Origin of the sequence: Streptomyces sp. NBC_00328 (genome assembly GCF_036139655.1) — a bacterium.
In the GTDB taxonomy this organism is placed as follows: Bacteria; Actinomycetota; Actinomycetes; order Streptomycetales; family Streptomycetaceae; genus Streptomyces.
The window spans coordinates 8,208,726-8,264,737 of the sequence record NZ_CP108013.1 but is presented as its reverse complement, the minus strand read 5'-3'; the positions used below and the strand labels follow the sequence as shown (position 1 = coordinate 8,264,737).

General features: G+C 71.6%; 50 protein-coding genes and 4 pseudogenes (2 of these 54 cut by a window edge). 27 read left to right on the top strand and 27 right to left on the bottom strand.

Annotation, left to right across the window (positions count from 1 at the left end; genetic code table 11):
* Window positions 1-739 carry the 5' portion of a DUF5941 domain-containing protein gene (locus tag OG485_RS36175; RefSeq protein ID WP_328674784.1) on the bottom strand. 1,058 nt of this gene lie to the left of the window's left edge, so 739 of the gene's 1,797 nt are visible here — the first part of the coding sequence; it begins with the start codon at window positions 737-739; its stop codon lies off the left edge, out of view.
* A 317-nt stretch (window positions 740-1,056) separates the two neighbouring features.
* On the opposite strand from OG485_RS36175, the gene galE reads away from it, so the two are divergent.
* The 3 genes from galE to idi all read left to right on the top strand — a co-directional run bounded on the left by galE (window position 1,057) and on the right by idi (window position 4,037).
* Window positions 1,057-2,037 (top strand): UDP-glucose 4-epimerase GalE, encoded by a 981-nt coding sequence (gene galE, locus OG485_RS36170; RefSeq protein ID WP_328672750.1) that lies wholly within the window; start codon window positions 1,057-1,059, stop codon window positions 2,035-2,037.
* Window positions 2,038-2,172: 135 nt separating this feature from the next.
* Window positions 2,173-3,111 (top strand): cation diffusion facilitator family transporter, encoded by a 939-nt coding sequence (locus OG485_RS36165; protein ID WP_328672749.1) that lies wholly within the window; start codon window positions 2,173-2,175, stop codon window positions 3,109-3,111.
* A 332-nt stretch (window positions 3,112-3,443) separates the two neighbouring features.
* Window positions 3,444-4,037 carry an isopentenyl-diphosphate Delta-isomerase gene (idi, locus tag OG485_RS36160; RefSeq protein WP_328672748.1) on the top strand — a complete coding sequence of 198 codons (594 nt, stop codon included), beginning with the start codon at window positions 3,444-3,446 and terminating at the stop codon, window positions 4,035-4,037.
* Between the two features lie 16 nt (window positions 4,038-4,053).
* Here the strand turns inward: idi and OG485_RS36155 are convergent, their stop codons facing one another.
* Entirely contained in the window at window positions 4,054-4,554 is a 501-nt protein-coding gene (locus OG485_RS36155; protein WP_328674783.1) for an ATP-binding protein, read from the bottom strand.
* Between the two features lie 298 nt (window positions 4,555-4,852).
* Between OG485_RS36155 and OG485_RS36150 the strand changes: the two genes are divergently transcribed.
* Entirely contained in the window at window positions 4,853-5,596 is a 744-nt protein-coding gene (locus OG485_RS36150) for an enoyl-CoA hydratase/isomerase family protein (protein WP_328672747.1), read from the top strand.
* A 54-nt stretch (window positions 5,597-5,650) separates the two neighbouring features.
* On the opposite strand, the gene OG485_RS36145 is transcribed toward OG485_RS36150, so the two are convergent.
* Both OG485_RS36145 and OG485_RS36140 read right to left on the bottom strand, forming a co-directional pair.
* The gene (locus tag OG485_RS36145) at window positions 5,651-6,286 is read right to left on the bottom strand and encodes a DJ-1/PfpI family protein (RefSeq protein WP_328672746.1); all 636 of its coding nucleotides are present in this window, start codon (window positions 6,284-6,286) and stop codon (window positions 5,651-5,653) included.
* A gap of 231 nt (window positions 6,287-6,517) precedes the next feature.
* The gene (locus tag OG485_RS36140) at window positions 6,518-7,471 is read right to left on the bottom strand and encodes a GlxA family transcriptional regulator (protein WP_328672745.1); all 954 of its coding nucleotides are present in this window, start codon (window positions 7,469-7,471) and stop codon (window positions 6,518-6,520) included.
* A gap of 112 nt (window positions 7,472-7,583) precedes the next feature.
* On the opposite strand from OG485_RS36140, the gene OG485_RS36135 reads away from it, so the two are divergent.
* Window positions 7,584-8,450 (top strand): SCO6745 family protein, encoded by an 867-nt coding sequence (locus OG485_RS36135; RefSeq protein WP_328672744.1) that lies wholly within the window; start codon window positions 7,584-7,586, stop codon window positions 8,448-8,450.
* Window positions 8,451-8,594: 144 nt separating this feature from the next.
* Window positions 8,595-11,003 carry a Tex family protein gene (locus OG485_RS36130; RefSeq protein ID WP_328672743.1) on the top strand — a complete coding sequence of 803 codons (2,409 nt, stop codon included), beginning with the start codon at window positions 8,595-8,597 and terminating at the stop codon, window positions 11,001-11,003.
* A 187-nt stretch (window positions 11,004-11,190) separates the two neighbouring features.
* On the opposite strand, the gene OG485_RS36125 is transcribed toward OG485_RS36130, so the two are convergent.
* Window positions 11,191-12,831: an ABC-F family ATP-binding cassette domain-containing protein gene (locus OG485_RS36125; protein WP_328672742.1), complete on the bottom strand. Its 1,641-nt coding sequence runs from the start codon at window positions 12,829-12,831 to the stop codon at window positions 11,191-11,193.
* Between the two features lie 135 nt (window positions 12,832-12,966).
* Window positions 12,967-13,542: pseudogene (locus OG485_RS36120) on the bottom strand (oxidoreductase); the annotation flags it as partial.
* On the opposite strand from OG485_RS36120, the gene OG485_RS36115 reads away from it, so the two are divergent.
* Complete coding sequence (locus tag OG485_RS36115; protein WP_328672741.1) at window positions 13,519-14,481, top strand: FAD-dependent oxidoreductase; 963 nt, start codon at window positions 13,519-13,521, stop codon at window positions 14,479-14,481. The pseudogene OG485_RS36120 and the gene OG485_RS36115 overlap by 24 nt on opposite strands.
* 148 nt (window positions 14,482-14,629) lie before the next feature.
* Here OG485_RS36115 and OG485_RS36110 read toward each other — a convergent pair whose 3' ends face one another.
* Window positions 14,630-16,588: a Xaa-Pro dipeptidyl-peptidase gene (locus OG485_RS36110; protein WP_328672740.1), complete on the bottom strand. Its 1,959-nt coding sequence runs from the start codon at window positions 16,586-16,588 to the stop codon at window positions 14,630-14,632.
* A 182-nt stretch (window positions 16,589-16,770) separates the two neighbouring features.
* Between OG485_RS36110 and OG485_RS36105 the strand changes: the two genes are divergently transcribed.
* The gene (locus tag OG485_RS36105) at window positions 16,771-18,270 is read left to right on the top strand and encodes a M1 family metallopeptidase (RefSeq protein ID WP_328672739.1); all 1,500 of its coding nucleotides are present in this window, start codon (window positions 16,771-16,773) and stop codon (window positions 18,268-18,270) included.
* 153 nt (window positions 18,271-18,423) lie between these two features.
* On the opposite strand, the gene OG485_RS36100 is transcribed toward OG485_RS36105, so the two are convergent.
* Window positions 18,424-19,368, bottom strand: a complete 945-nt coding sequence (locus OG485_RS36100) for an adenosine kinase (protein WP_328672738.1) — start codon at window positions 19,366-19,368, stop codon at window positions 18,424-18,426.
* Window positions 19,369-19,684: 316 nt separating this feature from the next.
* Between OG485_RS36100 and OG485_RS36095 the strand changes: the two genes are divergently transcribed.
* The gene (locus OG485_RS36095; protein ID WP_328672737.1) at window positions 19,685-20,383 is read left to right on the top strand and encodes a MerR family transcriptional regulator; all 699 of its coding nucleotides are present in this window, start codon (window positions 19,685-19,687) and stop codon (window positions 20,381-20,383) included.
* A gap of 242 nt (window positions 20,384-20,625) precedes the next feature.
* On the opposite strand, the pseudogene OG485_RS36090 reads toward OG485_RS36095, so the two are convergent.
* From OG485_RS36090 to OG485_RS36065, 6 genes and pseudogenes are all read right to left on the bottom strand, one after another.
* Window positions 20,626-20,826 (bottom strand): annotated as a pseudogene (locus OG485_RS36090) (thiamine pyrophosphate-binding protein); the annotation flags it as partial.
* Between the two features lie 264 nt (window positions 20,827-21,090).
* Window positions 21,091-23,283 carry a 3-hydroxyacyl-CoA dehydrogenase NAD-binding domain-containing protein gene (locus tag OG485_RS36085; protein WP_328672736.1) on the bottom strand — a complete coding sequence of 731 codons (2,193 nt, stop codon included), beginning with the start codon at window positions 23,281-23,283 and terminating at the stop codon, window positions 21,091-21,093.
* Window positions 23,284-23,321: 38 nt separating this feature from the next.
* Window positions 23,322-24,536: an acetyl-CoA C-acetyltransferase gene (locus OG485_RS36080; protein ID WP_328672735.1), complete on the bottom strand. Its 1,215-nt coding sequence runs from the start codon at window positions 24,534-24,536 to the stop codon at window positions 23,322-23,324.
* A gap of 20 nt (window positions 24,537-24,556) precedes the next feature.
* Entirely contained in the window at window positions 24,557-25,699 is a 1,143-nt protein-coding gene (locus OG485_RS36075) for an acyl-CoA dehydrogenase family protein (protein WP_328672734.1), read from the bottom strand.
* 118 nt (window positions 25,700-25,817) lie between these two features.
* On the bottom strand, window positions 25,818-26,954 hold the full coding sequence (locus OG485_RS36070; RefSeq protein ID WP_328672733.1) for a CaiB/BaiF CoA transferase family protein: 1,137 nt from the start codon (window positions 26,952-26,954) through the stop codon (window positions 25,818-25,820).
* Between the two features lie 184 nt (window positions 26,955-27,138).
* Window positions 27,139-27,519: an MmcQ/YjbR family DNA-binding protein gene (locus tag OG485_RS36065; RefSeq protein WP_328672732.1), complete on the bottom strand. Its 381-nt coding sequence runs from the start codon at window positions 27,517-27,519 to the stop codon at window positions 27,139-27,141.
* Window positions 27,520-27,660: 141 nt separating this feature from the next.
* Between OG485_RS36065 and OG485_RS36060 the strand changes: the two genes are divergently transcribed.
* A complete protein-coding gene (locus tag OG485_RS36060; protein ID WP_328672731.1) occupies window positions 27,661-28,833 on the top strand; it encodes a saccharopine dehydrogenase family protein in 1,173 nt (390 codons plus the stop codon).
* A 267-nt stretch (window positions 28,834-29,100) separates the two neighbouring features.
* Here the strand turns inward: OG485_RS36060 and mmpA are convergent, their stop codons facing one another.
* The 5 genes and pseudogenes from mmpA to OG485_RS36035 form a co-directional block, all read right to left on the bottom strand.
* The gene (gene mmpA, locus OG485_RS36055) at window positions 29,101-29,247 is read right to left on the bottom strand and encodes a morphogenic membrane protein MmpA (protein WP_328672730.1); all 147 of its coding nucleotides are present in this window, start codon (window positions 29,245-29,247) and stop codon (window positions 29,101-29,103) included.
* A 103-nt stretch (window positions 29,248-29,350) separates the two neighbouring features.
* Complete coding sequence (locus OG485_RS36050) at window positions 29,351-30,040, bottom strand: endonuclease V (protein WP_328672729.1); 690 nt, start codon at window positions 30,038-30,040, stop codon at window positions 29,351-29,353.
* 302 nt (window positions 30,041-30,342) lie between these two features.
* Entirely contained in the window at window positions 30,343-30,816 is a 474-nt protein-coding gene (locus OG485_RS36045; protein WP_328674782.1) for a transposase, read from the bottom strand.
* Window positions 30,817-30,892: 76 nt separating this feature from the next.
* A pseudogene (locus OG485_RS36040) lies at window positions 30,893-31,660 on the bottom strand (RNA-guided endonuclease InsQ/TnpB family protein); the annotation flags it as partial.
* 214 nt (window positions 31,661-31,874) lie between these two features.
* Window positions 31,875-32,195, bottom strand: coding sequence for a hypothetical protein (locus OG485_RS36035; RefSeq protein ID WP_328672728.1), 321 nt, complete (start codon window positions 32,193-32,195; stop codon window positions 31,875-31,877).
* Between the two features lie 364 nt (window positions 32,196-32,559).
* Between OG485_RS36035 and OG485_RS36030 the strand changes: the two genes are divergently transcribed.
* Together OG485_RS36030 and OG485_RS36025 are read left to right on the top strand one after the other, a co-directional pair.
* On the top strand, window positions 32,560-33,546 hold the full coding sequence (locus OG485_RS36030; RefSeq protein ID WP_328672727.1) for an LLM class flavin-dependent oxidoreductase: 987 nt from the start codon (window positions 32,560-32,562) through the stop codon (window positions 33,544-33,546).
* A gap of 3 nt (window positions 33,547-33,549) precedes the next feature.
* Window positions 33,550-33,879, top strand: a complete 330-nt coding sequence (locus OG485_RS36025; protein WP_328672726.1) for a hypothetical protein — start codon at window positions 33,550-33,552, stop codon at window positions 33,877-33,879.
* Window positions 33,880-33,992: 113 nt separating this feature from the next.
* On the opposite strand, the gene OG485_RS36020 is transcribed toward OG485_RS36025, so the two are convergent.
* Window positions 33,993-35,054 carry a WD40/YVTN/BNR-like repeat-containing protein gene (locus OG485_RS36020; RefSeq protein ID WP_328672725.1) on the bottom strand — a complete coding sequence of 354 codons (1,062 nt, stop codon included), beginning with the start codon at window positions 35,052-35,054 and terminating at the stop codon, window positions 33,993-33,995.
* A 313-nt stretch (window positions 35,055-35,367) separates the two neighbouring features.
* Between OG485_RS36020 and OG485_RS36015 the strand changes: the two genes are divergently transcribed.
* Window positions 35,368-35,784 carry an SsgA family sporulation/cell division regulator gene (locus OG485_RS36015; RefSeq protein ID WP_328674781.1) on the top strand — a complete coding sequence of 139 codons (417 nt, stop codon included), beginning with the start codon at window positions 35,368-35,370 and terminating at the stop codon, window positions 35,782-35,784.
* A gap of 16 nt (window positions 35,785-35,800) precedes the next feature.
* On the opposite strand, the gene OG485_RS36010 is transcribed toward OG485_RS36015, so the two are convergent.
* Together OG485_RS36010 and OG485_RS36005 are read right to left on the bottom strand one after the other, a co-directional pair.
* Window positions 35,801-36,637, bottom strand: coding sequence for an isocitrate lyase/PEP mutase family protein (locus tag OG485_RS36010; RefSeq protein WP_328672724.1), 837 nt, complete (start codon window positions 36,635-36,637; stop codon window positions 35,801-35,803).
* A 252-nt stretch (window positions 36,638-36,889) separates the two neighbouring features.
* A complete protein-coding gene (locus OG485_RS36005; protein ID WP_328672723.1) occupies window positions 36,890-37,579 on the bottom strand; it encodes a GOLPH3/VPS74 family protein in 690 nt (229 codons plus the stop codon).
* 303 nt (window positions 37,580-37,882) lie between these two features.
* On the opposite strand from OG485_RS36005, the gene OG485_RS36000 reads away from it, so the two are divergent.
* The 3 genes from OG485_RS36000 to OG485_RS35990 all read left to right on the top strand — a co-directional run bounded on the left by OG485_RS36000 (window position 37,883) and on the right by OG485_RS35990 (window position 41,614).
* Window positions 37,883-39,517 carry an ABC-F family ATP-binding cassette domain-containing protein gene (locus tag OG485_RS36000; protein WP_328672722.1) on the top strand — a complete coding sequence of 545 codons (1,635 nt, stop codon included), beginning with the start codon at window positions 37,883-37,885 and terminating at the stop codon, window positions 39,515-39,517.
* A 129-nt stretch (window positions 39,518-39,646) separates the two neighbouring features.
* Window positions 39,647-40,423, top strand: coding sequence for a dimethylargininase (ddaH, locus tag OG485_RS35995; RefSeq protein WP_328672721.1), 777 nt, complete (start codon window positions 39,647-39,649; stop codon window positions 40,421-40,423).
* 213 nt (window positions 40,424-40,636) lie between these two features.
* Window positions 40,637-41,614: an acyl-ACP desaturase gene (locus OG485_RS35990; RefSeq protein ID WP_328672720.1), complete on the top strand. Its 978-nt coding sequence runs from the start codon at window positions 40,637-40,639 to the stop codon at window positions 41,612-41,614.
* Between the two features lie 137 nt (window positions 41,615-41,751).
* On the opposite strand, the gene OG485_RS35985 is transcribed toward OG485_RS35990, so the two are convergent.
* The gene (locus tag OG485_RS35985; RefSeq protein WP_326784358.1) at window positions 41,752-41,997 is read right to left on the bottom strand and encodes a WhiB family transcriptional regulator; all 246 of its coding nucleotides are present in this window, start codon (window positions 41,995-41,997) and stop codon (window positions 41,752-41,754) included.
* A gap of 271 nt (window positions 41,998-42,268) precedes the next feature.
* Between OG485_RS35985 and OG485_RS35980 the strand changes: the two genes are divergently transcribed.
* Window positions 42,269-43,060 (top strand): VOC family protein, encoded by a 792-nt coding sequence (locus OG485_RS35980; RefSeq protein ID WP_328672719.1) that lies wholly within the window; start codon window positions 42,269-42,271, stop codon window positions 43,058-43,060.
* A gap of 125 nt (window positions 43,061-43,185) precedes the next feature.
* Here OG485_RS35980 and OG485_RS35975 read toward each other — a convergent pair whose 3' ends face one another.
* The 3 genes from OG485_RS35975 to OG485_RS35965 form a co-directional block, all read right to left on the bottom strand.
* Window positions 43,186-44,223: a LacI family DNA-binding transcriptional regulator gene (locus OG485_RS35975; protein WP_328672718.1), complete on the bottom strand. Its 1,038-nt coding sequence runs from the start codon at window positions 44,221-44,223 to the stop codon at window positions 43,186-43,188.
* A gap of 402 nt (window positions 44,224-44,625) precedes the next feature.
* Window positions 44,626-45,657 carry a non-homologous end-joining DNA ligase gene (gene ligD, locus OG485_RS35970; RefSeq protein WP_328672717.1) on the bottom strand — a complete coding sequence of 344 codons (1,032 nt, stop codon included), beginning with the start codon at window positions 45,655-45,657 and terminating at the stop codon, window positions 44,626-44,628.
* Window positions 45,658-45,823: 166 nt separating this feature from the next.
* Complete coding sequence (locus OG485_RS35965; RefSeq protein WP_328672716.1) at window positions 45,824-46,462, bottom strand: DUF305 domain-containing protein; 639 nt, start codon at window positions 46,460-46,462, stop codon at window positions 45,824-45,826.
* A gap of 164 nt (window positions 46,463-46,626) precedes the next feature.
* Here OG485_RS35965 and OG485_RS35960 point away from each other — a divergent pair, with 164 nt between their 5' ends.
* From OG485_RS35960 to OG485_RS35950, 3 genes are all read left to right on the top strand, one after another.
* On the top strand, window positions 46,627-48,141 hold the full coding sequence (locus OG485_RS35960) for an LVIVD repeat-containing protein (RefSeq protein ID WP_443048833.1): 1,515 nt from the start codon (window positions 46,627-46,629) through the stop codon (window positions 48,139-48,141).
* 196 nt (window positions 48,142-48,337) lie between these two features.
* Window positions 48,338-49,408, top strand: a complete 1,071-nt coding sequence (locus OG485_RS35955) for an ATP-dependent DNA ligase (protein ID WP_328672714.1) — start codon at window positions 48,338-48,340, stop codon at window positions 49,406-49,408.
* 168 nt (window positions 49,409-49,576) lie between these two features.
* Entirely contained in the window at window positions 49,577-50,554 is a 978-nt protein-coding gene (locus tag OG485_RS35950; RefSeq protein WP_443048968.1) for a DUF3048 domain-containing protein, read from the top strand.
* 86 nt (window positions 50,555-50,640) lie between these two features.
* On the opposite strand, the gene OG485_RS35945 is transcribed toward OG485_RS35950, so the two are convergent.
* Window positions 50,641-51,105 carry a MarR family winged helix-turn-helix transcriptional regulator gene (locus tag OG485_RS35945; protein WP_328672713.1) on the bottom strand — a complete coding sequence of 155 codons (465 nt, stop codon included), beginning with the start codon at window positions 51,103-51,105 and terminating at the stop codon, window positions 50,641-50,643.
* Window positions 51,106-51,429: 324 nt separating this feature from the next.
* Between OG485_RS35945 and OG485_RS35940 the strand changes: the two genes are divergently transcribed.
* The 7 genes and pseudogenes from OG485_RS35940 to pcaDC form a co-directional block, all read left to right on the top strand.
* On the top strand, window positions 51,430-52,212 hold the full coding sequence (locus OG485_RS35940) for a CoA transferase subunit A (RefSeq protein WP_328672712.1): 783 nt from the start codon (window positions 51,430-51,432) through the stop codon (window positions 52,210-52,212).
* Window positions 52,212-52,859 (top strand): CoA transferase subunit B, encoded by a 648-nt coding sequence (locus OG485_RS35935; RefSeq protein ID WP_328672711.1) that lies wholly within the window; start codon window positions 52,212-52,214, stop codon window positions 52,857-52,859. Before OG485_RS35940 ends, OG485_RS35935 begins: the two co-directional genes overlap by 1 nt.
* 4 nt (window positions 52,860-52,863) lie before the next feature.
* A pseudogene (locus OG485_RS35930) lies at window positions 52,864-52,992 on the top strand (3-oxoadipyl-CoA thiolase); the annotation flags it as partial.
* Between the two features lie 13 nt (window positions 52,993-53,005).
* Entirely contained in the window at window positions 53,006-53,776 is a 771-nt protein-coding gene (gene pcaH, locus OG485_RS35925; RefSeq protein WP_328672710.1) for a protocatechuate 3,4-dioxygenase subunit beta, read from the top strand.
* A gap of 2 nt (window positions 53,777-53,778) precedes the next feature.
* Entirely contained in the window at window positions 53,779-54,342 is a 564-nt protein-coding gene (gene pcaG, locus OG485_RS35920) for a protocatechuate 3,4-dioxygenase subunit alpha (protein WP_443048967.1), read from the top strand.
* Window positions 54,339-55,688, top strand: coding sequence for a 3-carboxy-cis,cis-muconate cycloisomerase (gene pcaB / locus OG485_RS35915; RefSeq protein WP_328672708.1), 1,350 nt, complete (start codon window positions 54,339-54,341; stop codon window positions 55,686-55,688). The genes pcaG and pcaB overlap by 4 nt, the downstream gene beginning before the upstream one ends.
* Window positions 55,685-56,012, top strand: partial view of a bifunctional 3-oxoadipate enol-lactonase/4-carboxymuconolactone decarboxylase PcaDC gene (gene pcaDC, locus OG485_RS35910; RefSeq protein ID WP_328672707.1) — the beginning only. Its footprint extends 830 nt past the window's final position; the window shows 328 of its 1,158 coding nt (coding positions 1-328); it begins with the start codon at window positions 55,685-55,687; its stop codon lies beyond the right edge, outside the window. The genes pcaB and pcaDC overlap by 4 nt, the downstream gene beginning before the upstream one ends.

Sequence of the window (56,012 nt, the reverse complement as noted above, 5' to 3'; positions counted from 1 at the left end):
AGTACCGGGCGAGCTGTCCGTCCGTGCAGTCCAGGACGAAGGAGAACATCAGCAGCAGACCGGCCACGACGAAGCCGGCGCGGGTGCCGGTGGCGGCGCAGCCCGCGGCGATCAGCGCGGTGATCAGCGAGGCGGTGGTGACCTGGTTCGGGGTCAGACCGCGGCGGGCGCACCAGCGGGCGATGTAGCGCGAGTACGGGCTGATGCAGTACGTGGTGAAGAAGCCGTCGCGGGCCTTGACGGCGCTGCGCAGCCGTACGGCCTCGTCGTCGACGGCCAGGACGGCCTGCCGGACGCTGTTGCGCTCCTGCGGGTCGGCGGGGACCGCGGCGACGAGGGTGCCGAGCTCCGGGCGGTGCACGGAGAGGTCGTCCGCTTCGAGTGCCTCGCCGAGGCGCTCGACGAGGTTCTCGGGGGCCACGGCGGCGTTGCCGGCGGCCACGCTCTCCCGGGTCACGGCGCGGGTCAGGGCCCGCCGGGCCTCGGGCTGCACGGAGACGGCGCCGGGAATGGCGGAGGCCGCGAAGCGGGGGTCGGTCAGGCCGAGACGCAGGGCGTGGACATGCCCGACGAAGCGGGCGTCCACGACGGCGACCCGCTGGTTCGCCGGCAGGGTGGCGAGCAGGGTCTCGGTCTCGCCCGCGTCGGACGCGGGACGCACATCGAAGCCGAGCGACCGCAGATCGCCCTCGAGCGACGATCCGGGGACCGGCTGGCCGGTGAGGATGGCGGTCGGCAGCGAACTCACTCCCTGGGTGCCGGCGCGACCTGGCGCCGGCGTGTGCGTGATGGGATGGCGCCCCCGGCATGGCGGCGGCCCCGGCGGCATGTCGGCAGAGGCTATCGGATGAACGGAAGCGGCCGTTCACCGCCTGTTCACGGCCCGATCAACCGATTTTGTCCGGCAGGCGCCGCGATCATCATCAGGGATCGCGGGCCCGGGTCACAAGCGCGGTTTCGCGGACCGGCGCATTCCCGGCATGACGTACGGAACCCGGCCTCGCCGAAACCGGGGCACCCCGGACACGGCGCCGGACCCGCATAGGGTGGTCGTCCATGACATGGCTGATCACAGGCGGGGCCGGATACATCGGGGCACACGTGGCGCGGGCGATGGCGGAGGCCGGGGAGCGCGTCGTCGCCCTCGACGACCTGTCGACCGGGACACCGAACCGGCTTCCGGAGAGCATCCCCCTCATCCAGGGGTCGTCGCTGGACGGTGATCTGCTCAAGCGGGTCCTGGCGGAGCACGGGATCACGGGTGTGGTGCACCTCGCCGCCCGCAAGCAGGTCGGCGAGTCCGTGGCCGAGCCGACGCGCTACTACCAGGAGAACGTGGGCGGCCTCGCGACGCTTCTGAACGCGGTGGCCGGGGCGGGCGTCGAGCGGTTCGTGTTCTCCTCCTCTGCGGCCGTCTACGGCAACCCCGATGCGGACCTCATCACGGAAAGCACCCCCTGCGCCCCGATGAGCCCCTACGGCGAGACGAAGCTCGCGGGCGAGTGGCTGGTGCGTGCGGCGGGCCGGGCGCACGGTATCGCCACGGTGTGCCTGCGCTACTTCAACGTGGCGGGCGCGGGCGCGCCGGAGCTCGCCGACACCGGGATCTTCAACATCGTCCCGATGCTGTTCGACCGCCTCACCCGCGGCGAGGCCCCGCGGATCTTCGGCGACGACTACCCGACGCCGGACGGCACCTGCGTACGCGACTACATCCATGTCGCCGACCTCGCCGAGGCGCATCTCGCGGCGGCCCGGCGGCTGACGGACGGGGCGAGCGGTGATCTGACGGTGAACATCGGCCGGGGCGAGGGTGTCTCCGTACGGGAGCTCGTGGCGCTCGTCGCCGAGGTCACCGGGAACCCCGTGCGGCCCCTCGTCGAACCGCGCCGCCCCGGCGACGCCCCCCGCGCGGTCGCCTCGGCCGCCCTGGCCGCCGAGGAGCTGGGCTGGGGCGCGCGGCGCGAAGTGCGCGAGATGGTGGAGTCGGCCTGGCGGGGCTGGCTGCTGCACCACCCGGAGACCACCGGCGCATGACCGCGTCAACGCTCTGACCTGCGGATCGTTTCCGCAGGTCAGAGCATATGACAACGGTGTTCAGTGCCGCGTTGCCCGATACCCCCCGCCCGTAGTTGACTGTCACGACCGAGCGGAAAACAGGAGGCGGCTTCCATGGGGGCTGGGCACGACCACGGGCACGCGCACGGCGCTCCCCGGTCCGGTACGGCGACGGCCGCGTACCGCGGGAGGCTGCGTATCGCGCTGGCGATCACCCTCACCGTCATGGTCGTCGAGATCTTCGGCGGTGTCCTCGCCGATTCGCTCGCGCTCGTCGCGGACGCGGCGCACATGGCGACGGACGCGCTGGGTCTTGGCATGGCCCTGCTCGCGATCCACTTCGCGGCCCGCCCGCCGAGCGAGAAACGCACGTTCGGCTACGCGCGGGCCGAGATCCTCGCCGCGCTCGCCAACTGTCTGCTGCTGCTCGTCGTCGGCGGCTATGTGCTCGTCGAGGCGGTCCAGCGCTTCATCACGCCCGCGGACACCCGCGGCGGACTGACGATCGCGTTCGGCGTGTTCGGCCTGGTCGCCAACATGGTCTCGCTGACGCTGCTGATGCGCGGGCAGAAGGACAGCCTGAACGTACGGGGTGCCTTCCTGGAGGTCGCGGCGGACGCACTGGGCTCGGTGGCGGTCATCCTCGCCGCCGTGGTGATCATGACCACCGGCTGGCAGGCGGCGGACCCGATCGCCTCGATCGCCATCGCCCTGATGATCGTCCCGCGCACCTGGAAGCTGCTCCAGGAGACGCTCGACGTGCTCCTGGAGGCGGCGCCCAAGGGGGTCGACATGGCGGACGTACGGGCCCACATCCTGGCCCTCGACGGTGTCGAGGACATCCACGACCTGCACGCCTGGACCATCACCTCCGGCATGCCGGTGCTCTCCGCGCACGTGGTCGTCAGCTCCGACGTCCTGAACGCGATCGGCCACGAGAAGGTGCTGCACGAGCTCCAGGGCTGTCTGGGTGTCCACTTCGATGTCGAGCACTGCACGTTCCAGCTGGAGCCGAGCGGCCACGCCGAGCACGAGGCGAAGCTCTGCCACTGACGCGCGGCCGGCCCAGCGGCGCCCGTCGCGGGACAGGGGGCGGGCACCGGGACATCCGCGGGCGGCGCCCGACGGGCACGGCCCGCACGGCCCGCGTGGCCGGGCGTCGAAGGAGGCGCCCGTCCGAACATCCGACGGCTCTCGTCCTCGACGATTCCGTGCCGGTGGCACCGGGCACGATCAGGTGTCCGGCGGCATTCGGCGTCCGACCGCCGGGACCGCGTCTCCCGCCGGGGGACCCCGGGGCGGGACATGCGGAGAGTCGCGAAGTGCCGGGAGTGCCGGTTTCGTACGGCAGACTTGGTGCTGGAAAACCGATGCGAAGGATGGGTATGCCGATCACACCTGCCACCGCGACGCACAGTTCGTCGAACGGCACCGCTGAAGCGATCCTGCTGGAGCTGGTCGACGAGGACGGCAACACGATCGGTACGGCGGAGAAGCTCGCGGCCCATCAGGCCCCGGGACAGCTGCACCGGGCCTTCTCGGTGTTCCTCTTCGACGAACAGGGCCGGCTGCTGCTCCAGCAGCGCGCGCTCGGCAAGTACCACTCCCCCGGCGTCTGGTCGAACACCTGCTGCGGCCACCCCTACCCGGGCGAGGCACCCTTCGCGGCGGCGGCCCGGCGGACGTACGAGGAGCTCGGGGTGTCACCGACGCTGCTGGCCGAGGCGGGCACGGTCCGCTACAACCACCCGGACCCGGACTCGGGCCTGGTGGAGCAGGAGTACAACCATCTGTTCGTCGGAATGGTGCAGTCGGCGCCGCGGCCCGACCCGGAGGAGGTCGGTTCGACGGCCTTCGTGACCGCCGTCGAGCTGACGGAGCGGCACGCGAAGGACCCCTTCTCGGCGTGGTTCATGACGGTGCTGGACGCGGCCCGTCCGGCGATGCGGGAGCTGACGGGTCCGTCCGCGGGCTGGTAGCCGGTCCGCCGGACGCTCAGACGCCCGGAGCGAGCGGCAGGGCGGCCCAGATCACCTTGCCGCCGCCCGCGGTGTACTCGACGTCACACCCTCCGCCGTACTCCCTGGTCACCTCGCGCACCAGCAGCAGGCCCCGGCCTCCGGTCTGGCCGTGGTCGGCCTCCAGAGCGGTCGGACGGTAGGGGTGGTCGTCCTCGACGGACACCCGCACCCAGTCGGCGCCGACCGCGACCTCCACCGCGAGCATCGGCGACAGAAGTGCCGCGTGCTTGACGGCGTTCGTGACCAGTTCGGAGACGATCAACAGCAGTCCCTGAACGACATCGTCCGAGACCGGCACCCCCTGGCGGGCCAGCAGATCGCGGACGGCGTGCCGCGCCTGCGGCACCGAGGCGTCGACTGCGGCGGCGGTGAACCGCCACACCCCCTCGTACGGCAGCGGTCCGGGCGATCTGACGTCGGGAGTCGCAACTCCGCCTTCGGGGCTAGGGTCGGACCCCCGCCCGAGGTTGTCCATCGTCCGGTCGCCACCCTTGCGCTCGATTGTCACCACACGTCGAGTGTTGGTAATGCGCCGGTCCGTACCGGTTGACTGAACAGAAGTCAGCAGTTATCGCCGATTCTTGATCGTAAATGCAAGACAAAGCCAGTTCTATGACAACTCTTGTCGCTTTTGTGCCGCCTTTCGAAACTCTTCGGGTTGTACGGGTTTGTCCTGGGACTGACACGATTCGTTCCCCGCGGCTCCGTCGCCCGCACGGCGGTCCGCGACCATGATCGGAGTGCGGTCGGCCGCTCCGGATAGCATCCGGCGTATGGAGCCGCAGCTGTTGCACCACGTCGGCGACGGGGTCGCCACCGTCGTCATCCACCACCCCGCCAAGCGGAACGCCATGACGACACCGATGTGGCGGGCGCTGCCGCCGCTGCTGGACACGCTGAGCACGCGCGCCGACGTGCACGCGCTCGTACTCACCGGCGAGGGCGGCACCTTCTGCGCCGGGGCGGACATCTCGGCACTGCGGGAGTCGCCGGACGAGGCTCAGGGCCTCGCCGTCCTCGCCGAGGAGGCGCTCGCCGCCTTCCCGAAGCCGACTCTGGCCGCGATCCGCGGCTACTGCGTGGGCGGCGGGTCCCAGCTCGCGGCCGCCTGCGATCTGCGGTTCGCGCAGGAGGGCTCGCTGTTCGGGGTGACTCCGGCGAAGCTCGGCATCGTCTATCCGGCGTCCTCCACACGGAGACTGGCGGCCCTGGTGGGGCCCTCCGCCGCCAAGTACCTGCTCTTCTCGGGCGAGTTGATCGACACCGAGCGCGCGCTGCGCACCGGTCTCGTGGACGAGGTGCTGCCCGAGGGCGAACTCGACAAGCGGGTCGCGGAGTTCACCCGCGTCCTGGCCGCGCGCTCCCTCATGACCCAGGCGGCCGCCAAGGAGTTCGTGAACGGGCGCACGGACCGTGACGCCCACTGGACGCGGCAGGCGCGCGCCGGCGGCGACACCGCGGAGGGGGTCGCCGCCTTCCTCGAACGCAGGCAGCCGCACTTCACGTGGGCTCCCTGAGGGCTCGCCGTGCTCCTTGGGCAGCGCCTCGGGCGGTAGCGGGAGTCCCCGCGGCTACGTCAGGAGGAAACGGCTCTTGCTCCGGAACTCCTCGACGAGGTGCGCGGGCGCCTTGTCCGGGGACCCGGCGTCGTAGGGCGGCTGCGGGTCGTACTCGGTCAGCAGCTGGACGGCCTGGGCGTGTTCGTCCCCGGCGATGCGGCCGAGCAGGGTGAGGCCCATGTCGATGCCGGAGGAGACTCCGGCCGCGGTCACGTACTTGCCGTCGAACACGACCCGCTCCCCCGTCGACTCGGCGCCGAACCGCTCAAGTTGGTCGAGGGCCAGCCAGTGGGAGGTGGCCCGGCGGCCCTCCAGGAGCCCCGCCGCGGCGAGCAGCAGGGACCCGGTGCACACCGAGGTCGTCCAAAGGCTCGTGGCGTCGGCCGCCCGCAGCCAGTCGAGCAGGACCTGGTTGTCCATCTGGGCACTCTGGCCGGGCCCTCCCGGTACGACCACGATGTCCGGGTGCGGAACCTCCGCGAGGCTCTTGTCCGCGGTCAGCGCGAGCCGTCCGGTGTCGGAACGGACCGGGCCGGGGCGCTCGGCGACGAACACGGTGTCCGCTTCCGGCAGCCGGCCGAGCGTCTCGTACGGGCCCACGGCGTCCAGGGCGGTGAAGCGGTCGAAGAGGACGATGGCGATCTGCATCGGGGTCCTTTCGGTGAAGGGGTGTACTGCGGGGTGCGTGGGGTGCCGGCGGCATCAGGGAGCCGCCGGCACACACGGGGAGCTGAGGTGCGTGCCGCGGGTTCGCGGGGTGCGAACGGGGTCAGGGAGGCGCCCGGACATGGGGCGCGGCGAGGAGCGGGGCAGGGCCCGGGGAACGGGGCGGGGCGTACCCGAGGGCAGGGTGTCGGCCCGCGCCGGGTGGCGGGGGCGTCAGCCGGTGGGAGCCGGCCGGAAGCGGCGCCGGTACTCGGCGGGTGCCGAGCCGAGGATCTTCACGAAGGCGCGGCGCATGGCTTCGGAAGTGCCGTAGCCGCAGGCCCGGGAGACCTCCTCGATGCCGTCCGTGGTGTCCTCCAGGAGACGGCGGGCGTGTTCGAGCCGTACCCGCTCGACGTAGCGGCCGGGCGTCGTGCCCGTCTCGGCCTGGAAGGCGCGGGCGAAATGGCGGGGCGAGAGACGGGCGCGGACCGCGAGCGACTCGACGCTCAGGTCGTCGCCCGGATGCTCGGAGATCCAGTGCTGGACCTCGCGCAGCGGTTCGCGGCGCGCCGTCTGGGCGGCGAGCTGGGCGCTGAACTGGGCCTGGTTGCCCGGCCGCCGGAGGAAGACGACGAGATGGCGGGCGACGGTGAGGGCGGCGTCACGGTCCAGGTCCTCCTCCACGAGGGCGAGGGCCAGGTCGATGCCGGAGGTGACACCCGCCGAGGTGGACACGTTCCCGTCGCGTACGTAGATGGGGTCGGGATCGACCGTGACCGCCGGGTGGTCGCGGGCGAGGCTGTCGCAGTAGGCCCAGTGGGTCGTCGCCCGACGGCCGTCGAGCAGGCCCGCCGCCGCGAGCAGGGCGGCGCCCGTGCACACCGAGACCAGGCGCTCGGCGCGCGGGCCGTGGGCGCTCAGCCAGCCGGTCAGACGGGGATCCGGACGTCTGGTTCCGCTGCCGCCGGGAACCAGCAGGGTGTGCGGGGCCGCCGCGTCGGCGAGCGCCTGGTCCGGGACCAGGACGAGGCCGCTGGAGGAGCGGACCGGGGAGCCGTCCAGGGAGGCCGTACGGATGCGGTACGAGCCGCCGCGGAAGGTCTCGGCGCCCGCGAACACCTCCAGGGGGCCGGTGACATCGAGGCTCTGCACGCCGTCGAAAAGGACGATCAGGACCGTTCGCATGTCCCGATTCTCGACCGGTGGGCCCATGGCCGCAATGACGAAGGTCCCACCTTTCCTGCCATCGCGGGTCCAGGAGTTCCCGGCATACCAACCAGTCGGTAATCTGCGCGGTATGACCCCTCCACTGCCGGAGCGCGCCGGCCGGCGCTGCCACAACGTCCTCAACCCGCTGCACTCGACGCACTACTTCTCGCCCGATCTGGGCCGTGAGCTGGCCGCGGTCGGCGTCGAGAACGAGCGGACCGCGTACTTCGCGGTGCGGGCCGCCGCGATGGGCGCGGTCGGCGCGGGCACGGTGACGGCCACGTTCTTCAACTTCCGGCACGAACTCGTCGCCGGACATGTGCCCGCGGTATGGCGGGCCGCCTCGCCGGAGACGGTGCTCGCGGCACGTCTGCGCGCCGTGGACGCGACGCTCAGGCGGCTGCTCGGCGAGGACGTCATCGCGTCCGAGGAGGTGGCCGAGGCGGCGAAGCTCGCCCTGCGCGCGGCCGAGGCCTGCACCCGCGCCTTCCGCCCGCTGTACGCCGCTCACGCGGACCTGCCCGTGCCCGAGGCGCCGCACCTGGCGCTCTGGCACGCGGCCACCCTGCTGCGCGAGCACCGGGGCGACGGTCACCTCGCGGCGCTGCTCGACGCGGAGCTCGACCCGGTGGAGGCCCTGGTGAGCCACACCGCGACCGGCAAGGGCATGGCACCCCGGTGGGTGCTGGGCACACGCGGCTGGTCCCGGCAGGACTGGGAGGCGGCGTCGGGGCGGCTGCGGGAGCGCGGGCTGCTCGACGCGGAAGGCGAGCTGACGCCGGCCGGTGCGGAGCTGCGCCGGGACATCGAGGCCCGGACGGACCGCCTCGACCGGGCTCCCTACGAGCACCTGGGCGCCGCCGGAGTCGAACGGCTCACCGAGATCGCGAAGGGTCTGCTGATGACCGCCTTCGCCGCCGGCGCGTTCCCGGAGGGAATGACCGGCAAGGGCTGAGGGGCCGGGCCGGAGCGGGTGCGCCGGGCGCGGACCGGGTCCGGACGCGGCGCGCGGTCCCCCGAGCGCCGCCCTGAGCCCCCGATGTCGGTGTCACCTGCCACAATTGCCGCGCAACCTCAGTGGAGAAGGCGGTACGGGATCGTGACGACACCCCTCGTAGGGTCCATCGAAGGCAGGATCGCCGAAGAACTCGGCGTACGGGAGCGGCAGGTCAAGGCCGCCGTCGACTTGCTCGACGGCGGTTCGACGGTGCCCTTCATCGCCCGCTACCGCAAGGAAGCGACCGAGATGCTCGACGATGCGCAGCTGCGCACCCTCGAGGAGCGGCTGCGCTATCTGCGGGAGCTGGAGGACCGGCGGGCCGCGATCCTCGACTCGGTACGCGAGCAGGGCAAGCTCAGCGCCGAGCTGGAGGCGCAGATCAGGGCCGCCGAGACCAAGGCGCGTCTCGAGGACATCTATCTGCCGTTCAAGCCCAAGCGGCGCACCAAGGCGCAGATCGCGCGCGAGGCGGGTCTCGAGCCGCTGGCCGAGGGCCTGCTCGGCGACCCGTCGGTCGACCCGTTCGCCGCGGCGGCGGCGTTCGTCGACGCCGACAAGGGCGTCGCCGACCCTCAGGCCGCCCTGGACGGCGCCCGGGCGATCCTCACCGAGCGGTTCTCCGAGGACGCCGACCTGATCGGCGAGCTGCGCGAGCGCATGTGGGTGCGCGGGCGGCTCGCCGCCAAGGTGCGCGAGGGCAAGGAGGAGGCGGGCGCCAAGTTCGCCGACTACTTCGACTTCGCCGAGCCCTTCAAGGCGCTGCCCTCGCACCGGATCCTCGCCATGCTGCGCGGCGAGAAGGAGGACGTCCTCGACCTCGTCCTGGAGCCGGAGGAGCCTACCGAGGGACCTTCCTCGTACGAGGGGATCGTCGCCCACCGCTTCGGGATCGCCGACCGCGGCCGTCCCGGCGACAAGTGGCTGACGGACACCGCCCGCTGGGCCTGGCGCACGCGCATCCTCGTGCACCTCGGCATCGACATGCGCCTGCGGCTGCGCACCGCCGCCGAGGACGAGGCGGTGAACGTCTTCGCGGCGAACCTGCGGGACCTGCTGCTCGCCGCCCCGGCGGGCACACGCTCGACGCTGGGCCTGGACCCCGGTTTCCGTACGGGCGTGAAGGTCGCCGTCGTCGACGCGACCGGCAAGGTCGTCGCCACGGATGTGATCTACCCGCACGTCCCGGCCAACAAGTGGGACGAGGCCATCGCCAAGCTCGCCCGGCTCTCCAAGGAGCACGCGGTCGACCTGATCGCGATCGGCAACGGCACGGCCTCGCGCGAGACCGACAAACTCGCCGGTGAGCTGATCACGAAGCACCCGGAGCTGAAGCTCACCAAGGTCATGGTGTCCGAGGCGGGCGCGTCGGTGTACTCCGCGTCCGCGTTCGCCTCGCAGGAGCTGCCCGACATGGACGTGTCGCTGCGCGGCGCCGTCTCCATCGCGCGCCGGCTCCAGGACCCGCTGGCCGAGCTGGTGAAGATCGACCCGAAGTCCATCGGCGTCGGGCAGTACCAGCACGACCTGTCCGAGGTGAAGCTGTCCCGCTCGCTGGACGCGGTGGTCGAGGACTGTGTGAACGGCGTGGGCGTGGACGTGAACACCGCTTCCGCCCCGCTGCTGGCCCGGGTCTCCGGCATCACCTCCGGCCTCGCGGAGAACATCGTGGCGCACCGCGACGCCAACGGCCCCTTCACCTCCCGTACGGCCCTCAAGGGCGTGGCCCGGCTCGGTCCCAAGGCCTACGAGCAGTGCGCGGGCTTCCTGCGGATCCGGGGCGGGAGCGACCCGCTGGACGCGTCCAGCGTGCACCCCGAGGCGTACCCCGTGGTGCGGCGGATGGTGAAGACGGTGGGCAGCGAGGTCGCGTCCCTGGTCGGCAACACGGGTGTGCTGCGCTCGCTGCGGCCGGCCGACTTCGTCGACGAGAAGTTCGGTCTGCCGACCGTCACGGACATCCTGAAGGAGCTGGAGAAGCCGGGACGCGACCCGCGGCCCGCCTTCAAGACGGCCACCTTCAAGGACGGCGTGGAGAAGATCTCCGACCTGTCCTCCGGGATGGTCCTGGAGGGGGTCGTCACGAACGTCGCGGCCTTCGGGGCGTTCATCGACATCGGCGTCCACCAGGACGGCCTGGCGCACGTCTCCGCGCTGTCGAAGACCTTCGTCAAGGACCCGCGGGACGTCGTGAAGCCCGGCGACATCGTCAAGGTGAAGGTCCTGGACATCGACATCCCGCGCAAGCGGATCTCGCTGACGCTCCGGCTGGACGACGAGGCGGCGGCTCCGGAGGCCGAGGGCGGCGGCGGCCGGTCCCAGCGGGGCGGACGGCCGCCCCAGCAGCGCGGCCAGCAGCCGCGTGGTCAGCAGCAGCGCCAGGGCCGCGGCGGCGGTGCGGGCGGCGGTGCCGGGGGCGGCTCCCGGCAGGCTCCGCCGCCGGCGAACAGCGCCATGGCCGACGCCCTGCGGCGCGCGGGCCTGACCGGCCCCGAGCGGGGACGGAGCTGACACACGGAAGGGGGCGGCCACCGTTCGGTGGCCGCCCCCTTCCGCTTTCCGGCCCGAGGGCTCAGCTTCCCTTCCGGCCCGAGGGCCCGGCGTCCCTTGCGGTCCGAGGGCTCGGCTCCGCTTCCGGCCGGAGGGCTCGGCTTCGCTTCCGGCTCGAAGGGTCAGCTTCCGCTCGGGGCCCGGGGGCTCAGTGTTCCGTCACCTTGCCGTCGGCCACCTCCAGGCGGCGGGTCGTACGGACCGCGTCCAGCATGCGGCGGTCGTGGGTGACCAGCAGGAGCGTGCCCTCGTAGGAGTCCAGGGCCGATTCCAGCTGCTCGATGGCCGGCAGGTCGAGGTGGTTCGTCGGCTCGTCCAGGACGAGCAGGTTGACGCCCCGGCCCTGGAGCAGAGCCAGCGCGGAGCGGGTGCGTTCTCCCGGTGAGAGGGTGGCCGCCGGGCGCAGGACGTGGTCCGCCTTCAGGCCGAACTTGGCCAGCAGGGTGCGGACTTCGGCGGGCTCCGTGTCGGGGACAGCCGCGCCGAACGCGTCCATCAGTGACTCGGGGCCGTGGAAGAGCTTGCGTGCCTGGTCCACCTCGCCGACGACCACACCGGAGCCGAGCGTGGCGTGACCGGCGGACAGCGGCACCCGGCCGAGCAGCGCGCCCAGCAGGGTGGACTTGCCGGCCCCGTTCGCGCCGGTGACGGCCACCCGGTCCGCCCAGTCGATCTGGAGGGTCGCCGGACCGAAGGTGAAGTCCCCGCGCCGCACCTCGGCGTCGCGCAGGGTGGCGACCACCGCGCCCGATCGCGGGGCCGCCGCGATCTCCATCCGCAGCTCCCACTCCTTGCGGGGCTCCTCGACGACGTCCAGCCGCTCGATCATGCGCTGGGTCTGCCGGGCCTTCGCGGCCTGCTTCTCGCTGGCCTCGCTGCGGAACTTACGGCCGATCTTGTCGTTGTCGTTGTTCGCCTTGCGCCGCGCGTTCTTGACGCCCTTGTCCATCCAGCCGCGCTGCATCTGGGCCCGGCCTTCGAGGGCGGAGCGCTTGTCGGCGTACTCCTCGAAGTCGTCGCGGGCATGCCGGCGGGCGGTGTCGCGCTCTTCGAGATACGCCTCGTAGCCACCGCCGTACAGCGTGATCTGCTGCTGGACCAGGTCGAGTTCGAGGACCTTGGTGACCGTGCGGGTGAGGAACTCGCGGTCGTGGCTGACGACGACGGTTCCGGCGCGCAGGCCGGAGACGAAGCGCTCCAGGCGCTCCAGACCGTCCAGGTCGAGGTCGTTGGTGGGCTCGTCGAGGAGGAAGACGTCGTAGCGGGAGAGCAGCAGGGAGGCGAGTCCGGCCCGGGCCGCCTGGCCTCCGGACAGGGACGTCATCAGCTGGTCGAGACCGACGCCGAGCCCCAGCGAGTCGGCGACCTCCTCGGCACGTTCGTCCAGGTCGGCGCCGCCGAGGTCGAGCCAGCGCTCCAGACTCGTCGAGTACGCGTCGTCCGCGCCGGGCGCCCCGTCGACGAGCGCCTGTGTCGCCGCGTCCATCACCCGCTGGGCCTCGTCGACACCCGTCCGGCGCGCGAGGAAGTCCCGTACGGTCTCACCCTCCCGGCGCTCCGGCTCCTGGGGCAGGTGCCCGACGGTCGCGGACGGCGGGGAGAGCCGCAGCTCGCCCTGCTCCGGGGTGAGGAGGCCGGCGAGCAGCCGCAGCAGCGTGGACTTGCCCGCGCCGTTGGCGCCGACGAGTCCGATCACGTCGCCGGGCGCGACGACGAGGTCGAGTCCGGCGAAGAGCGCGCGGTCGCCGTGTCCGGCGGTGAGATTCTTGGCGACGAGAGTGGCAGTCATCAGGGAGCCGATTTTAACGGCCCGCCGCGGCCCCCCTCACCGCCGATCTCCACGGCCCCGGCTTCCCCGGGCCACCGGTCACCGTCCCGCCCGGTCGGGGGTCGCGGACGGGCCGCAGGTTCCGCCGGCACGCTCCAGAACGCGGCGGCGGGAACCCGGGCCACCGTCGAGCAGGGAATTCAGCGTGGCGCGATACCCGGGACCGTGGAAGCGGAACGGCCCCATGCCGTGGTAGCCGTTGCGTTCCAGATCGGCCCATGGGCCGGTCTGCCAGGCGAAGTCCCGCCAGACGTAGTCGTCGCCGTCCTTCTCGATGACCGCGGTGACGGCACCGCATTCGACGGTCTCGCACTCGGGACAGCCGTAGATGACGTACCTGCCCCCGTCGAGCGGGGCGCCCGCCTCCAGGAGCAGGTTGCGCACCTGCGCGGTGAAGATCGCGGGCGGTACGTCGGAGGCGAGCGGGGAGACCGCGTCGAGGCCGGAGAGCCGGCACAGCAGCGGGAGTCCGTCGACGATGAAATCGACGAAGTCCCGGCGTACTCGGTGGTCACCGCCCGCGAGGACTCCACCGGCACGCATCGCCGGGGCCAGGCCGAAGGTGGCGTACTCGGAGGACATGCCGTGAGTATCCCCTTGCGGAGAGTGACGCGGCCACTGCATGGCATGCTCCGCTAACGTCCCGGCATGGAGAAGCCCGGGAACGGTGATGTGATCGTGGTCGGCGGCGGGGTCATCGGCCTGACGACGGCCCTGGTGCTGGCCGAGGCCGGCAGGCGGGTCCGGGTGTGGGCACGGGAGCCCGCCGAGCGGACCACCTCGGCTGTTGCGGGGGCCCTGTGGTGGCCGTACCGCATCGCGCCGAAGGCGCTCGCCCATACGTGGGCCCTCGTGTCCCTCTCCGTGTACGAGGAGCTGGCGGCGCGGCCCGAGGACAGTGGCGTACGCCTGGTCGAGGGGGTCATGGGCGAGACACGGCTGGACGAGCTGGGGTCGTGGGCGGCCCGGGTACCCGGACTGCGCGCGGCGACGGCCGAGGAGTATCCGGGCACCGCGCTGCGGGCGCGGCTGCCGTTGATCGACATGCCCGTGCATCTGCGCCACCTGCGGGAGCGGTTCCTGCGGGCGGGCGGGACGGTCGAGGAACGGACGGTGACGGACCTCGCGGAGCCGGACGCGCCGGTCGTCGTGAACTGCGCGGGCCTCGGCGCCCGCGAACTCGTACCCGACCCCGCCGTACGGCCCGTGCGCGGGCAGCTCGTGATCGTCGAGAATCCCGGGATCCGTGAGTGGCTCGTCTCGACCGACCCGGCGGCCGGGACGACGACGTACGTGTTCCCGCAGCCGGACCGGGTGGTCCTCGGCGGCACCACGGACGAGGACGACTGGTCCCGGGTTCCCGACCCGGAGATGGCGGCGCGGATCGTCGAGCGGTGCGCGGCGCTGCGTCCCGAGGTCGCCGGAGCCCGTGTGCTCGGTCACCGGGTGGGGCTGCGTCCGGTGCGCGAAACCGTCCGGCTGGAACGCGAGGTCCGGCCGGACGGACGGGTGCTGGTGCACAACTACGGGCACGGGGGCGCCGGGGTCACCGTGGCGTGGGGATGCGCGCGAGAGGCGGCCGGACTCGTCGGTCCGGCCGCCTCCGTGTGAACTCCGTCCGCGGCGGGCCCAAGGGTCGGCGGGCCCAAGGGTCGTCGGACCGGCCGATCGGCGGGCCCGAGGACCAGAGGGTCAGGAGGTCAGGGAGGTCAGAGGGTCAGGGGTGAGGGGTGAGGGGTGAGGGGTGAGGGGTGAGGGGTCAGTGTTCCTCCCCCGGGACTCGGTGCGCGGGGCGCGGGGCGCGTACGCCGTCGAGGACGGACGCGGCCGGTGCCGCCGCGGAGCCCGTCGTCGCCCGCTCGAACGCGTCCGCGCCGCCCACCAGGGGCACTCGGGCCGAGGTGCGGGACAGGTCGAGAGTGAGGGTCGGTGTACTGGCGGGAGGGTCGATGAGGTCCTTGTCGGTGCCCGCGACGATCAGCGCGAGCCGGTGCCCCTTCGGGACCACGTGGTCCGTGGCCGCCAGGTCCAGCGTGATGGTGTACGCCTTCCCCGGGGTGAGCGGAACTCCTCGGTCCGAGGCGTAGTTGCCGAGGTCGGCCCAGCCGCGGCTGAGGACCGTCTGGCCGACGTCGGTCCTGGCCGCCTCGGTCACCTTGTAGCAGGAGCTGTCGCCGGCCGTGCTCGCGCCCCAGCAGGTGCGGTCGGTGAGGGTGTTGATGCCCTCGCCCGAGCCGGTGTAGTCGCGGATGGTGTCCGGGCCGAGGTCGACGAGGACCGCCGAGAGGTGGGCCGTCGAGGTGGTGGGTGTGGCGGTGACGGTCACCTTGGAGGAGCCGGAGAGCCGCAGGTCCCGGGTGAGCGGCCGGGTGGTGAAGCCGGCCTTGTCGGCGGTCGGCCGGTCGATGTGGGCGGCCCAGTCGGTCTCGCTCTGCCCTGGGTCGTCGGTGAAGGTCTCGGTGCCGGATGCGCGGCCGAGCCCGAGGGTGCCGACACCCGGCTGCGCGCCCGTGCCCGGCCGCAGGGTCGCGGCACCGGTGGTGCGGGGCGGCCAGACGGCGGAGGTGGCCCACTGGTCGGGGTGGCGTTCGATGTCGGCCATGGGCTCGTGGTCGATGCCGTTGTCGTAGCCGAGGAGTTCGTGGTCGAACCAGCGGTGCAGGGTGTCGACCCAGGCGGAGCGGCGGAAGTCGAAGGGGTCGACATGGCCGGTCTGGGAGAGCCAGATCTTGCGCTCGACCCCGTTCCTGGCGAGGGCGTCCCACCACTGGCCGAAGTTCTTGGTACGGACGTTGAGGTCCTGCATGCCGTGGACGAGGAAGACGCTGGCCCTCACCTTCGAGGCGTCCTTGACGTAGTCGCGCTCGGTCCACAGCGATGTCCAGTCGCCGGTGCGCGGCGCCTCGTCGACCAGCTTGCTCTGCACGGCCGCGCACTTGGCGCGGGCGTCGGGGCTGTCGACGTAGCCGGACAGCCAGTCCGGGCCGGAGTCGTAGAGCGGGGCGCCCTTGGCGAAGTAGTAGTCGTACCAGGAGGAGATGGCGCTGATCGGCACGATGGTCTTCAGGCCCTTGACGCCGGTGGCGGCGACGCCGTTGGCGATGGTGCCGTCCCAGCTCTTGCCGATCATCCCGGTCCTGCCGTTGGTCCAGGTGGCTCTGGCCGTGGCGGTGCCGGTGCGCGTGGTGTAGCCCTTGGCCCGGCCGTTCAGCCAGTCGACGACCGCCTTGGCGGACTGGATGTCGGAGCGGCCGCCGACGTCGACGCAGCCGTCGGAGCGGTCGGTGCCGGCGAGGTCGACGCCGACGAATCCGTAGCCGCGCGGCACGAAGTAGTTGTCGTAGAACAGCGGCATCTGCACGACGTGGCCGTTCGCGTCGTACGTCTTCTTCTGGCTCTCGTTGCCGCGCCCGCAGCAGGAGTAGTAGGGGCTGGCGTCCATGATCACGGGGATCTTGCGTCCCTGGCGGGCGAGTTCGCGGGGCCGGACGATGTCGACGGCGACGCGGTCGTGCCGTCCGTCGCTGTCGCCGTCGAGGCCGGTGTCGACCCAGACGGACTCACGGATCGCGTTCTCGTACGAGTAGACCGGGGCGCTCTCTCTCGGGGCGCCGTGTGCGGCGACCGGGACGAGTAAGGCGGCCATCAGGGCGGCGACGGCCGCCGTCGCGAGCGATCTCCAGGTCATGAAGCGCATACGGCTCAGTGGTATCGGCATGCGCGGAACGTACCCCGGTCGACTCCTGTGCGACAGAGGGTCGGTGACAGGCCATCGGGGCCGGATGGCTCATGTCGGCCGAATGGCGATCGTGTGACAGGGGTGGCCGTGGACATGACCGGGGCCCCAGGGACTGAATAGGCTCCGGACCGACTTCATGCCCCCACGACTTGGAGCTTGACGTGCACCGCAGACTCATCGCCCCGGGCGCCCTCGCCGCCTCCCTGCTGCTGGCGATCCCGGCATCGGCGGCAAGTTACACACCGGGAACGCCGGGCATCGGCGACGCCTACTACCCGGCCTACGGCAACGGCGGATACGACGTCTCGCACTACGACCTGAGGCTCACCTACCAGCCGGGGACGGACGAACTGGAGGGCACGGCCACCCTCCTGGCGACCACCACGCAGGACCTGTCCCGGTTCGATCTGGACTTTCTGCTCGATGTCAGCGAGGTCCGGATCAACGGCGTGAAGGCGTCGTTCGCGGCCTCCGGTGAGCACGAGCTGCAGATCACCCCGGCGAAGCCGCTCGCCAAGGGCACATCCGTCACGGTCGTCGTCCGCTACAGCGGAGTGCCCTCCACGAAGAGCGCGTACGGCTTCTCGACCTGGCACCGCACCCCGGACGGGGCGGTCGCGGCGGACGAGCCCGAGTCGGCCTGGTGGTGGTACCCGAGCAACGACCACCCGCTCGACAAGGCGACCTACGACGTGTCGGTGGCCGTGCCGGACGGCACCCAGGCCATCTCCAACGGCACGCTCCAGTCGACGAGTTCGCGGCTCGGCTGGACCCGCTACAACTGGCGGTCCAACAAGCCGCAGGCCACGTATCTGACCACGCTCGCGGTCGGGAAGTTCGACATCACGACCGGCACCTCCGAGGGCGGCGTCCCGGTGGTCAACGCCTACAGCAAGGACCTCGGCGACAACGACGGGGCCGCGCGCGCCAGTGTCGAGCGCACGGGCGAACTGGTCGACTGGCTGAGCGGCTACTTCGGGCCGTATCCCTTCAGCAGCGCCGGCGGCTACGTCCCCAACACCACCACCGGGTACGCGCTGGAGACCCAGACCCGGGTGTACTACAGCCCCCGGCAGTTCGCGAACGGCTCCAACACCTCCGTGGTCGTGCACGAGTTGGCGCACCAGTGGTACGGCGACGACGTGTCGCTGAAGGGCTGGAAGGACATCTGGATCAACGAGGGCTTCGCGCGCTACGCGCAGTGGCTGTGGTCGGAGCACGAGGGCGAGGGCACGGCACAGGAGCTCGCGGACTACGTGTACGCCTCGCATCCGGCGGACGACGCCTTCTGGACGGTGGCTCCCGGCGACCCGGGGGCCGACAACCAGTTCGACATCGCGGTCTACGACCGGGGCGCGCTGGCGGTGCAGGCGCTGCGCAACGAGGTCGGGGACGACGCCTTCTTCGCCATCCTGAAGGGGTGGCCGAAGGAACACGCGTACGGGAACGCGTCGGTCGCCGACTTCCGGGAGTACGCCGAGCAGGTGTCCGGTACCTCGCTCGCGGCGCTCTTCGACACCTGGCTGTTCCAGCCGTCGAAGCCGGCGGCTCCCGCGGCGCGGAGCGCGGGCGTGGCCCCGGCCGCCGCGGCGAAGGGTGCCGTCGTCCCGCCGAAGTCGTGGAAGAAGATCGCCGCGACGGACACGGTCCACTCGGGCTGAGGCACGCTCCCACAGGCTGCGGCACGGGTCCGCGTCCCCCCGCCGAATCGGGGGCGCGGACCTGTGGCACGCCCACAGCGCCTGGCCAGGACCGCGGCCGCGCTGGAGAACATCATCGGCGGCCCGGCCGTCGCCCGGGCCTCGGGCTGTCCGTCAGGGGCGCGCGGGTTCGGCCTCCGGTTCGGCCTCCCGGCGGTCGAACTCCGCGACCTGGTCGAGGAGTTCCGCGCGGCTGATGGCGTCGGCCCGGGTCGCGGGCACCGTGCAGGCGTAGGCGCCGGCCAGCGCGCCGTACAGGGCGCAGCGCCCGAGGGGTTCTCCGGCCAGACGGCCGTAGAGGAAGCCCGCGGCGAAGGAGTCCCCGGCGCCGTTCGAGTCGACGACCGGTGTGCGGGGCGGGATCGCGGGGATGTGCGTCACCTCGTCGTCGGCCAGCAGGTACGCGCCCTCGGCGCCGGCGGTGGCGACGACCGCCTCGGCCCGGCCCCGCTCCACGATCTTCCGCATGGTGGCCTCGGGGTCGGCGAGGGCGGTGGTGGAGACGAACACGATGTCGGCCGCGTAGGCGAAGGCCTCGTGGTACGGGTTCTCGCCGTCCCAGTTGTGCAGGTCGGTCGAGACGGTCACCCCGGCCTCCCTCAGGACCGGCAGGGCGAAGGCGCACGGGTAGGTGATGGAGACATGGGCGTGCCGGCTCGCCGCGGCCAGGTCCCGTACCGTCTTCTCGGGCAGCCGGTCCACCTCGCTCGAACGGCTGTCGTCGTACAGGGACAGCCGCCGCCCGTCGGGGCCGACGAGATTGACCGCGCGCTTGGTGCCCGCGGGCTGGGGGATCTCGGTGAGCGCGATGCCCCGGTCGCGGTGCAGGGCTCGCACGAGGTCGCCCTCGGGGTCGTCGCCGAGCAGGTCGAGGTGGTGCGTGCGCAGGCCGAGGGCGTGCAGGCCCAGTGCGACGAAGTCGCCGGTCTGCCCGGCGCGGGTCTCGATGCCTGGACGGATCATGTAGCTGTCGGCGTAGGGCAACGGCAGTTCGGGGACGTGGACGATGGTGTCCACACCCGCACCGCCCAGGACGAGGACGTCGGTCTCGCGGCTCATGGCTCTCCCTCTCGGACGCGAGCAGCGAGTCAACCAGGCCCCCGACGATCACCGCAAGAAATTGCAGAAACTTCCGCAACCCGCTTCCACGAGCCTCGCCGCACCCCGGGCCGGGGCCCGACCTCCGTCGCCCGCCACCCGACCACCTCCCGGCGCCGGTCACCGGAGGACCGCGTGGACCGCGCCGCGGGCCGGTACCCGCGTCGCTCCTGGACAGGAGCTTTCACAACACTGGTGGGACAGCAATACTGTTGCACCGCGCCGTCACCCGTCACCATGGGCGCGCGCCGCACGACGCGAGAGGCGAGGACCTGCCATGACGACGGACACCGAGGAGCCGGCGCTCACGGTCGACGAACTGGCCGCGCGGGCGGGCGTGACGGTCCGCACGGTCCGCTTCTACAGCGCCAGGGGCCTGCTGCCGCCGCCCGTCATCGGCCCCCGCCGGGTGGGCCACTACAGCCGGGAGCATCTGGCCCGGCTCGCGCTCATCGAGGAGTTGCAGCACCAGGGCATGACGCTGGCCGCGATCGAGCGGCATCTGACGCGGTTGCCGCCCGGTCTGAGCGCGCACGAACTCGCCATCCACCGTGCCGTGGTGGCCTCCTGGGCGCCCGACGCGATGGAGGACGTCACCCGGGAGGAACTGGACCGGCGGGCCGGGCGGCCGCTTCGTGACCCGGACCTGGAGCGGCTCGCCGCGATGGGCGTCGTCGAGGGGACGGGGGACCGGGTCCGGCTGGACCCCGGGCTGCTGAAGCTCGGCCTGGAGCTCCTGGACGTACCGATCGCGGACGAGACGATCCTCGCCGCGCGGACCGTCCTGCTGGAGCACTCGCGCGCGGCGGCCCACGCGCTGTCCGGCCTGCTGCGCAACGCCGTGGGCGAACAGGAGTCCGTGGCGGCCGTGAAGTCGCTGTCGGCACACATGCAGCCGCTGGTGGTGCAGGCACTGCTGACCGCGTTCCAGCGCTCTCTGAAGGACGAGTTGCGGGAATGGCTCAAGGAGTCCTGATCCGGGGCCGGCTCTCCCGCCGGGGGCCGTGGCACGGCCGGGCCCGCCCGACGGTACCGGCGCTCACAATTAGGCGGATCCGCCTGCCACGTCGAGGGTCTGGCCGGTGAGGAAGCCGCTGCCCTCGTCGACCACGTACAGGAGGGTCGGGACGAGGTAGCACGGCTCCTGGGTGCGCGGGACGGCCTGCTGGACGAGGACACGCTCGAAGCCGCCGTCCGTACGGCGATGTGCAGGCTGACGAAGGCGGGCCGCCGGGCCGCGCGGGCGTAGCCGTCGGCCATGGAGACGACGGCGCCCTCGTGGACGCCGAGGACGTACTCCGGTGCGTCCTCGGCCTCCGCGAGGGCGGCCAGGAAGGGCAGTTCGGTGGTGCCGGGGCTGCCGGGGCTGCCGGGGCTGCCGGGGCTGCCGAAGACATGGTCCACGCCCTCGCCGCGCAGGATGTCCAGCAGGCGAGGGCGGGGCGGCGGCCCATGGGGGCTCCTCGGCGTCGGCGGGTACCGGTTCGCCGGTCAGCGTCCGGTGCCCGCCCCGTGGAGCAAGTCCCTCGTACCACTCGGTGACACGTCGCCTCGGGGCGGGTGCCCGGAGGCGACGTGTGCCGGGCGATGTGTGCCCGGATGTGCCGCGGGCCGTGGTGCGGTGTGTCCCCAGGTCCCGCGTGTGCCGGGGTGCGGCCCGGGCCGGGGCCCGGGCCGCACGGATCAGGCCGCGTCGGTGAAACGCTGGCCCTTCTCCGCCTTCTCGACGAGCAGCGCCGGCGGGAGGAAACGGTCGCCGTAGCGCTCGGCGAGCTCCCTGGCGCGGACCACGAACGCTGCCGGTCCGGTACCGGTCCCGCCCTCGTAGCCGTTGATGTACTGCAGGACACCGCCGGTCCAGCCGGGGAAGCCGATGCCGAGGATGGATCCGATGTTGGCGTCGGCGACGGACGTCAGGACGCCCTCCTCGAGGAGCCGGACGGTGTCCAGCGCCTCGGAGAAGAGCATGCGCTCCTTCATGTCCTCGAACGGGATCTCGTACCCCGCCTTGGTGAAGTGCTCGCGCAGACCGGGCCAGAGAAGACCGCGCCCGCCGTCCTCGCCGTACTCGTAGAAGCCCGCTCCCCCACTGCGTCCGGGGCGCTCGAACTCGTCCACCATGCGGTCGATGACGGCCTCGGCCGGGTGGGTCTCCCAGGTGCCGCCCGCCTCCTCGACGGCCTGCTTCGACTCCTTGCGGATCTTGCGCGGCAGGGTGAGGGTCAGTTCGTCCATGAGGGAGAGGACCTTGGCCGGGTAGCCGGCCTGGGCGGCGGCCTGCTCGACGGAGGCGGGCTCGATGCCCTCGCCGACCATCGCCACGCCCTCGTTGATGAAGTGCCCGATGACGCGGGAGGTGAAGAAGCCGCGGGAGTCGTTGACGACGATCGGGGTCTTCCTGATCTGGCGGACCAGGTCGAAGGCGCGGGCCAGGGCCTCGTCGCCGGTGTGCTCGCCCTTGATGATCTCCACCAGCGGCATCTTGTCGACGGGCGAGAAGAAGTGCAGCCCGATGAAGTCCTCCTGCCTCTCGACGCCTTCGGCGAGGGCGGTGATCGGCAGGGTGGAGGTGTTGGAGCAGAGCAGCGCGTCGGGCTCGACGATGTTCTGGATCTCCTGGAACACCTTGTGCTTGAGCGAGGTGTCCTCGAAGACCGCCTCGATGACGGCGTCGCAGCCCGCGAGGTCGTTCGGGTCGGCGGTGGGCGTGATGCGGGCGAGCAGCGCGTCGGCCTTCTCCTGGGTCGTACGCCCCCGGGAGACCGCCTTGGCGCAGAGCTTCTCGGAGTACGCCTTGCCCTTGGCCGCCGCGTCGGCCGAGACGTCCTTGAGGACGACGTCCATGCCCGCGAGCGCGCACGAGTAGGCGATGCCCGCGCCCATCATCCCGGCGCCGAGGACGGCGACCCTGCGGACCGGGCGCGGCTCGATGCCCTTGGGGCGGTTGGCGCCGGAGTTGACGGCCTGGAGGTCGAAGAAGAACGCCTGGATCATGTTCTTCGAGGTCTGGCCCGCGGCCAGCTCGACGAAGTAGCGGGCCTCGATGACCTGGGCCGTCTCGAAGTCGACCTGGGAGCCCTCGACGGCGGCCGCGAGGATGCTGCGCGGGGCCGGGTAGGGCGCGCCGTTGGTCTGCTTGCGCAGGCTGGCGGGGAAGGCGGGCAGGTTGGCCGCGAACTTCGGGTTGGCCGGGGTGCCGCCGGGGATGCGGTAGCCGGGCTTGTCCCAGGGCTGCTGCGACTCGGGGTTGGCGTCGATGAAGGCGCGGGCCTTGGCGAGGAGTTCCTCGGGGGTGGCGGCCACCTCGTGGACGAGGCCGTTGTCCCGGGCGCGCGTCGCGTTGTACTGCGTGCCCTGGAGGAGGACCTTCAGCAGGGCGTCGGCGATGCCCAGCAGCCGTACGGTGCGGACGACTCCGCCGCCTCCGGGGAGCAGGCCGAGGGTGACCTCGGGGCAGCCGATCTTGGTGCCGGAGGTGTCGAGGGCGACCCGGTGGTGGCAGGCGAGGGCGAGCTCGAAGCCGCCGCCCAGGGCCGCGCCGTTGATGGCGGCGACGACCGGCTTGCCCAGGGTCTCGATGCGGCGCAGGTCGCGCTTGATGGCGAGGCCGCCGTCGAAGAGGTCCTGGGCGGTCTCGGGGGTGACGCGGATGAGGTCGCGCAGGTCGCCGCCCGCGAAGAAGGTCTTCTTGGCGGAGGTGAAGATGACGCCCCGGATCGAGTCCTTCTCGGCTTCCAGGCGGTCGGTGATCGCGGCGAGGGAGGCGCGGAACGCCGCGTTCATGGTGTTGGCGGACTGGTTGGGATCGTCGAGGACGAGGGTGACGACACCGGTCTCGTCCTGTTCCCAGCGGATGGTGGTGGGCTCAGTGCTCATCAGGGGATGCTCCGTAGATCCTTGATCCGTTGGGAAGGTCAGACGCGCTCGACGATCGTGGCGATGCCCATGCCGCCGCCCACGCACAGGGTGGCGAGGCCGTAGCGCTTGTCCTGGCGCTCCAGTTCGTCGACGAGGGTGCCGAGGATCATCGCGCCGGTGGCGCCGAGGGGGTGGCCCAGCGCGATGGCGCCGCCGTTGACGTTGACCTTGTCCAGCGACAGGCCCATGTCCTTCACGAAGCGCAGGACGACGGCCGCGAAGGCCTCGTTGATCTCGACGAGGTCGATGTCGTCGATGGTCAAGCCGGCCTTGGCGAGCGCCTTGCGGGCGGCGGGAGCGGGGCCGGTGAGCATGATGGTCGGCTCGGAGCCGGACACGGCGGCGGAGACGATCCGCGCGCGCGGGGTCAGGCCGTAGCGCTCACCGACCTCCCTGGAGCCGATGGCGACCAGCGAGGCGCCGTCCACGATGCCGGAGGAGTTGCCCGCGTGGTGGACGTGGTCGATCTTCTCGACCCAGTGGTACTTCTGGAGCGCGACCGCGTCGAAGCCACCCAGCTCACCGATGTCGGCGAACGACGGCTTCAGCTTCGCCAGCGAGTCGGCGGTGGTGCCGGGGCGCAGGAACTCGTCCTGGTCGAGGACCGTGAGACCGCTGCGGTCCTTGACGGGGACGACGGACTTCTCGAAGCGGCCGTCCTTCACGGCCGCGGCGGCACGCTCCTGGGAGAGGGCCGCGTACTCGTCGACGTCGCGGCGGGAGAAGCCCTCGATGGTGGCGATGAGGTCGGCGCCGATGCCCTGCGGCACGAAGTTGGTGGCCAGGTTGGTCATCGGGTCGGCGAACCACGCGCCGCCGTCCGAGGCCATCGGCACGCGCGACATCGACTCGACGCCGCCCGCGAGGACGAGGTCCTCCCAGCCCGAACGGACCTTCATCGCGGCCATGTTGACCGCTTCGAGGCCCGAGGCACAGAAGCGGTTCTCCTGGACGCCGGCCACCGTGTCGGGCAGTCCGGCGGCGATGGCCGCGATCCGGGCGATGTCGGAGCCCTGGTCGCCGACCGGGCCCACGACACCGAGCACGATGTCGTCGATCGCGGCCGGGTCGAGGCCCGGGAAGCGCCGCTGCACCTCGTGGATGAGCCCGACGACGAGGTCGATGGGCTTGGTTCCGTGCAGGGAGCCGTTCTGCTTGCCGCGTCCGCGCGGGGTGCGGATCGCGTCGTACACGTACGCTTCGGTGCTCACTGGTAAGCCTTTCGGGGAGGTTAGCCGAGCAGGGAGCGGCCGATGATCTCCTTCATGATCTCGGTCGTCCCGCCGTAGATGGTCTGGATGCGTCCGTCGGTGAAGGCCCGTGCGACCCGGTACTCCGTCATGTAGCCGTAGCCGCCGTGCAGTTGCAGGCACCGGTCGGCGACCCGCTTCTGCAGTTCGGTGGCCCACCACTTCGCCATGGAGGCGTGCACCGCGTCGAGTTCGCCGTCGGAGTGGTCGACGATGCAGCGGTCGAGGAAGGTGCGGGTGACGGCGCACTCGGTGGCCATCTCGGCTATCTCGAAGCGGATGTGCTGGAGTTTCGCGAGCGGCCGCCCGAACGCCTCACGTTCCTTCACGTACTGGGTGGTGATCTCCAGCAGGTGTTCGGCCCCGGCGATGGCGGCGACGGCGATGCCCATGCGCTCCTGCGCGAGGTTCGTCATCAGGTGGACGAACGCGCCGTTCAGCTCGCCGAGGAGGTTCTCCTTGGGCACGCGCACGTCGTTGAAGAACAACTCGGCGGTGTCCTGCGACTTCTGGCCGATCTTGTCGAGGTTGCGGCCGCGTTCGAAGCCTTCCATGCCCCGCTCGACGACGAGCAGCGACAGCCCGCGCGCACCGCCCTCGGGGGTGGTCTTCGCGACCACGATCACCAGGTCGGCGAGGATGCCGTTGGAAATGAAGGTCTTGGAGCCGTTGAGCAGGAAGTGGTCGCCCTTGTCCTCGGCGCGGGTGGTGACGCCCTGGAGGTCGGAGCCGGCGCCGGGCTCGGTCATCGCGATCGCCGTGACGATCGAGCCGTCGCAGAAGCCGGGCAGCCAGCGCCGCTTCTGCTCCTCGGTGGCGAGGTCCGTGAGATACGGACCGATGATGTCGTTGTGCAGTCCGAGCGCGAGTCCGGCCGCTCCCGCGCGCGTGAACTCCTCGGCGAGCACGGCGCTGTAGCGGAAGTCGGTGTTCCCGCCGCCTCCGTACTCCTCGGGCACGGCGAGTCCGAGCAGTCCCTGTTTCCCGGCCGCCCGCCAGGCCTCGCGCGAGACGATGCCGTCCTTCTCCCACTGCTCGTAGTGGGGCAGCACCTCCTTGGCGAGGAAGGTGCGCACGGTCTCGCGGAACGCGTCGTGCTCGGCGGTGAAGATCTGCCGCTTCATGCGGGAAGCACCTTCCTGGAGTGCGTACGGAAACCTTCGTGGAGGCCGGTGCCGGGGTTCGCGCAGGCGCGTGCGGGCGCAGGGCCCCGGCCGGGAGCCGGCGGCCGGCGCGATCCCATCAGCCGCCGTCCTTCGTCAGCCGGGGTACGTCCCAGTCACGGGCCACGTCCGCCGTGCCCGCGCCCGGCAGGGCCGGTCCGCCCCGGACCGAGGTGGGGGTGGCCGAGAAGCGCGGGGCAGGGGCGGGCTGGGTGATGCCTTCGTGGTCCACGAACGTGCCCCGGGCGGCGAGATGCGGATGTCCGGGCGCCTCGCGCAGGGACAGGACCGGTGCCACACACGCGTCGGTGCCCTCGAAGACGGCGGTCCACTCGTCTCTCGTACGGGTCCTGAAGCGGTCGGCGACCGCCGTGCGCAGTTCCTCCCAGCGCGCCGGGTCCTTGTGGGCGGGTCCGAGTTCGGGGATGCCGAGCAGGTCGACGAACTGGTCGTAGAACCGCTGCTCCAGGGGGCCGACGGCCATGTGGCGGCCGTCGGCGGTCTCGTAGGTGCCGTAGTAGGGGCAGCCGCCGTCGAGGAGGTTGGCGGCGCGCCGGTCCTGCCAGCCGCCCGCGGCGATCATGCCGTGGATCATCGTCGAGAGGTGCGCGGTGCCGTCGACGATGGCGGCGTCCACGATCTGGCCGGTGCCGGTCGCCCGCGCGTGGTGCAGGGCGGCGAGGAGGCCGACGACGAGGTAGAGCGAGCCGCCCGCGTAGTCGCCGAGGAGGTTCGCGGGGACCGCCGGCGGCCTGTCCGGGTCACCGATCATCCCGAGGGTGCCGGTGAGCGCGATGTAGGCGATGTCGTGCCCGGCGCGCTGGGCGAGCGGGCCTTCCTGGCCCCATCCCGTCATCCGGCCGTAGACGAGCCCCGGGTTGCGGACACGGCAGTCCTCGGGGCCCACGCCGAGCCGCTCGGCCACGCCCGGGCGGTAGCCCTCGATCAGGATGTCGGCCCGTTCGGCCAGGTCGAGGACGCGGGACGCGCCGTCCTCGGCCTTGAGGTCGATGATCACGGACCGTTTGTTGCGGTTGGTGATGTCGTGGGCCGGGTCGACCCCGAGCCCGGGGCCGCCGGGCCGGTCCACCCGGACGACGTCCGCTCCGAGGTCGGCCAGCAGCATGGCGGCGAACGGGCCGGGACCGATGCCCGCCAGCTCGACCACGCGCACCCCGGCGAGGGGACCGTGCCCCGGCGTTCCTGACGCTGTCATCAAGCCCCCAGCACTGTGACACCACTGATGTGACATCAGTGATGTTAAGAACGTGTTCCACTCCGGGCAAGCCCTGAGCGAGCAAGCGCTTAGTTAAATTCCGGGATCGGGAGCGACTCCGGCTTCGGAACCGGCACAGCGACCGGGACCGGGACCGGTGTCCCCGTCGCCCCGGGCATCGCGATCAGCGCCGGTCCAGCCCCGCGATCAGCCTTTTGGGTGCTATGACGCGATAGCTCTCCTCGACCCAGTCGCACAGCAGCTCCGCCGCCGGGGCTCCCTGCTCCTCCAGGGGCACGCGCACCCAGCCGGCCTTGCCCAGGCCGTATCCGGCGGGCTGCGCACCCGGCGAGGTGAGCGCGTGGGCGTGCGCCGCCTCGTCCTTGAGCTTGACCGTGACGCCGAGCGGGTAACTGCCGTCGTCGAGACCGAGGAAGACGAAGACCTTCTTGTTGACCTTCGCGACCGTCTCGCCCCAGGGGAACTCCTCCGACGCACCGGGCAGACCGAGCGCGAACCCACGCACCTTCTGCCACTTTTTCAGCGCGTTTTTCGACACGGCCACGGCTGCCTCCGGCCTGTTCGTGCGACCTCGTCGTCCGACTGTTCGTACCTCACGCTAGCCTCAGCCACCGACAACGGCGCTTCGCGCACGACGTGGCGCGGACCGCACGTTCGAGCGCAGCCCACAGGGGTGGAGGGTGTCATGAGCAGGGTGAACGAGCCGGACCGCGCGTACGACATCGTGCTCTTCGGAGCCACGGGGTTCGTCGGGGAGCTCACCGCGGAATATCTGGCCGCTCACGCGCCCGAGGGACTGCGGTGGGCGATCGCCGGACGCAGTGCCGAGAAACTGGAACGGCTGCGGGAGCGGCTCGGCGGCGCGCCCGGTGTGCTGCGGGCGGATGTGACCGACCCGGACTCGGTGGGCGGACTCGCCCGGCAGGCGCGCGTGGTGGCCTCGACCGTGGGGCCGTACATCACCTACGGGGAGGAGCTGGTGGCCGCCTGCGCGGACGCCGGCACCGACTACCTGGACCTGACCGGCGAGCCCGAGTTCGTGGACCTGATGTACGTGCGGCACGACGCACGCGCGCGGGAGACGGGCGCGCGGCTCGTGCACGCCTGCGGTTTCGACTCGATCCCGCACGACCTGGGCGCCTGGTTCACCGTGCGGCAGCTCCCGGAGGACGTGCCGCTGAGGGTGGAGGGATTCGTCCGCACCCAGGCGATGTTCTCGGGCGGCACGTTCGCCTCGGCACTCAACCAGTTCGCTCGCGGCCGGCACATGCTCGCCGCGGCGCGGGAGCGCAGGTATCACGAACCGCGCCTGATGGGCCGGCGGGTCGAGGCCCCGCTGGGAGCGCCGCGGTTCGCCCCGGAGGTCGGGGCGTGGGCCCTGCCGCTGCCCACGATCGACGCCCAGGTGGTGCAGCGCTCGGCGCGGGCCCTGGCGCGGTACGGGCCGGACTTCCGCTACCGCCACTACGCGGCCGTCGAGCGGCTGCCCATCGCTCTCGGCGGAGTCGCCGGGGTGAGCGCGCTCTTCGCCGCCGCCCAGCTTCCGCCGGCGCGCCGCTGGCTGTCCGGCCGGCTCAAGCCCGGCGAGGGGCCGAGCGCCGCACGCCGTGCCAGGAGCCGGTTCTCGGTGCGGTTCGTGGGCGAGGGCGGCGGCCGGCGAGTGTTCACCGAGGTGTCGGGAGGCGACCCCGGCTACGGGGAGACCGCGAAGATGCTCGCCGAGTCCGCCCTTTCCCTGGCCCTCGACGAGCTGCCGAAGACGTCCGGTCAGGTCACGCCCGTGGTGGCGATGGGCGACGCGCTGCTGGAACGGCTCGTCGCGGCGGGGATCACCTTCCGGGTGGCGGCGGTGCGCTAGGGCCTGTCGTTTGGACCAGGTGGCGCCGAGGAGCGGCGCCTTGTCGGCTGGGCCGAGCGGGGCAGGGTGCGTGCAGCTGCAAGGCGGAGGAGGGCGACGACGCGGTGGGGGCACCTCCCGGCCGAAGGCTGGGGGACGTCGGCAACCGACGACAACGCCGCAGATGTGCGCACCCTGCCCCGCGTCCCGCCGCATGATCCAAACGGCAGGCCCTAGGGCCTGTCGACGTCCGCGGGGCCTGGCGTGATCGTGCGGGTCGGGCGGTCCTCACGACGCCCAGGCGATCACCGTGTAGATCATCCCGGCCGTCCAGGCCAGGCCGGCCGGAACGGCGAGGGCCAGCGCGGCCGTCACCGCCCGCCCGACGGGCCGCGCGGGTTCGGCGAAGGGCTTCGGGTCCTGATGTGTCGTCATGCGGATCAGCCTGCCGGTCGCGGAGCGGCCGTACATCCGTACGGGTACTCAGAATCCGTACTCACGTGCGCCGGTGGGCCGACGCGTGGGCGGGTGGGCGGAGTCAGGAAGTCGCCTGCTGGAGAGCCCGCCGGCACAGGGAGTCCGCCCGGCGGGTGGACTCCGGCAGGCGGTACTTCGGGGTGAGCGCGAGGGTGTGGGCGCAGGCGCTGCCGAGGTCCACGCGGTGGCCGACGGACACGAACACGGGCTTGATCCCGTCCTGGGTGCGCACGGCGCGGCCCACCTCCTCGGTGCCCGCGAGCAACGGTGAGGCGCTGCCGCGCCGGGCGTCCGGCTCCTCGTAGGAGAAGGTGAACGGGTTCTTGGCGACCCCGATCGTGGGGAGCCCGGTGAGGACGCCGAGGTGACTGGCGAGGCCGAAACGGCGCGGGTGGGCGCGTCCGTATCCGTCGCAGACGACCAGACCGGGCGGGCAGGGCAGGGCCTCCAGCGCGGCCAGGACGGTCGGGATCTCGCGGAAGGCGAGCAGTCCGGGGACGTACGGGAAGGAGACCCGGCCCACGGCGGTGGCCTCCGCCACGACGTCGAGGGTCGCCGCGTCGAGGACGACGGCCGCCGCGACCACCACGTCCCGCTCGTCGTCGTAGGCGACGTCGACGCCCGTCACCCGGCCGGTGCCGGGCGGCGGGCCCTGCTCGTCGAGCACGACGCGCTCGCGCAACTCGTCCTGCACGGCGCGGGCTTGTTCCTCGGTGACGGGCCAGCCCGCGGGAATCCTCACGATCGTCATGATGCGGACGAGCCTAATGACTGATCGACACCCACGGCGACGGGGGCCGCGGCCCTCCACTCCGCGGCTCTCCTCTCCGCGGGCCCGCGGACGAGCCGGCCGGGGCCGACTCAAGCCGTTCCGGCCGGCCCTGAACCAGCCCGGCAGCTCTACGGGCCCGCCTGAAGACACCTGCGAGTGCGCGCGATCCGACAGGTCGGCCGGTCCCGATCACCCGCCGTCGACGCGCTCGGCGAGGATGCGCTGGACGGCGTCCGGGTCGTCGGGCGTGATCGTGGGACGTACACGGTGTCCGACGTCCATCACGAGCGCCATGTTCTTACGGGGCCGCCGCGCATCGAGGTTCCACCATTGACATCCTCCCCCTCTTGAAAGAGGGGGATTCCAGCCCGTGCGGGTTGGGGTTCACGGGTGTTCGAACGGCTGGTGTCCGTTGTCACCCCTCCGGCACCGACTGTTCGCCGGGGGCGGGGGATCCCGCCCTGTCCTGCCGCGACGTTGGTTGCTGCGTTGGTGTCGGCGTTGCAGGTGAAGCCGCAGGAGGAGCAGACGAACTCGGCTTGGCTCTTGCGCGAGTTCTTGTCGATCCAACCGCAGGCGCTGCAGCGCAGACTGGTGTAGGGGGCGGGGACGTCCTCGATGCGGCCGGGGGCCTTGTGTCCGGTGCGCCGGCGGAGCAGGCCCCAGCCCTGGGCGAGGATCGCCCGGTTCAGGCCGGTCTTCTGGGCGACCTTCTTGCCGGGTTCTGCCACGGTGCCCTTGGCCGAGCGGGTCATGTTCTTGATGTTCAGTTTCGAACCGCACCAGGTCGTAGGTGCGGGCGAGCATCGTGCTGGTCTTCTCGCACCAGTCCCTGCGCCGGTCGGCCTCACGGGCCTTGATACGGGCGGCCTTCGCGTACTCGGCGGTCTTGCGCTCACTGCCCTTGGGGGCGCGGGCGGCCCGGCGCTGGTGTTTACGGATCCGGGCGCGTTCCCTGACGGTGAGCTGGGGACAGTTCAGCATCCGCCCGTCGGAGAGGGCGGCGGTGATTTTCACGCCCCGGTCGATGCCGATGACCTCGCCCGTGCCAGGCCCGTCGATGGGGGCGGGGACGACCGCGAACGCGATGTGCCACCGGCCGTTACGGAAGGTGACACGGAACGTCTTCGCCTTCGGCAGCTCAGAGCCCTTGCCCTTGCGGCTGAGCCGGAAGCGGACCCAGCCGCAGCCGGGCACCTTCACCCGCGCCCACCTGCGGTTGAGCTTGTGCACCACGACCGAGCGGCCCATGACCTGCCTGCCCCTGGCGTTCAGCTTCGGCGAGCCGTCCGCCTCGAACTCCCCGATGCGGCCGGTGCCGATGACACGGAAGCCCTCGTGCACGTGCTTCCTGCGCCAGGTCGGCTCACCGAACCCGGAGGTGAAGCGGGCGTTCTTGGCTTTGGCGAAGTCCTTCAGGGCCTGCTGCTGCACGTCCGCATTGCCTGCGCCCAGCCATGCGTTGTCGCGCCGGGCCTCGGTGAGCTGACGGCACTGCTCGGCAAAACCGGGCGCCGCCCTGCGGCCCCTGTACCAGTGCGCGTGCTGCTCGACGGCCAGGTTGTAGACGTACCGGGCGTGCGCACAGTGGCCGAGCATGATGCCCGCCTGCTCACTCGTCGGGTACATCCGAAACCGTGCCATGACCGTGAACCTAGCCAACACGTTCCCCGACCGCCCACACCATCGACCGGCATCACCCGTGCGAGTGACCGCTCCCGGCCACCGACCCGCCCGACCACCAGCTGGCCAGCTGGCCGCCGTCAAACGACCACCGTCGACTCCGAGTCGCCGCACCCGCCCGAGGCCGGCCTCACCACCGCCTCGCCCGAGGCGCCGAACCGCCCTGTCGGCGGTTCGGCTTCCCCCGCCCCGCTCCGCGGGAGCGGGCATTCACCCCGGCCCTGAAGGACCGGGCACCCTGCCCGAAAGCAAGGTGGACGAGGTCTCCCGAGCCCCAGATGCGCCACTTCCGCACCGCGTTCGCGCCGGTCATGGGAAGCCGGCTGACGCCTCCGACCGAGGTGTAGGGGATCCGCTTCGTCCCCCACGGGTAGTAGCGCCGGATGGCGAGGCCCCGCTCGCCGCAGCGGATCCCGCCGTCGTCATAGGGCGTCGCGCTCTCGTGACTCAACCGCATCTCCCGGTGCTCACAGCGGGCCGATCGCCCGCTCCTGTCCCCGCGCCGGCGGATCGGCGTCCCGGTCGCGGGCTGATGCGGACGCCCGCGTTCGCGCCGGGTCCGGGCCCGGGCGGCGTGCATCGTGCGCGTATCGCGTCACCGAGTTCATCGCGACGAAGACGACACCCGGTCTCAAGCGGTACCGCGAGCCGCCCGGTGGAGCGTCACCGCCCACCCGCGGCCGAGCGTCCGTCGGAGCTGTTCCTCGTCCAGAACCGAGCACCACGAGCTGTGCGCCCCCGCGGTCGACGCCGATGTCGAACTTCCTTGCGAGCAAAGGCATTTGATACTGACGGGCGATTCCTATACTGACCGAATGATCACTGTTCCGCTCAGCGCGCTCGAAGTGGCCATGGTCCAGACGGGCACCCGGGCCGCAGACACGCTGCGCGACACCGCCGCGTTCGCCCGGCGCATCGAGGACCTCGGATATCTGCGTCTCTGGTACGCCGAACACCATCACTCTCCGGCCATCGGAGCGTTCCCGCCCGTCGTTCTGACCGCCCACGCAGCCGCGTTGACGTCGTCCATACGGCTCGGCTCCGGGGGTGTCCTCGCCCCCAACCACGCCCCGATCATGCTGGCCGAGCAGTTCGGCACGCTGTCCGCGCTGCACGAGGGCCGGATCGACCTGGGCATCGGCCGTGGCCCGGGAACCTTCGACGAGTCCACGGCGCGGGCCCTGCGCCGTGGGGCCGGGCCGACGACCGACGACGAGTACCGCGACGATGTCTCCTCGACGCTGCGCCACTTGGTGGACGAGGTCGCGCTCGGTCCGCTCCCGGAACCGTGGCTGCTGGCTTCGAGCACAGCCGGCGCCGCGCTCGCCGGGGAGCTCGGACTGCCGATCGCCTTCGCCCATCACATTCGCCCGGACAACACCCTGGCCGCGCTCAGCCACTACCACGGGTGTTTCTCCCCCTCCCGCTGGTGCGCGCGCCCGCGCGTGCTGGTCTGCGTGGAGACGGTGTGCGCCGAGACGGAGAAGGAGGCTTCCTGGCTCGCCGGCCCCATGGATGTCGTCAAGGCCGGACTCCTCAAGGGGCGAGGCGACATCCCCTTCCCCACACCCGCGGAAGCAGCGGCTCACTCCTTCACCGCGGAAGAGGCGCAGGCGCTGGCGGGCTTCCGTGCGCACCAGGCACACGGCGCACCCGAGACGGTCGCCCGGCATCTGACGGATCTGGTCGACCTGACGGGTGCGGACGAGCTCATGCTGGTGACGCCCGTCTACGCGTTGGTCGACCGATTGAGGTCGTACGAACTCGTCAGGCAGCACGTCACGATGCCGACGGCACCCTAGGACATGATCGCCCAGTGGGTGGACGCGGGCGGCGCCCGCAAGGGGTGGCACTGGACGACCGACGAGATCACCGACGGCATCGCAGCCGGGCCGGAGGACATCGCGGGCCTCGGTCCGAACCCGGTCACGGCCTATCTGCTGGGCCACGACGTCGGTACCGGGAAGCGGCCCGCACGCGATCAGGCTGTCGTCCTCGCGGTGACCGAACCCCCTGCCCAGCCGCGCGAGCCGAAGCGTCGCTGGTGGCGGCGGCGTAGCCGATCAGCCCTCTCGTCGAAGGACGGACGACCACGGGTGACCTGGCCGAACGCCCCTCGCGGGAAACGGCCGTGAACACGGCTCGCCGGGGCTGATAGTCGCCGCCCGCTCGCGGTGCACAGGCCCCAACGGCACGGCACGGGACGGGAGAAGACCGCAAGAGACGGCACGGGACGGCAGGGGACGGCTCAGCCCTCCAGCCGCGCGACCCGTCCCTTCTCGCCGGAGGCCCAGCAGCCCAGGTCCGGGGTGCAGTCCACGGTGTCGTACGAGCCGGTGTCGAGGGTGCGCCAGGTGCGGCCGCCGTCGGTGGTCAGGTCGGTGCCGGTGGGGCCGACCGCGAGGGCGGCGGTGCGGCTGTGCGGCAGCCAGGTGACGCCGGAGCGGTAGGCGGGCGGGGGCCGGTCAGCGGTGGTCCAGCTACGGCCGCCGTCGGGGGTGAGCGCCGCGGCCCTCGGCGAGGCCTGGTCGGCGCGGTAGTCGCCGCCCACCGCGAGTCCGTGGACGCGGTCGCGGAAGGCGAGGGCGAAGACACCGCGCGCCGGGTCGCCCGCGGGGACCGGGGTGTCGGTGGCGGTCCAGGTCAGTCCTCGGTCCGCGGAGTGCAGCACGCGCGCGCGTGCGCCCCCTCCCGTGGCCAGCCACACGTCGCGGGGCCCCGAACCGACCAGACACTGACCGCTCGCGGCGAAGCCCGCCTCGCCGTCCAGCGCGGCGGGCATCCCGTCGTTCGGCAGCACCTTCCAGGAGCGGCCGCCGTCGCCGGTCGACAGGATGCGGAACCTGCCGTCCACCGGGTCGCTCATCGCCAGGCCGTGCCGCCGGTCGAGGAAGGTGATGCAGTCGTAGAAGGCCTTGGCGTCGGTGTTGCGGAAGGACTCGGTCCAGGTGGCACCGCCGTCCTCCGTCCGGTAGACGCGGGAGGCCTCGCCCTCGCCGATGGCCAGGACCACGGCACGCCGCGCGTCGAACGCCTCGATGTCGCGGAACTCCAGGTCCGCGGCGCCGGGCGGCGACACGTTCCGCCAGAGCGCGCCGCCGTCGGTGGTACGCAGCACGGTGCCCTTCGAACCGGCCACCCACGCGGTGTGCCTGCTGACGGCCGACAGTCCCCGCAGGCGCGCGTCCGTGCCGCTGTCCTTGAGCGCCCAGTGCGGGGTCCGTTCCCTGTCGTGCGCCTGTGCCGGCGCCGCCACCGCCGGTGCCGCCACCACGAGCGCCGCGGCGAGTGCGGCCACCGCCGGTCCCATGCCTGCCGTTCGCCTCGTGCGTCGCGTCTTCCCCAAGGCCCTCATGGCGGGGGAAGCTAGTGCACTCCCCCGATCGCGTCCAGATGGCCTCCGGCGGGAACCTCGGGGGCCGCCGGGATGTCCTCTTCGGTGTCGGGTGAGTGCGAAACGGAAAGGATCACCCGGATCGGAGAAAGTGGATCTCTAGGTGCATCACCTCGGTGACAGAGGTCACTCGGGTCAGAGGTGCACGCGCCGGGTCATTCTTCCGTCTCTTCAATTGACCGGCTTCATCCGCCCGGAGTTCGTCCAGCCGTCACAAGGGAGCAAGGCGTTGTCCACCGTCATCGAGCAGCCCGTAGAGGCCCGCCTCGTCGCCGCCGCGCCGCGGATGCCGAGCATTCCGGCCACGCTCCACTACGACCGGACCGACCCGTTCGCCGTCCGCATGACCTTCCCGGCCCCCGCCACGCTCGAAGGCATCGAGGTCTGCTGGACCTTCGCCCGCGAACTGCTGGTGTCGGGCCTCGAGGACCCGGTGGGGCACGGCGACGTGCGGGTGCGGCCGTACGGCTTCGACCGCACCGTGCTGGAGTTCCACGCTCCCGAGGGCACCGCCGTGATCCATGTGCGCTCGGGTGAGGTGCGGAACTTCCTCCAGCAGACCACCGAGCTGGTGCCGGTCGGTCTGGAGCACCTCCAGGTGGACCTGGACCGCGATCTGGAGGAGCTCATGCGGGGCACCTGCTGAAGCGGCACGGGTGCGGTCAGCCGGCGCGTCCCATCAGGGCGTTGAGGCCGGCGTGGTCGAACCCTCCGATCAGGGTCTCGCAGGTCCCCTTGCCCAGCAGCTCCCGTGCGGCGCGCCGGACCAGGGCGTGCGCGGCCGCCGCGATGCTCGACCCCGCGCTGATCCGGGCCACGCCGAGTGAGGCCAGCTCGTCCACGGACGGCGCCCCGGGGCCCACCAGGATGTTCACCGGGCCTTCGATGCCCTCGACGAGCGCCTTCACGGTGGCCGGATCGACGGTTCCGGGCACGAAGACGCCGTCGGCGCCCGCGGCCAGGAAGGCGGCAGCCCTCTCCAGGGTCTCCTCCACCCCGCCCGCGCCGCGCAGGAACGTGTCGACGCGGGCGTTGACGAACAGGGGCACCTCCGCCGCGTCGGCGGCCGCGCGGACCGCCGCGATGCGCTCCGCCTGCTCCGCCTGCGGACGCAGCGGTCCGGCTCCCTCCCCGTAGAGGGCGTCCTCGATGTTCACGCCCACCGCGCCCGCCGCGAGCACCGCGCGGACGGTGTCTCCCACGCCCTGGGCGTCGGACGCGTACCCGCTCTCGATGTCCGCGCTGACCGGCACCCGGACCACGGCGGCGATCCGCGCGACGGCCGCGAGCGAGTCGTCCCTGTCCAGCCGGTCGCCGTCCGCCACGCCCAGGGACCAGGCGAGGCCCGCGCTGGTCGTCGCCACCGCCGCGGCGCCTTCCTCCTCGACGATCCGCGCGCTCACCGCGTCCCAGGCGTTCGCCAGGACGAGGGGGCGGCCGGGCACGTGCAGGGCGCGGAAGGCGAGGGCGGAGTCGCGGAGTCGCTCGGTACGGGTCATGGGGCAACCCAAGCACGGCCGGCCCGGAGGGGGCTGGCAGGAAACCGACATGTACGTGAGGGCACGCCACCGTCCGCACCGCCGCCTGGGGCCTTCCGCCGCGCGCCACGCCGTCCCCGAAGCCCCGTGCCGGTCCGCGCGTCAACGGGTCCCGTCGTGGGCGTCGCACCGCCTCGTGACGGGACCCGTTGCCGGGCGGCACGGCTGCCCCGGGAACCCGCACTCCCCGGGGCACGCCTCGGCCCCGCCGGCTCAGTTCGCCGTGGTGGTCGCCGTGGCCGCCTTGGCGGAAGCCGTCGCGGCCGCCACGACCACCGCCGTACGGACGTCCTGGATGACCTTCCTCAGGGCGGGGGCCGCCGCTCCGCCGCGTTCGGTGAGCTCGTCGATGCGGGCCCTGTGAAGCGCCCGCTCCTTGGGCGAGGCGAAGGTGCGGAGCTCGGCCGCGGTGGCCAGGGCGACGAGTGCCGCGTCGCGGTCACCGACGTCGGCGACGGGCACCGGTCCCTCCAGCACCTCTCGCGCCTGCCCGCGCAGGGCCTCCACCACGGGCACCCGGTCCAGCTCGTACTCGACGGACGGGAAGATCCCGAGCACCCGCTTGCGCTCCGCGCGCAGATATCCGTCGGCGGCGAGCTGGGCGCGGACGGCGTCCAGGGTGACCCGGGCCCATGAGGTGACCCACGGCTTCCACCCGCGGGGCCGGGACTCCGACACGAGTTCCAGGAGTCCGTCGAGTACGACGTCCCCGGTCCGGGAGTCGGCGTCGACGGGGGTGACGATGCCGTCGTCGTCGACGAGGAGCCCGCGCTGGGCGAGTTCGGTGAGGGCGCCGGCGCGTACCAGGTGGTGGAGGTGGGTGGACCCGGTGATGCTCCGTTTCGTGGTGTCCCACGCCAGGAGGTAGAGCCGGGCGGGCAACGAGAGCGAGCCGTTCGGCACGAGGTCTCCTCGGTTCGTCGGTGGGGCGCGTTAATCCTTTGACAGCCCTCAGGACCGCCCCTACGGTGTATAGCGGTTCTGTTGCCGTCGAATGGAGAAGGACGTTGCTCGTCTGAGGTCTGAGACACCGCGTCACACCCGTCTGGTCCCGTCGGACCCGTGTGTGCGCAGCGTGCGACCTCGGCGTTCGAGCCGTCCTTGGGTGCGGAGCCTTCTTCTCGCTCTCCTCCGAACTGGATCGTCGTCGCCTCGCGGTGTCCCCTACGCGTACCCCCGACCGCATCCAGCAATCGCGAGGCCCTCATGTCAACGTTCCCCACCTCCATCACCTGCTCCTCCCTGTCCTTCGCCTGGCCCGACGGCACCGATGTCTTCGACGGTCTCCAGGTCGCCTTCGGACCGGGCGTCACCGGACTCGTCGGCGTCAACGGATCAGGCAAATCAACCCTGTTGAAGCTGATCGCCGGAGAACTCACCCCGGCCGACGGCTCCGTCCGGGTCGCGGGCGAGGTCGGTCATCTGCCGCAGAACGTCACCCTCGACACCGCGCTGCGGGTCGACGAGGCACTCGGCATCCGCGCGGTCCGCGCCGCCCTGCACGCGATCGAGGCGGGTGACGTGTCCGAGGAGCACTTCGACGTCGTCGGCGACGACTGGGACGTCGAGGAGCGGGCCCGCGCGACGCTCGGCGAACTCGGCCTCGGACACATCGACCTCGACCGCACGGTCGGTGAGGTGTCCGGTGGCGAGTCGGTGCTGCTGCGGCTGGCCGCGCTCCTGCTGCGCCGGCCCGACGTCCTCCTGCTCGACGAGCCCACCAACAACCTCGACCTGTACGCGCGACGACGGCTGTACGCGGCCGTGGAGGCCTGGTCCGGGGTCATGGTCGTGGTCAGCCACGACCGCGAACTCCTCGACCTGGCCGACCAGATCGCCGATCTGCACTCCGGCGAGGTCGGCTGGTACGGCGGGAACTTCTCCGCGTACGAGGAGGCGCTCGCCGCCGAACAGGAGGCGGCGGAGCGCATGGTGCGCGTCGCCGAGTCCGATCTGAAGAAGCAGAAGCGCGAACTGGTCGACGCCCAGGTCAAGTTGGCCCGGCGCAGGCGGTACGGGCAGAAGATGAACGACCAGAAGCGCGAACCGAAGATCGTCATGGGCGCGCGCAAACGGTCGGCCCAGGAGTCCGCGGGCAAGCACCGGCTCCTGCACGAGGGCAGGCTCAGTGAGGCGAAGGAGCGTCTCGACGAGGCGGTGGAGGCCGTACGCGACGACGATCTGATCCGGATCGACCTGCCGTACACGGCCGTACCGCCGGGGCGCACCGTCCTCACCCTCGACCGGCTGGAGCTGCAGCACGGCTCGCGGGTGAACGGCGTGTTCGATCTTCGCGGACCCGAACGCGTCGCGCTCATCGGGCGCAACGGGGCGGGCAAGACGACACTCCTGCGCACGATCGCCGGGGAGCTGGACCCCGTGTCCGGCGAGGCGTACGCCCATGTGCCCCTGCGCTTCCTGCCGCAGCGGCTGGACGTCCTGGACGACGATCTGAGCGTGGCCGAGAACGTGGCCCGGTACGCGCCGGCCGCCACCGACAACCGGATCCGGGCCCGTCTCGCCCGGTTCCTGTTCAAGGGGGCGAAGGCGGACCAGCAGGCGGCGACGCTCTCCGGCGGCGAACGCTTCCGCGCGGCGCTCGCGGCCCTGATGCTGGCCGACCCCGCCCCGCAGCTCCTGTTGCTCGACGAGCCGACGAACAACCTCGACATGGCGAGCGTCCGCCGGCTCACCACGGCCCTGGAGTCGTACGAAGGGGCCCTGATCGTCGCCAGCCACGACATGCCGTTCCTGGAGTCGATCGGCATCACGCGACGACTGCTGCTGGAAGGAGGAGAACTGAAAGAAATCGCCCCGGAAACTGTCGGGTATTCCTCATAGTGCGGGGAGCGGGGGCGGCCTAGCGTCGGGGTGGGCGGTGTACCCGGCTTCAGACCGGGGGCTTTTGCGCGCGTGAGCCGCGCTGCATGATGTTGCGCCGATACCCCCAGCCGATTCGGAGACCCGCCCGTGCCCAGTCAGAAAGCGCTCGTACGCAGGCCCAGCCCCCGCCTCGCCGAGGGGCTGGTGACGCACGTGGAACGCACGGCGGTGGATGTCGGACTCGCGGTCGAGCAGTGGGAGGCGTACACCGAGGCACTGCGCACACACGGCTGGGAGACCGTGGAGGTGGACCCGGCCGAGGACTGTCCGGACTCGGTGTTCGTCGAGGACGCCGTCGTCGCCTTCCGCAACGTCGCCCTCATCGCCCGCCCGGGCGCCGAGTCCCGCCGCGCCGAGACCCCGGGGGTGGAGGAGGCCGTGGCGCGACTCGGCTGCTCGGTGAACTGGATCCGGGATCCGGGCACCCTCGACGGGGGCGACGTCCTGAAGGTGGGCGACACCATCTATGTGGGCCGCGGCGGCCGGACGAACGCGGCCGGGGTCCAGCAGTTGCGCGCGGTCTTCGAACCGCTCGGGGCCCGGGTCGTCGCCGTTCCCGTCAGCAAGGTGCTGCATCTGAAGTCGGCGGTCACCGCGCTGCCGGACGGGACGGTGATCGGACACGAGCCGCTCGTGGACACCCCCTTGCTCTTCCCGCGCTTCCTGGCGGTGCCGGAGGAGTCCGGGGCGCACGTGGTGCTCCTGGGCGGAGGCAAGCTGCTGATGGCGTCGTCCGCCCCGAAGACCGCCGAACTGCTCGCCGACCTGGGCCACGAACCGGTCGTGGTGGACATCGGCGAGTTCGAGAAACTCGAGGGCTGCGTGACGTGTCTCTCGGTGCGGCTCCGGGAGCTGTACGTCTGACCGAGTGAGCGAACCATCCGCACGACCCGGGCCCTCGACACCCCCGGGCCCCTCCGGTGTGCGCCGGGAAACGGGGTGCCCTCGCCTGTAACACCGCTGATCAGAGACCTTTACAGGCTTCTTAACCTACGGAGTCGTAACCTACGGAGACGTAGCCTACGATGCCGTAGGTTTGGTTTTCCGCTCGTTGTCCCGTCCCTCCCTGGAGCACCCGTGACGATCACTTCCCCCGACCTCGGCAGCCCGGCAGCAGCCTGGACCGACGCTCGTCTGCTGTACGCGCTGGAGGAAGTCGTCGAGACCGAGCTGAACCGTCACCTGAAGGTGGCCAAGGACTGGATGCCGCACGAGTACGTGCCCTTCAGCGACGCCCGCAACTTCCCCGGGCTCTTCGAGGACGGCGAGGCCTGGGACAAGGAGCAGTCCAAGGTCACCGAGATCGGCCGTATCGCGCTCGTCGTCAACCTGCTCACCGAGGACAACCTCCCGAGCTACCACCACGAGATCGCGTCCCTCTTCGGCCGTGACGGCGCCTGGGGCACCTGGGTGCACCGCTGGACGGCGGAGGAGGGCCGGCACGGCATCGTGATGCGCGACTACCTGCTCGCCTCGCGCGCGGTGGACCCGGACAAGCTCGAAGCGTTCCGGATGCAGCACATGAGCGAGGGCTTCGAGTCGGACAACCGCCACTCGATGCTGCACTCGGTCGCGTACGTCGCGTTCCAGGAGCTGGCGACCCGCGTCTCGCACCGCAACACCGGTCACCAGTCGGGCGACCCGGTCTGCGACCGCATGCTGGCGCGCATCGCGACCGACGAGAACCTGCACATGGTCTTCTACCGCAACCTCCTGAAGGCGTCGTTCGAGCTCGCCCCCGACCTGACGATGCAGGCCTGCCGCGACGTCGTCGTCAACTTCCGGATGCCCGGTCACGGCATGCCCGGCTTCGAGCGCATGGCCGCGCAGATGGCCATCGGTGAGATCTACAACCTGCGCATCCACCACGACGACGTGCTCCAGCCGGTGCTGCGTCACCTCAAGGTCCTGGAGATCGACGGCCTCGGCCCCGAGGGCCTCAAGGCGCAGGAGGAGCTCGGCTACTTCATGGGCGGCCTCGACTCCGAAGCCTCGAAGTTCGACGAGAAGCTCGCCGCCCGCAAGGCGCGGATGGCGGCCCGCGCCACGGCGTAGCCCCTGCCGCGAGTACGGCCGCCCCGGCCTTCGGGGCGCCGTTCTCCCCGGTACGCCCACGGGCGCCCCGGGACCCGGTCTCCGAGCCCCCGCGCGGCCTACGCCGCGCGGGGGCTCGTGTCACTCCAGGGCTCGTGTCACTCCAGGGCGCGTCGCAGGCCGAGACGCTCCTTCTCGGAGAGTCCGCCCCACACGCCGAAACGTTCGTCGTTGCTCAGCGCGTAGTCGAGGCACGCGGGGCGCATCTCGCACATCCCGCAGATGCGCTTCGCCTCGCGCACCGAGCTGCCCGGATCAGGAAAGAAGAAGTCCGCCCCCGTCTGCGCGCACAACGCCTGCTCCTGCCAGGCGAGGTCGGACGGAGTGATGGTTACCGAGTACATGGTCAAGAGCGTGCCCGACGGCGAAAAACGTTCGATCAACGCAGGATCAACGCGACGTACCAAGGCTCCCGGCGGCCTCGATGATGGCCCCGCGGGGAGGCCTCGGGCACGGCGGCGCGCGGGAGAACACGACGACAATACGAAGCGTGGCGGACACCTTAAGTGACGGGCGCCGCCGATCCGGGCGGTTTGCGCGTCTCCACGGCGATTGTCAGTGGGCGGTGGAAGACTCGGCACCAAAGGCAACGGGACCCCTCAAAGGAGGGCAATCATGCTCACCACCCGCTTCGTCAACGGCTCCCCGAACTGGCTGGATGTCGCCACGGCCGACATCGAGGGTGCCATCGCCTTCTACGGAGGGCTCTTCGGCTGGCAGTTCCGGTCGGCGGGGCCCGACGCCGGCGGCTACGGCTTCTTCCAGGTCGAGGGCAAGACCGTGGCCGGGGCCATGCAGATCACCGCCGAGCAGGGCCCGCCGTCCTGGAACGTCTACTTCCGGACCACGGACGCCGAGGCCACCGCCAAGGCGGTCGAGCACGCCAAGGGCACGGTGCTCATGCCGCCCATGGACGTGATGGGCGAGGGGCACGTGGCGATGTTCGCCGATCAGGCGGGCGTGACCTTCGGCGTCTGGCAGCCCGGCCGGACCGAGGGCCTGGGCGTGGCCGGCGACCCGGGTTCCCTGTGCTGGGTCGAGCTCTGCACCCCGGACATCGCTGCTGCCGCCGCCTTCTACAACTCGGTCTTCGGGTGGAACACTTCGGCGGCCGAGTTCCCGGGCGGGACGTACACCTGTGTCAACCCCGCGGGGACCGAGGAGGAGGACATGTTCGGCGGCCTCGTCCCGCTCGCCGACGATCCGGTCGAGGCGAGGACCGGCGCGTACTGGCTGCCGTACATCGAGGTCCCCGACGCGGACGCCGTGGTCGCCAAGGCCCAGGAACTCGGGGGTACGGTCCGGATGCCCGCCACGGACATGGAGGGTGTCGGCCGCATCGCCAAGCTCGCCGATCCGTACGGGGCACGCCTCGCGGTGATCAAGAGCGCACCGCAGCAGGGCTGACGCCCCCGGCCGGCGGACCTGCGCGGGACCGAAGCCCGTCGGCCCCGCGCCGAGGGTGCTTCGGTCCCATGGCTTGTCTGACAGGCAAGCCCGGCGAGTGTCGACAACGCTCGTGATCAATCCACCTAGGCCGAGGCCCGTCGCACCAGCGTCGTCGGCAGGACCACTCCGGAGGCCTCGGGCACCGTGTCCTCGGCCCCCGCCCTGCCCTCCAGACCGCGGATGAGCAGCCGGGCCATCAACCGGCCCATCTCCTCTATGTCCTGACGCACCGTCGTCAGGGGCGGATCGGCCTGTTCGGCGATCGGCAGCATGTCGTCGAAGCCGATCACGGCCACGTCGTCGGGCACCCGTCGCCCGTGCTCACGCAGCACGCGCAGCGCGCCGAGCGCCGACAGGTCGTTCGCCACGAACACCGCGTCCAGGTCGGGGCTGCGCTCCAGCAGTTCCCGCATCGCGCGTTCGCCGCCGGCGGGGGTGAAGTCGCCCTGCGCGACGAGCGCCGGACCGGCGTCGGCCATGACGTCCCGGAAGCCGTCGAGCCGGTCGACCGCGGACGTCTGGTCGAGGGCGCCGGTGATGTGGGCGATGCGCGTCCGCCCGAGTCCGATCAGGTGGCGAACGGCCTGGCGGGCTCCGCCGCGGTTGTCGCAGTCGACGTAGACGGCTTCGCGGACACCGTCGCCCCAGCCGGGCCGTCCGCCGAACACGGTCGGCACACCCGCGCCGTGGATCAGGCCCGGCAGCGGGTCGTCGAGGTGCAGCGAGAAGACGAGCGCGCCGTCGACGTGGCCGCCGGCGAGGTAGCGGGCGACGCGGGCGTGGTCGTCGCGGCCTTCCGTGAGCAGCAGGACGAGCTGGGAGTCGTTGGCTGTCAGTTCCTTGCTGATGCCGCGGAGCTGGAGTGCGAAGAAGGGGTCGGCGAAGACCCTGGTCTCCGGCTCGGCGATCACGACGGCGACCGCGTCGTGGCGCCGGGTCACGAGGCTGCGGGCGGCCTGGTTCGGAACGTACCCGAGTTCCTCGACGGCCCGGCGCACGCGCTCGACGAGCGGTTCACGGACCCCGTCCCCACCGTTCACGACTCGTGACACGGTGGCCCGGGAGACCCCGGCCCGCGCTGCCACGGCCTCCAGCGTGGGGCGCGACACTGTCTCGGTCACCTCAGGGCACCTCCTCGGCGGATGCGGATCAGGATAGCCGCGTGGCCGCTCGCTCTGTGGAAGTGCTCCCCGATCACCGAGAACGGCTCGAACCGGCCCCGCCGAAGGGCGCCCCGGCGGGCGCCTCGACGGGGAGAGCGCCGGCCCCGTTCCGTGGCCCGGGGCCCTGGCCCGGGGCGGGAGTCGGGGCCCCGTGCGATCGGCTGACCGCCGAATCCGCCCCGCGGCCGCCGACGCGCGGGCCGATGGCTCGCGGGCCGATGGCTCGGGCGCCCGGGCGGGGTTCGCTTGCGCGGCGGCCGAAGTCGCCCCGCCGCCACGGGAGTCGGCGCCGTCCGGCCCGGACGGGAGAGGGTCCCGGGCAGCCGGGCGCGGCCGCCCGGACGGGGGCCGCCCGGGGGATCACTTGTCCTGCGGCGCGGCGTCCTCGTGCTTCGCGCGGCTCGGCTGCACCCGCTTGGGCTCGCCCGGCATCTTCGGGTAATCGGGCGGGTACGGGAGGTCGCCGAGGCCGTGGTCGTGCTCGTCGCGGTCGGCGAGTTCCAGCAGTGCCTCCAGGGAGAAGGCGTGGTCGTCCATGTCGGCGTGCACATCGCCGAGTTCGGCGAAGCGCCCCGGCATGGTCACCAGGTCGAAGTCCCGGGGCCTGGCGTCCTGCACCTCGTCCCAGCGCAGCGGCGCGGAGACCGGGGCGTGCGGGCGGGGCCGTACGGAATAGGCCGAGGCGATGGTGCGGTCGCGAGCGGTCTGGTTGTAGTCCACGAAGATCTTCTCGCCTCGCTCCTCCTTCCACCAGGCGGTGGTGACCTGATCGGGCATACGGCGTTCGAGCTCGCGCCCGACGGCGATGGCGGCCCGGCGGACCTGGGTGAAGGTCCAGCGCGGCTGGATCGGCACGAAGACATGCAGTCCGCGGCCCCCGGAGGTCTTGGGCCAGCCCCGCAGACCGCCGTACTCGTGCAGGACCTCGCGCAGTTCGTGGGCGGCGCGTACGACGTCCGCGTAGTCCGTGCCGGGCTGCGGGTCGAGGTCGATGCGCAGTTCGTCGGGGCGGTCGACGTCGTCACGGCGGACCGGCCACGGATGGAAGGTGAGCGTGCCGAACTGCGCGGCCCACAGCACGGCGGCGGGCTCGGTGGGGCACATCTCGTCGGCGCTGCGGCCGCTGGGGAAGGTGATGTGGGCGGTCGGGATCCAGTCGGGCATGTTCTTGGGCGCCCGCTTCTGGAAGAAGGACTCGCCGGTCACCCCGTCCGGGTAGCGCTCCAGCGTGGTGGGACGGTCGCGGAGGGCACGCAGGATGCCGTCGCCGACCGCGAGGTAGTACTGGGCGAGGTCCAGCTTCGTGAACCCGCGCTCCGGGAAGAAGATCTTGTCCGGGCTGGACAGACGAACACTCCTGCCGGCCGCTTCGAGTTCCACCGCATCGCCCATGCGAGCCACGGTAGGCGCAGCTCGCGGGCCCCGCACACCGGGCGGACGCCCGCGCCGCGCAGAATCGACGAGCGGTGGACGCCCGGATGAAGATGCCGATCGGTGCCCTGTCCCCGCGTCCCGCCACATGATCCGAACGGCGGGATCCGAACCTGACCAAGCCCTACTAGCGCATCGCGCGCATGCGGGTGATCTCGCTGGTCTGCTGGGCCACCACGTCGTCGGCCATCTCCTCGATCAGCAGGTTGTTGCCCTGCGCCTTGACGTCGGTGGCCATGGTGATGGCTCCCTCGTGGTGAGTGATCATCAGGGTCAGGAAGAGGGCGTCGAAGTCCGCGCCGCGGGCCGCCCGTAACTCCTTCAACCGGGCCTCGGTCGCCATTCCCGGCATCCCGGTGTGCTGGTGGCCCCCGGCGTCCCCGGCCTCCGTCTCGCCGTGAGTCTTCAGCCAGCCCCGCATGGCCTCGATCTCGGGGCCTTGGGCCGCGGAGATACGCAGGGCGAGGCGCTTGAGGTTCCCCGACCGGGCGCGGTCCGGGACGAGCCCGGTCATCTCCAGGGCCTGGGTGTGATGCTGGATCATCATCCGGGCGTACGACACGTCTGCCGAGTTGGGGGTGTCGTCGTCGGCGCGCTGCGCGGCCGCCTCGCCGGCGGAGAGCGTGCGGTTCTCCTCGCCCGGCGCGCCGGGGACGATCACCGAAGGTCCGCCGCCGGCAGCGGACCTGTCGTCGGTGTCCGCGTCACAGCCGGCGAGGGCGAGCACGAGCAGCGCGGTAGCGAGGGGCGCCCGGCTTCTGAACACAACGACCTCCTGGTGCGGGGGAGTTGATGAACCTGACTGACACTCGTGAATCTTCGCATCGATCACCGGCGAGATTCATGACGAAGGCGTTACCCGTCTTTGATCTGTGCATGATGAAGACGATACTTCGGAGACCATGAACCGTTCCCCCGTGAACGGCGACGATGGAGGTTGCAGTGACCCTGTTAAACCATCCCCGAACGCGGCACAGACGACTGGGTGTCGTCGCGGCCTGTGCCGGACTCCTCGCGGCACTCCTGACGGCCGTCCCCGCGGCCGCCACCCCCGACCCCGGGGACGGACCGGCCGCGGAACGCCAGGTGTCGCAGGAGGCGCGGGCCCGGGCGGCCGATGCGATCGCCGACGGCGAGATACCCGGACAGGACGAGATCGTCCACTCCGACAACATCGAACACCTCACCAACATCCCCAAGGACGTGCTGCCGGGCTTCAACTCGGACCTGGCCTTCCAGGGCCGGTACGCCTTCGCCGGCAACTACGACGGTTTCCGCATCTTCGACATCGCCGACCCCAGAGCGCCGAAGACCGTCGCGCAGGTGCTCTGCCCGGGCTCGCAGAACGACATCTCCGTCTCCGGCGACCTGCTCTTCCTCTCCACCGACTCCTCGCGCAGCGACAGCAGTTGCAACAGCACCACGCAGCCCGCGACCGAGAAGTCCTCCTGGGAGGGCATGAAGATCTTCGACATCAGCGACAAGAGGAACCCGAAGTACGTCGCCGCCGTCGAGACCGCCTGCGGCTCGCACACCCACACCCTGGTGCCCGAGCGCAGGAACGTCTACGTGTACGTCTCCTCGTACTCGCCGAACGCCACCTATCCGGACTGCCAGCCCCCGCACGACGGCATCTCCGTCATCAAGGTGCCGCGCAAGGCCCCCGAGCGGGCGGCGGTCGTGAACTTCCCCGTGCTCTTCCCGGGCGAGGGCCCGGACGGCGGCGGCAACCCGGGCTCGCCCACCAACCCGGGCGTGTCCAAGACCACCGGCTGCCACGACATCACCGTGCTGCCGGAGAAGGACCTGGCCGCCGGTGCCTGCATGGGTGACGGCATCCTGTTCTCCATCGAGGACCCGGCGAACCCGAGGGTCATCGACCGGGTCCAGGACAACGTCAACTTCGCGTTCTGGCACTCGGCGACCTTCAACCAGAAGGCGGACAAGGTCGTCTTCACCGACGAGCTGGGCGGCGGCGGCGCGGCCACCTGCAACGCCGAGATCGGCCCGAACCGCGGCGCGGACGGCATCTACGACATCGTCGGCAAGGGCGACAAGCGCAAGCTGGTCTTCCGCAGCTACTACAAGATCCCCCGCCACCAGGCGGACACCGAGAACTGCGTTGCCCACAACGGCTCGCTGATCCCGGTCAAGGGCAAGGACCTGATGGTCCAGGCCTGGTACCAGGGCGGCGTCTCGGTCTGGGACTTCACCGACTCCTCGAACCCGAAGGAGATCGCCTACTTCGAGCGCGGACCGCTGTCCACCACCGGACTGGTCATCGGCGGCGCCTGGTCGGCGTACTACTACAACGGCCACATCTACTCCAACGACATCACCAAGGGCTTCGACGTGCTGAAGATCAGCGACCGGCGCACGGACCCCGCCAAGCGGGTGCGGCTGGACGAGCTGAACGTCCAGACCCAGCCGGACTACTTCGACTGACCCCGGTCGGCCGTCCCGTCGCAAGGAAGCGGGACAGGTCCGTCCTGTCCGTCCCGCCGGACGCCTCGGCCTCCGGCGGGACCCCCGGCTCCGGTCCGTCCGGCCGCGAAACGGACGCAAAACCGCAGGACAGCCGCACCCTGTCGGACGGAAGACGCAACAGGCGCACACCATGGACGGCTCTTAGAGTCGAAGTATGGATCTGCCGGTGATGCCCCCCGTGAAGCCGATGCTCGCCAAGTCGGTGGCGAAGATCCCGCCGGACATGCACTACGAGGCGAAGTGGGACGGGTTCCGGGCCGTCGTGTTCCGCGACGGTGACGAGATGGAGATCGGCAGCCGCACCGGAAAACCGCTGACCAGGTATTTTCCGGAGCTCGTCGAGGCGCTGCGGGAGCGGTTGCAGGAGCGCTGTGTGATGGACGGGGAGATCGTGATCGCCAGGGACGGGCGGCTCGACTTCGACGCGCTCTCGGAGCGGATCCACCCGGCGGACTCACGGGTGCGGATGCTGGCCGAGAAGACCCCCGCCTCCTTCGTGGCCTTCGACATGCTGGCACTGGCCGACGCCTCGCTGCTCGAGGTGCCGCTGAGCGAGCGGCGCGCGCTGCTGGTGAAGGCGTTGTCCGGGGTGACGGCGCCCGTGCACGTGGCGCCCGCGACCACGGACCTCGAGGTGGCGCAGCGGTGGTTCGAGCAGTACGAGGGGGCGGGGCTCGACGGGGTCATGGCGAAACCGCTCACGCTGCCGTATCTGCGGGACGAGCGCGCCATGTACAAGATCAAGCACGAGCGGACGGCGGACGTCGTCGTCGCGGGGTACCGCTTCCACAAGAGCGGACCGGTCGTCGGGTCGCTGCTGCTCGGCCTGTACGACACCGGGGGCACGCTCCAGCACGTGGGCGTGAGCGCCGCGTTCACCATGAAGCGGCGGGCGGAACTGGTGGAAGAGCTGGAGCCCTTGCGGCTGGAGGACGCGGCCGGGCATCCGTGGGCGGCCTGGGCGCAGGAGTCGGCACACGAGACGGCCCGGCTGCCGGGGGCGCCGAGCAGATGGTCGGCGAAGAAGGACCTGTCCTGGATCCCGGTCCGGCCCGAGCGGGTGGCCGAGGTGGCCTACGACCACATGGAGAACGGCGTACGGTTCCGCCACACGGCCCGCTTCCGCCGATGGCGCCCCGACCGCACCGCCGGGAGCTGCACGTACGGACAGATGGAGGAGCCGGTCGGCTACGACCTGGCGGAGATCCTGGGGCCGCGGAGCTGACGCACCGCGCACGGAGCCGCTTCCTCCGCGCCCCTCTTCGACCCTGCACGGATCGTCCCGCTGAGCCGATCAACTCAGTCGCCGCGCGCAATCAGAAACGATCGGGTATGGCCACCGATGAACTGATGGACGCACAATCGATGGCACGGGACAGGTGGCACGGTGGGCATACGAGAGTCGGTTCGGACGCGGCGTGGCGCATGGACGGCGGGACTGCTGGCCGTCACGGTCACGGGCTCACTGATGACGGGCTGCACCTCGGGCGGCGGAGCGGCCGACGACGGCCGGTCCCCGAGCCAGAGCCCGAGCGACAGCGGGACCGGCGTCCCGAATACCGGCCCGGTACTCGCCGTGAAGATCGACAACGCACCCGACGCCCGTCCCCAGACGGGGCTCGACGCGGCGGACGTGGTCTACGCGGAGCAGGTCGAGGGCGGTCTGAGCCGGCTGATGGCGGTCTTCGCGAGCACCCTGCCCGACAGCGTCGGACCCGTGCGCAGTGCCCGCGAGTCGGATCTCGAACTGCTGAGACAGTTCCACGAGCCGACGCTCGCCTTCTCCGGGGCCCAGCACAAGCTGCTGCCGCTGATCGACGACGCTCCGCTGGATCCCGAGCCGGCGGGGAAGGTGCCCGACGCCTGGTACCGGGGCACGGGCAAGGCCGCGCCGCACAATCTGTATCTGCGTCCGCGGCGGCTGATGGACTCCGCGCCCGGCGACGCCGCGCTGACCACGGGCTTCCGTTTCGGCGCGGCACCCAAGGGCGGCACCCCCGAGGCCTCCCGCACGGTCCGCTTCCCGTCGGCCCGCTTCACCTTCACCTGGTCCGCCGACCGCGAGCGCTGGCTGGTGGCGATGGACGGCACGCCGACGGTGACGACCGACGGCACCTCGGTGGCTCCGGCGACGGTGGTCATCCAGTACGTGAAGGTACGCGCGTCGAGGTACCACGACTTCCTCGGCAACAACACTCCGTTCACGGAGTCGGTGGGCTCGGGCACGGCCCGGGTACTGCGCGACGGCCGCGCCTTCGACGCGAACTGGACGCGTCCCGAGGCGGCCGACGGCACGCGGTTCACCAGTCCGGACGGCACGCCGATGAACTTCGCCCCGGGGCAGGTGTGGGTGGTCCTCGCCAAGGCGTGAGCCCCGGGCACCCGGGCGTGGGGACCCACGGGCGGACGGGCCGGCCGAGCCGCCGATCCGGCCCCCGCCCGGGCGGACGTCAGCCCTCAGTGCTGCGCGCGGAGGGGTTCCCCGGGGTTGCGGAGCCCCTCGGCGGCGTCCGAGACACGCTGGATGAGGTCGAAGAAGAGATCCTGCTCCTCGGCGGAGAGGGGAGCCAGGAAGACCTGGTTCATGCGCGCGGTGCGCACGGTCAGCTTCCGGTGGACGCGCAGCCCCTCGTCCGTGAGGCGCAGCAGAAAGCGGCGTCCGTCCTGCGGGTCGCGCACCTTGTCCAGCAGCGCGCGGCGCCCGAGCCGGCTGACGACCTCGGCGATCGTGGACCGGTCGAGTCCCACCCGCTCCCCCACCGTGCGCTGGTCGAGGCCGGGCTCGGCGACCAGCGCGTTCAGGACCGCGAACTGGGGCGAGGTGATCCCCTCGGAGACCATCGTGTTCCACAGCAGGTAGTGCGCCTGCTGGAGTCGCCGGGCCAGGTGCCCGGGGTGGGTGGAGAGGTCCACCGCGGCCATGTGCGCTCCTCGGGTCCGGTACGCGCCGGTGACAGCGCCGCACCGGGGTGGTGTGCGTCGATGCCCCGCGTCTCGTCGATGCCCCGCGTCTCGGGGGTCCTCCGGGTTCATCGATGCTCTGAATCCGTTGGTGCACTGAACGATACCTGCCCTACCTGGCGGCTGTCCCGCCCCTGTCGACCTTGCCGACCCTACGAATTGCTGCGTCTATCCGAAGTCTTGACGGACCGAAGTCCGGATGGCAGCGTGTCGAGCACCTCGCAGAATTACTCAGTGCCCTGATTAATTTGGCGCCGGACACTCGGGAGAGATGAGGCTTCACGGATGGACAAGGTGGTCGCCACGGCACTGGAGGCGGTGGCCGATGTACCGGACGGCGCGACCCTCGCGGTCGGCGGATTCGGCCTCAGTGGTGTTCCGAACGTGCTGATCGAGGCCCTCCACGAGCGTGGCGTCCAGGGACTCGGGGTCGTCTCCAACAACTGCGGGGCCATGGACTCCGGGCTCGCGACCCTGCTCGCCGCCGGACGCATCGCCCGGGTCACCGGCTCGTACATCGGCGCGAACAAGGAGTTCGCCCGGCAGTACCTGGCCGGCGAGCTGGAGGTCGAGATGATCCCGCAGGGGACGCTGGCCGAACGGCTGCGCGCGGGCGGTGCCGGCATCCCCGCCTTCTACACGCCCGCCGGGGTCGGCACCCAGGTCGCCGACGGCGGACTGCCGTGGCGGTACGACGGCCACGGCGGCGTCACACTGGCCTCCCCGCCGAAGGAGGTGCGCGAGTTCGACGGCACCGCGTACGTGCTGGAGCGCGGCATCCGCACCGACTTCGCGCTGGTACGGGCCGCGAAGGGCGACCGGCACGGCAACCTCGTCTTCAACAAGTCCTCCCGGAACTTCAACCCGCTCGCCGCGATGGCCGGCCGGGTGACGATCGCCGAGGTCGAGGAGCTCGTGGAGCCGGGCGGGATCGATCCGGACGCCGTGCACCTGCCCGGCATCTTCGTGCAGCGCGTCGTGGCCCTGACCCGCGAGCAGGCGCACGCCAAGATGATCGAGAAGCGGACGGTCACGGCGTCCGCGGCGGACGGGACGGTGAGCGAGTGATGGCCTGGAGCAGGGAAGAGATGGCGGCCCGCGCCGCGCGTGAACTGAAGGACGGCCAGTACGTCAACCTCGGCATCGGCCTGCCGACCCTGATCCCCAACCACCTCCCCGCGGGCGTCGAGGTGATCCTGGAGTCGGAGAACGGCATTCTGGGCACCGGCCCCTACCCCGCCGAGGACCAGGTCGACCCCGACCTCATCAACGCCGGCAAGGAGACCGTCACGGTCCTGCCCGGAGCCTCGTACTTCGACTCCGCGCTGTCCTTCGGGATGATCCGCGGCGGGCACATCGACGTCGCGGTGCTGGGCGCGATGCAGGTGTCGGCCGGCGGCGACCTCGCCAACTGGGCCGTCCCCGGCAAGATGATCACCGGCATCGGCGGGGCGATGGACCTCGTCCACGGGGCCCGGACGGTCATCGTCGTGATGACACACACCGCCAAGGACGGCTCGCCCAAGATCCTCCGTGAGTGCGGGCTGCCGCTCACCGGAAAGGCGTGCGTCAACCGCGTCATCACCGACCTGGGCGTCCTCGACGTCACACCCGCCGGGCTGCTGCTGGTCGAGACCGCTCCGGGTGTCACGGCCGGTGAGATCGCGGCGAAGACAGCCGCCGAGGTCGTCGTCACGGAGGGGATCCGGTCATGAAGGACCCCTCGGCGCCTCCGGTGCCCGGCTCGCCGGAACCGTCGCCCACCAACTCGCCCGCAAGGGCACCGGAGTTGGAGTTGCCACCCTCTGCATCGGCGTGGGCCAAGGCCTCGCCCTCGTCCTCGAACGCCAGGAAGTCGACCATGGCTCTCACTCAGTCGGACATCGACACCGAGATCAAGGATCACCAGGACGCGTACGACAAGGCGGTGGCCGGCGGCGCGCCCGTGCGCCACCACCCCGCGCGCGACTACGCCCCGTACCGCAGCTCGCGGCTGCGCCACCCCAAGCAGCCACTGGTCGCCGTGCGCGGCGGCGACCCGGAGACGGTCGAGCTGTCGGGCCCGGTCTTCGGCGTCACCGACATCACCGAGATCGACAACGACCTGACCCTCCAACACCGGGGCGAGCCGATCGGCGAGCGGATCACCGTCTCGGGCCGGCTGCTGGACCGCGAGGGACGTCCGGTGCGCGGCCAGCTCGTCGAGATCTGGCAGGCCAACGCCGCGGGACGGTACGCCCATCTGCGCGAGCAGCACCCGGCCCCGCTCGACCCCAACTTCACCGGCGTGGGACGGACCCTGACGGATGATCAGGGACAGTACGGGTTCACCACGGTCAGACCGGGACCGTACCCCTGGGGCAATCACACCAACGCCTGGCGGCCCGCGCACATCCACTTCTCGGTCTTCGGCAGCGCGTTCACCCAGCGGCTGGTGACCCAGATGTACTTCCCGGGCGACCCGCTGTTCCCCTACGACCCGATCCTGCGGTCCGTGACGGACCCGGCGGCCCGCGACCGGCTGATCGCCGCGTACAACCACGGTCTCTCGCGGCCCGAGTTCTCCATGGGCTACGAGTGGGACATCGTCCTCGACGGTCCCTCCGCCACCTGGATCGAGGAAGGCCGATGAGCATGACAGGACGGCTGCTCCCCACCCCCGCGCACACCATCGGCCCCTTCTACGGCCACGCGCTGCCGTTCCCCGGCGGGGGCGACATCGCGCCCCCGGGCCACCCCGACACGATCACCCTGCACGGCCACGTGTTCGACGGGGCGGGCACGCCGGTCCCCGACGCCCTGCTCGACTTCTGGCAGGCCGCGCCCGACGGCTCGCTCACCGGCGCCCCCGGCTCGCTGCGCCGCGACCCGTCCACGGGCGGCTTCCTCGGCCGCAACGGCGTCGACTTCACCGGTTTCGGCCGGGTCGCCACCGACGCCGACGGCCGCTACGCGCTGCGCACGCTGCCGCCGGGCAACACCGGGCTGCCGTACATCGGGGTGTGCGTGTTCGCGCGGGGTCTGACGCACCATCTGTTCACCCGCGCCTATCTGGCCGACGGCAGCGATCCGCTGCTCGACGCGCTGCCGGACGAGCGGCGCGCCACGCTGATCGCGGCCGAGGGCGCGATGCGGACGTACCGTTTCGACATCCGCCTTCAGGGCGAAGGCGAGACGGTCTTCCTGGAGTTCCAGTGACACCTGCCGACCCCCTCGCGGCCGACTTCGGTCTGCTCGCCCCCGGCCGGGCCGGCTCCCCGGCGTCCACCGCGACGAGCGACACCGCGTATCTGCGGGCCCTGCTCGACGCGGAGGCCGCGCTGACCCGGGCCCAGGCGTCCCTGGGCCTGGCCCCGGCCGGGGCCGCGACGGCGGTGACCTTCGCCGCCGGCGACACGGACTTCGACATCGCGTCGATCGCGCTCCGCGCCCGGAGCGGCGGCAATCCGGTCATCCCGCTGGTCGCGGACCTGACGGCCGCCGTCGGCGCCGAGTTCGGCCCGTACGTCCACCGGGGCGCGACGAGCCAGGACATCCTGGACTCGGCCACGATGCTCGTCGCGGCCCGCACCCTGGTCCTGGTCCTGAACGACCTGGAACGGACCGGGCACCACCTCGCCCGGCTCGCGGCGGAGCACCGGGACACCGTCATGCCCGGCCGCACGCTCACCCAGCACGCGGTCCCGACGACCTTCGGGCTGAAGGCGGCCGGATGGCGGTCCCTGGTGCTCGACGCCAGGGACCGGCTGCACGCCGTACTGACCTCCCTGCCCGCCCAACTGGGCGGCGCCGCAGGCACCTTGGCCGCCTTCACCGCCTTCGGCGCGGACGACACCCGGGCCCTGACCACCGCGTACGCACGCGAACTGGGCCTCGCCGAGCCCGTGTTGCCCTGGCACACGCTGCGCACACCGATCGCGGACCTGGCCGGAGCGCTGGCGTTCACGGCCGGAGCGCTCGGCAAGACGGCCGTCGACGTGCTGACTCTCTCCCGCACGGAGATCGCCGAGCTGGCCGAGGGATCCGGCGGAGGTTCGTCCGCGATGCCGCACAAGGCGAACCCGGTGCGGGCCACCCTCGTGACAGCGGCCGCCCGCCGCGCCCCCCTGCTCGCGGCCACCCTGTACGGGGCGCTGCCCGCCGAGGACGAGCGGCCGGCCGGGGCCTGGCACGCCGAGTGGGAGCCGCTGCGCGATCTGCTGCGGCTGGTCGGCGGGGCGGCCCGCGACACGGCCGAACTGACCGCGGACCTCCGGGTGAACGCCGACGTCATGCGCGAACACCTCGGCCTCACGCACGGGTTGGTCGTCTCCGAACGACTGGCCGCCGAACTCGCCCCGGTGCTCGGCCGGGCGCGCGCCAAGGAGCTGCTGACGCGAGCCGCCGAGCGCGCCGTCGGTGAGCGGCGGCCCCTCGCGGACGTGCTCGGCGAGGAGCCCGGCCTCAAGGACCTCCCGGGCGTCGACCTCGCGGAGCTCACCGACCCGACCCACTACACGGGCTCCGCCGGAGTCCTCACCGACCGTGCTCTGGAGCGACCTTGACCGCGAATCCGCTCACCCACCGCGCCGAGGGATCCGACACCGCTCCCCCGCTGCTTCTCGGGCCCTCGCTCGGGACGTCGTACGCCCTGTGGGACAAGATCGCGCCCGAACTGTCCGCCGCCCACCGGGTGGTGCGCTGGAACCTTCCCGGGCACGGCGGTTCACCCGCCGATCCGATCGGTCCTGGAGCGACGGTCGCCGATCTGGCCGCGCTCGTCCTGGAGTTGGCCGACTCGCTGGGCATCGGGCGTTTCGCGTACGCCGGTGTGTCGCTGGGCGGCGCGGTGGGGCTGCACCTGGCGGTCCACCATCCCGAACGGCTCT

Bases quoted from the DNA above. Each gene is read 5' to 3' on its own strand.
- galE (WP_328672750.1), top strand. From the start codon at position 1,057: ATGACATGGCTGATCACAGGCGGGGCCGGATACATCGGGGCACACGTG.
- OG485_RS36165 (WP_328672749.1), top strand. From the start codon at position 2,173: ATGGGGGCTGGGCACGACCACGGGCACGCGCACGGCGCTCCCCGGTCC.
- idi (WP_328672748.1), top strand. From the start codon at position 3,444: ATGCCGATCACACCTGCCACCGCGACGCACAGTTCGTCGAACGGCACC.
- OG485_RS36155 (WP_328674783.1), bottom strand. From the start codon at position 4,554: ATGGACAACCTCGGGCGGGGGTCCGACCCTAGCCCCGAAGGCGGAGTT.
- OG485_RS36150 (WP_328672747.1), top strand. From the start codon at position 4,853: ATGGAGCCGCAGCTGTTGCACCACGTCGGCGACGGGGTCGCCACCGTC.
- OG485_RS36145 (WP_328672746.1), bottom strand. From the start codon at position 6,286: ATGCAGATCGCCATCGTCCTCTTCGACCGCTTCACCGCCCTGGACGCC.
- OG485_RS36140 (WP_328672745.1), bottom strand. From the start codon at position 7,471: ATGCGAACGGTCCTGATCGTCCTTTTCGACGGCGTGCAGAGCCTCGAT.
- OG485_RS36135 (WP_328672744.1), top strand. From the start codon at position 7,584: ATGACCCCTCCACTGCCGGAGCGCGCCGGCCGGCGCTGCCACAACGTC.
- OG485_RS36125 (WP_328672742.1), bottom strand. From the start codon at position 12,831: ATGACTGCCACTCTCGTCGCCAAGAATCTCACCGCCGGACACGGCGAC.
- OG485_RS36115 (WP_328672741.1), top strand. From the start codon at position 13,519: ATGGAGAAGCCCGGGAACGGTGATGTGATCGTGGTCGGCGGCGGGGTC.
- OG485_RS36110 (WP_328672740.1), bottom strand. From the start codon at position 16,588: ATGCCGATACCACTGAGCCGTATGCGCTTCATGACCTGGAGATCGCTC.
- OG485_RS36100 (WP_328672738.1), bottom strand. From the start codon at position 19,368: ATGAGCCGCGAGACCGACGTCCTCGTCCTGGGCGGTGCGGGTGTGGAC.
- OG485_RS36095 (WP_328672737.1), top strand. From the start codon at position 19,685: ATGACGACGGACACCGAGGAGCCGGCGCTCACGGTCGACGAACTGGCC.
- OG485_RS36085 (WP_328672736.1), bottom strand. From the start codon at position 23,283: ATGAGCACTGAGCCCACCACCATCCGCTGGGAACAGGACGAGACCGGT.
- OG485_RS36075 (WP_328672734.1), bottom strand. From the start codon at position 25,699: ATGAAGCGGCAGATCTTCACCGCCGAGCACGACGCGTTCCGCGAGACC.
- OG485_RS36070 (WP_328672733.1), bottom strand. From the start codon at position 26,954: ATGACAGCGTCAGGAACGCCGGGGCACGGTCCCCTCGCCGGGGTGCGC.
- OG485_RS36060 (WP_328672731.1), top strand. From the start codon at position 27,661: ATGAGCAGGGTGAACGAGCCGGACCGCGCGTACGACATCGTGCTCTTC.
- mmpA (WP_328672730.1), bottom strand. From the start codon at position 29,247: ATGACGACACATCAGGACCCGAAGCCCTTCGCCGAACCCGCGCGGCCC.
- OG485_RS36050 (WP_328672729.1), bottom strand. From the start codon at position 30,040: ATGACGATCGTGAGGATTCCCGCGGGCTGGCCCGTCACCGAGGAACAA.
- OG485_RS36045 (WP_328674782.1), bottom strand. From the start codon at position 30,816: ATGACCCGCTCGGCCAAGGGCACCGTGGCAGAACCCGGCAAGAAGGTC.
- OG485_RS36030 (WP_328672727.1), top strand. From the start codon at position 32,560: ATGATCACTGTTCCGCTCAGCGCGCTCGAAGTGGCCATGGTCCAGACG.
- OG485_RS36025 (WP_328672726.1), top strand. From the start codon at position 33,550: ATGATCGCCCAGTGGGTGGACGCGGGCGGCGCCCGCAAGGGGTGGCAC.
- OG485_RS36020 (WP_328672725.1), bottom strand. From the start codon at position 35,054: ATGGGACCGGCGGTGGCCGCACTCGCCGCGGCGCTCGTGGTGGCGGCA.
- OG485_RS36010 (WP_328672724.1), bottom strand. From the start codon at position 36,637: ATGACCCGTACCGAGCGACTCCGCGACTCCGCCCTCGCCTTCCGCGCC.
- OG485_RS36000 (WP_328672722.1), top strand. From the start codon at position 37,883: ATGTCAACGTTCCCCACCTCCATCACCTGCTCCTCCCTGTCCTTCGCC.
- OG485_RS35985 (WP_326784358.1), bottom strand. From the start codon at position 41,997: ATGTACTCGGTAACCATCACTCCGTCCGACCTCGCCTGGCAGGAGCAG.
- OG485_RS35980 (WP_328672719.1), top strand. From the start codon at position 42,269: ATGCTCACCACCCGCTTCGTCAACGGCTCCCCGAACTGGCTGGATGTC.
- ligD (WP_328672717.1), bottom strand. From the start codon at position 45,657: ATGGGCGATGCGGTGGAACTCGAAGCGGCCGGCAGGAGTGTTCGTCTG.
- OG485_RS35960 (WP_443048833.1), top strand. From the start codon at position 46,627: ATGGAGGTTGCAGTGACCCTGTTAAACCATCCCCGAACGCGGCACAGA.
- OG485_RS35955 (WP_328672714.1), top strand. From the start codon at position 48,338: ATGGATCTGCCGGTGATGCCCCCCGTGAAGCCGATGCTCGCCAAGTCG.
- OG485_RS35945 (WP_328672713.1), bottom strand. From the start codon at position 51,105: ATGGCCGCGGTGGACCTCTCCACCCACCCCGGGCACCTGGCCCGGCGA.
- OG485_RS35940 (WP_328672712.1), top strand. From the start codon at position 51,430: ATGGACAAGGTGGTCGCCACGGCACTGGAGGCGGTGGCCGATGTACCG.
- OG485_RS35935 (WP_328672711.1), top strand. From the start codon at position 52,212: ATGGCCTGGAGCAGGGAAGAGATGGCGGCCCGCGCCGCGCGTGAACTG.
- pcaH (WP_328672710.1), top strand. From the start codon at position 53,006: ATGGCTCTCACTCAGTCGGACATCGACACCGAGATCAAGGATCACCAG.
- pcaG (WP_443048967.1), top strand. From the start codon at position 53,779: ATGACAGGACGGCTGCTCCCCACCCCCGCGCACACCATCGGCCCCTTC.